At 71.5% G+C, this 55,984-nt stretch carries 53 protein-coding genes and 1 tRNA gene; 22 read left to right on the top strand and 32 right to left on the bottom strand.

The genetic code is table 11. The features are described from left to right. Window positions 1-139: 139 nt before the first annotated feature. Window positions 140-1,558 (bottom strand): amidohydrolase family protein, encoded by a 1,419-nt coding sequence (locus ACTHM3_RS12640; protein ID WP_440406460.1) that lies wholly within the window; start codon window positions 1,556-1,558, stop codon window positions 140-142. A 162-nt stretch (window positions 1,559-1,720) separates the two neighbouring features. Between ACTHM3_RS12640 and ACTHM3_RS12635 the strand changes: the two genes are divergently transcribed. Continuing rightward, complete coding sequence (locus tag ACTHM3_RS12635) at window positions 1,721-2,428, top strand: SDR family NAD(P)-dependent oxidoreductase (RefSeq protein ID WP_440406459.1); 708 nt, start codon at window positions 1,721-1,723, stop codon at window positions 2,426-2,428. Between the two features lie 12 nt (window positions 2,429-2,440). Here the strand turns inward: ACTHM3_RS12635 and ACTHM3_RS12630 are convergent, their stop codons facing one another. From ACTHM3_RS12630 to ACTHM3_RS12615, 4 genes are all read right to left on the bottom strand, one after another. After that, a complete protein-coding gene (locus tag ACTHM3_RS12630) occupies window positions 2,441-3,310 on the bottom strand; it encodes an NAD(P)-dependent oxidoreductase (protein WP_440406458.1) in 870 nt (289 codons plus the stop codon). Then, window positions 3,307-4,689, bottom strand: a complete 1,383-nt coding sequence (locus tag ACTHM3_RS12625; RefSeq protein WP_440406457.1) for a M24 family metallopeptidase — start codon at window positions 4,687-4,689, stop codon at window positions 3,307-3,309. Before ACTHM3_RS12625 ends, ACTHM3_RS12630 begins: the two co-directional genes overlap by 4 nt. A gap of 66 nt (window positions 4,690-4,755) precedes the next feature. Continuing rightward, window positions 4,756-5,805 (bottom strand): zinc-dependent alcohol dehydrogenase, encoded by a 1,050-nt coding sequence (locus tag ACTHM3_RS12620; protein ID WP_440406464.1) that lies wholly within the window; start codon window positions 5,803-5,805, stop codon window positions 4,756-4,758. A 5-nt stretch (window positions 5,806-5,810) separates the two neighbouring features. Next, a complete protein-coding gene (locus ACTHM3_RS12615) occupies window positions 5,811-6,122 on the bottom strand; it encodes a Dabb family protein (RefSeq protein ID WP_440406456.1) in 312 nt (103 codons plus the stop codon). 122 nt (window positions 6,123-6,244) lie between these two features. Between ACTHM3_RS12615 and ACTHM3_RS12610 the strand changes: the two genes are divergently transcribed. From ACTHM3_RS12610 to ACTHM3_RS12600, 3 genes are read left to right on the top strand one after another with little or no spacing between them, the layout of a single operon-like run. Next, on the top strand, window positions 6,245-7,276 hold the full coding sequence (locus ACTHM3_RS12610; RefSeq protein WP_440406455.1) for a ketopantoate reductase family protein: 1,032 nt from the start codon (window positions 6,245-6,247) through the stop codon (window positions 7,274-7,276). Between the two features lie 38 nt (window positions 7,277-7,314). Continuing rightward, window positions 7,315-8,604 (top strand): DUF4032 domain-containing protein, encoded by a 1,290-nt coding sequence (locus ACTHM3_RS12605; RefSeq protein WP_440406454.1) that lies wholly within the window; start codon window positions 7,315-7,317, stop codon window positions 8,602-8,604. A gap of 2 nt (window positions 8,605-8,606) precedes the next feature. Further along, a complete protein-coding gene (locus ACTHM3_RS12600) occupies window positions 8,607-10,841 on the top strand; it encodes an MMPL family transporter (RefSeq protein WP_440406453.1) in 2,235 nt (744 codons plus the stop codon). Between the two features lie 18 nt (window positions 10,842-10,859). On the opposite strand, the gene ACTHM3_RS12595 is transcribed toward ACTHM3_RS12600, so the two are convergent. The 7 genes from ACTHM3_RS12595 to ACTHM3_RS12565 form a co-directional block, all read right to left on the bottom strand. Then, the gene (locus tag ACTHM3_RS12595; protein ID WP_440406452.1) at window positions 10,860-11,519 is read right to left on the bottom strand and encodes a helix-turn-helix domain-containing protein; all 660 of its coding nucleotides are present in this window, start codon (window positions 11,517-11,519) and stop codon (window positions 10,860-10,862) included. A gap of 69 nt (window positions 11,520-11,588) precedes the next feature. Further along, window positions 11,589-12,590: a zinc-dependent alcohol dehydrogenase gene (locus ACTHM3_RS12590; protein WP_440406451.1), complete on the bottom strand. Its 1,002-nt coding sequence runs from the start codon at window positions 12,588-12,590 to the stop codon at window positions 11,589-11,591. Window positions 12,591-12,640: 50 nt separating this feature from the next. Next, the gene (locus tag ACTHM3_RS12585) at window positions 12,641-15,181 is read right to left on the bottom strand and encodes an ATP-binding cassette domain-containing protein (RefSeq protein WP_440406450.1); all 2,541 of its coding nucleotides are present in this window, start codon (window positions 15,179-15,181) and stop codon (window positions 12,641-12,643) included. Further along, window positions 15,181-16,350, bottom strand: a complete 1,170-nt coding sequence (locus ACTHM3_RS12580; protein ID WP_440406449.1) for a substrate-binding domain-containing protein — start codon at window positions 16,348-16,350, stop codon at window positions 15,181-15,183. Before ACTHM3_RS12580 ends, ACTHM3_RS12585 begins: the two co-directional genes overlap by 1 nt. Before the next feature lie 5 nt (window positions 16,351-16,355). Then, window positions 16,356-17,426, bottom strand: a complete 1,071-nt coding sequence (locus tag ACTHM3_RS12575; RefSeq protein ID WP_440406448.1) for an ABC transporter permease — start codon at window positions 17,424-17,426, stop codon at window positions 16,356-16,358. Beyond that, the gene (locus ACTHM3_RS12570) at window positions 17,426-18,799 is read right to left on the bottom strand and encodes an amidohydrolase family protein (RefSeq protein WP_440406447.1); all 1,374 of its coding nucleotides are present in this window, start codon (window positions 18,797-18,799) and stop codon (window positions 17,426-17,428) included. The genes ACTHM3_RS12575 and ACTHM3_RS12570 overlap by 1 nt, the downstream gene beginning before the upstream one ends. Window positions 18,800-18,936: 137 nt before the next feature. Further along, window positions 18,937-19,497 carry a helix-turn-helix domain-containing protein gene (locus ACTHM3_RS12565; protein WP_440406463.1) on the bottom strand — a complete coding sequence of 187 codons (561 nt, stop codon included), beginning with the start codon at window positions 19,495-19,497 and terminating at the stop codon, window positions 18,937-18,939. A 131-nt stretch (window positions 19,498-19,628) separates the two neighbouring features. Between ACTHM3_RS12565 and ACTHM3_RS12560 the strand changes: the two genes are divergently transcribed. Both ACTHM3_RS12560 and ACTHM3_RS12555 read left to right on the top strand, forming a co-directional pair. Further along, window positions 19,629-20,654 carry a ketopantoate reductase family protein gene (locus ACTHM3_RS12560; protein ID WP_440406446.1) on the top strand — a complete coding sequence of 342 codons (1,026 nt, stop codon included), beginning with the start codon at window positions 19,629-19,631 and terminating at the stop codon, window positions 20,652-20,654. After that, window positions 20,651-22,084, top strand: coding sequence for an amidohydrolase family protein (locus ACTHM3_RS12555; protein WP_440406445.1), 1,434 nt, complete (start codon window positions 20,651-20,653; stop codon window positions 22,082-22,084). The genes ACTHM3_RS12560 and ACTHM3_RS12555 overlap by 4 nt, the downstream gene beginning before the upstream one ends. On the opposite strand, the gene rlmB is transcribed toward ACTHM3_RS12555, so the two are convergent. From rlmB to ACTHM3_RS12535, 4 genes are read right to left on the bottom strand one after another with little or no spacing between them, the layout of a single operon-like run. Beyond that, window positions 22,081-23,085, bottom strand: coding sequence for a 23S rRNA (guanosine(2251)-2'-O)-methyltransferase RlmB (gene rlmB, locus ACTHM3_RS12550; RefSeq protein WP_440406444.1), 1,005 nt, complete (start codon window positions 23,083-23,085; stop codon window positions 22,081-22,083). The two genes, ACTHM3_RS12555 and rlmB, sit on opposite strands and share 4 nt — an antisense overlap. After that, window positions 23,086-24,558, bottom strand: a complete 1,473-nt coding sequence (gene cysS, locus ACTHM3_RS12545) for a cysteine--tRNA ligase (RefSeq protein ID WP_440406443.1) — start codon at window positions 24,556-24,558, stop codon at window positions 23,086-23,088. Next, complete coding sequence (gene ispD, locus ACTHM3_RS12540) at window positions 24,555-25,712, bottom strand: 2-C-methyl-D-erythritol 4-phosphate cytidylyltransferase (RefSeq protein WP_440406442.1); 1,158 nt, start codon at window positions 25,710-25,712, stop codon at window positions 24,555-24,557. Before ispD ends, cysS begins: the two co-directional genes overlap by 4 nt. A 36-nt stretch (window positions 25,713-25,748) precedes the next feature. Next, entirely contained in the window at window positions 25,749-26,231 is a 483-nt protein-coding gene (locus tag ACTHM3_RS12535; RefSeq protein ID WP_440406441.1) for a CarD family transcriptional regulator, read from the bottom strand. Window positions 26,232-26,348: 117 nt separating this feature from the next. Here ACTHM3_RS12535 and ACTHM3_RS12530 point away from each other — a divergent pair, with 117 nt between their 5' ends. Together ACTHM3_RS12530 and ACTHM3_RS12525 are read left to right on the top strand one after the other, a co-directional pair. Next, window positions 26,349-26,903, top strand: coding sequence for a hypothetical protein (locus ACTHM3_RS12530; RefSeq protein ID WP_440406440.1), 555 nt, complete (start codon window positions 26,349-26,351; stop codon window positions 26,901-26,903). Between the two features lie 68 nt (window positions 26,904-26,971). Further along, the gene (locus ACTHM3_RS12525) at window positions 26,972-27,124 is read left to right on the top strand and encodes a hypothetical protein (RefSeq protein ID WP_440406439.1); all 153 of its coding nucleotides are present in this window, start codon (window positions 26,972-26,974) and stop codon (window positions 27,122-27,124) included. A 19-nt stretch (window positions 27,125-27,143) separates the two neighbouring features. Here the strand turns inward: ACTHM3_RS12525 and ACTHM3_RS12520 are convergent, their stop codons facing one another. Beyond that, window positions 27,144-27,824 (bottom strand): winged helix-turn-helix domain-containing protein, encoded by a 681-nt coding sequence (locus ACTHM3_RS12520; RefSeq protein WP_440406438.1) that lies wholly within the window; start codon window positions 27,822-27,824, stop codon window positions 27,144-27,146. Next, window positions 27,821-28,975 (bottom strand): sensor histidine kinase, encoded by a 1,155-nt coding sequence (locus ACTHM3_RS12515; RefSeq protein ID WP_440406437.1) that lies wholly within the window; start codon window positions 28,973-28,975, stop codon window positions 27,821-27,823. The genes ACTHM3_RS12520 and ACTHM3_RS12515 overlap by 4 nt, the downstream gene beginning before the upstream one ends. A 165-nt stretch (window positions 28,976-29,140) precedes the next feature. Between ACTHM3_RS12515 and phoU the strand changes: the two genes are divergently transcribed. Next, entirely contained in the window at window positions 29,141-29,794 is a 654-nt protein-coding gene (gene phoU, locus ACTHM3_RS12510) for a phosphate signaling complex protein PhoU (protein ID WP_440406436.1), read from the top strand. Window positions 29,795-29,937: 143 nt separating this feature from the next. Beyond that, window positions 29,938-30,489: a hypothetical protein gene (locus ACTHM3_RS12505; RefSeq protein ID WP_440406435.1), complete on the top strand. Its 552-nt coding sequence runs from the start codon at window positions 29,938-29,940 to the stop codon at window positions 30,487-30,489. A 4-nt stretch (window positions 30,490-30,493) separates the two neighbouring features. On the opposite strand, the gene ACTHM3_RS12500 is transcribed toward ACTHM3_RS12505, so the two are convergent. Further along, window positions 30,494-31,240 carry a phosphoglyceromutase gene (locus ACTHM3_RS12500; RefSeq protein ID WP_440406434.1) on the bottom strand — a complete coding sequence of 249 codons (747 nt, stop codon included), beginning with the start codon at window positions 31,238-31,240 and terminating at the stop codon, window positions 30,494-30,496. A gap of 113 nt (window positions 31,241-31,353) precedes the next feature. Here ACTHM3_RS12500 and ACTHM3_RS12495 point away from each other — a divergent pair, with 113 nt between their 5' ends. Continuing rightward, window positions 31,354-32,142, top strand: a complete 789-nt coding sequence (locus ACTHM3_RS12495; protein ID WP_440406433.1) for a class I SAM-dependent methyltransferase — start codon at window positions 31,354-31,356, stop codon at window positions 32,140-32,142. A gap of 87 nt (window positions 32,143-32,229) precedes the next feature. Here ACTHM3_RS12495 and ACTHM3_RS12490 read toward each other — a convergent pair whose 3' ends face one another. The 4 genes from ACTHM3_RS12490 to ACTHM3_RS12475 form a co-directional block, all read right to left on the bottom strand. After that, a complete protein-coding gene (locus ACTHM3_RS12490) occupies window positions 32,230-33,330 on the bottom strand; it encodes an FUSC family protein (protein WP_440406432.1) in 1,101 nt (366 codons plus the stop codon). A 25-nt stretch (window positions 33,331-33,355) separates the two neighbouring features. After that, window positions 33,356-34,330, bottom strand: coding sequence for a CAF17-like 4Fe-4S cluster assembly/insertion protein YgfZ (gene ygfZ, locus ACTHM3_RS12485; protein ID WP_440406431.1), 975 nt, complete (start codon window positions 34,328-34,330; stop codon window positions 33,356-33,358). Further along, window positions 34,323-34,928: an FABP family protein gene (locus ACTHM3_RS12480; RefSeq protein WP_440406462.1), complete on the bottom strand. Its 606-nt coding sequence runs from the start codon at window positions 34,926-34,928 to the stop codon at window positions 34,323-34,325. Before ACTHM3_RS12480 ends, ygfZ begins: the two co-directional genes overlap by 8 nt. A gap of 142 nt (window positions 34,929-35,070) precedes the next feature. Continuing rightward, complete coding sequence (locus tag ACTHM3_RS12475; protein WP_440406430.1) at window positions 35,071-35,325, bottom strand: hypothetical protein; 255 nt, start codon at window positions 35,323-35,325, stop codon at window positions 35,071-35,073. 52 nt (window positions 35,326-35,377) lie between these two features. Between ACTHM3_RS12475 and ACTHM3_RS12470 the strand changes: the two genes are divergently transcribed. The 7 genes from ACTHM3_RS12470 to pstB all read left to right on the top strand — a co-directional run bounded on the left by ACTHM3_RS12470 (window position 35,378) and on the right by pstB (window position 43,496). Then, complete coding sequence (locus tag ACTHM3_RS12470) at window positions 35,378-36,061, top strand: response regulator transcription factor (protein WP_440406429.1); 684 nt, start codon at window positions 35,378-35,380, stop codon at window positions 36,059-36,061. 40 nt (window positions 36,062-36,101) lie between these two features. Then, window positions 36,102-38,279: an RNA degradosome polyphosphate kinase gene (locus ACTHM3_RS12465; RefSeq protein WP_440406428.1), complete on the top strand. Its 2,178-nt coding sequence runs from the start codon at window positions 36,102-36,104 to the stop codon at window positions 38,277-38,279. A 13-nt stretch (window positions 38,280-38,292) separates the two neighbouring features. Next, a complete protein-coding gene (locus ACTHM3_RS12460) occupies window positions 38,293-39,240 on the top strand; it encodes an NUDIX hydrolase (RefSeq protein ID WP_440406427.1) in 948 nt (315 codons plus the stop codon). A gap of 142 nt (window positions 39,241-39,382) precedes the next feature. Beyond that, the gene (locus ACTHM3_RS12455; RefSeq protein WP_440406426.1) at window positions 39,383-40,507 is read left to right on the top strand and encodes a PstS family phosphate ABC transporter substrate-binding protein; all 1,125 of its coding nucleotides are present in this window, start codon (window positions 39,383-39,385) and stop codon (window positions 40,505-40,507) included. A 34-nt stretch (window positions 40,508-40,541) separates the two neighbouring features. Next, the gene (gene pstC / locus ACTHM3_RS12450) at window positions 40,542-41,585 is read left to right on the top strand and encodes a phosphate ABC transporter permease subunit PstC (RefSeq protein WP_440406425.1); all 1,044 of its coding nucleotides are present in this window, start codon (window positions 40,542-40,544) and stop codon (window positions 41,583-41,585) included. Beyond that, the gene (gene pstA / locus ACTHM3_RS12445) at window positions 41,585-42,694 is read left to right on the top strand and encodes a phosphate ABC transporter permease PstA (RefSeq protein WP_440406424.1); all 1,110 of its coding nucleotides are present in this window, start codon (window positions 41,585-41,587) and stop codon (window positions 42,692-42,694) included. Before pstC ends, pstA begins: the two co-directional genes overlap by 1 nt. Window positions 42,695-42,716: 22 nt before the next feature. Further along, window positions 42,717-43,496, top strand: a complete 780-nt coding sequence (gene pstB, locus ACTHM3_RS12440) for a phosphate ABC transporter ATP-binding protein PstB (protein WP_440406423.1) — start codon at window positions 42,717-42,719, stop codon at window positions 43,494-43,496. 73 nt (window positions 43,497-43,569) lie between these two features. Here pstB and ACTHM3_RS12435 read toward each other — a convergent pair whose 3' ends face one another. The 3 genes from ACTHM3_RS12435 to ACTHM3_RS12425 all read right to left on the bottom strand — a co-directional run bounded on the left by ACTHM3_RS12435 (window position 43,570) and on the right by ACTHM3_RS12425 (window position 45,806). Next, window positions 43,570-44,331: an anti-sigma factor gene (locus ACTHM3_RS12435; RefSeq protein WP_440406422.1), complete on the bottom strand. Its 762-nt coding sequence runs from the start codon at window positions 44,329-44,331 to the stop codon at window positions 43,570-43,572. Beyond that, the gene (sigK, locus tag ACTHM3_RS12430; protein WP_440406461.1) at window positions 44,328-44,924 is read right to left on the bottom strand and encodes an ECF RNA polymerase sigma factor SigK; all 597 of its coding nucleotides are present in this window, start codon (window positions 44,922-44,924) and stop codon (window positions 44,328-44,330) included. The genes ACTHM3_RS12435 and sigK overlap by 4 nt, the downstream gene beginning before the upstream one ends. Window positions 44,925-45,176: 252 nt before the next feature. Beyond that, window positions 45,177-45,806 carry a DNA-directed RNA polymerase subunit beta gene (locus tag ACTHM3_RS12425; RefSeq protein WP_440406421.1) on the bottom strand — a complete coding sequence of 210 codons (630 nt, stop codon included), beginning with the start codon at window positions 45,804-45,806 and terminating at the stop codon, window positions 45,177-45,179. 40 nt (window positions 45,807-45,846) lie between these two features. On the opposite strand from ACTHM3_RS12425, the gene ACTHM3_RS12420 reads away from it, so the two are divergent. Continuing rightward, window positions 45,847-45,919: transfer RNA gene (locus tag ACTHM3_RS12420), tRNA-Lys, on the top strand. An 18-nt stretch (window positions 45,920-45,937) separates the two neighbouring features. On the opposite strand, the gene ACTHM3_RS12415 is transcribed toward ACTHM3_RS12420, so the two are convergent. Further along, window positions 45,938-46,147: a hypothetical protein gene (locus tag ACTHM3_RS12415; protein ID WP_440406420.1), complete on the bottom strand. Its 210-nt coding sequence runs from the start codon at window positions 46,145-46,147 to the stop codon at window positions 45,938-45,940. Window positions 46,148-46,194: 47 nt separating this feature from the next. Here ACTHM3_RS12415 and ACTHM3_RS12410 point away from each other — a divergent pair, with 47 nt between their 5' ends. Continuing rightward, complete coding sequence (locus tag ACTHM3_RS12410) at window positions 46,195-46,926, top strand: SGNH/GDSL hydrolase family protein (protein ID WP_440406419.1); 732 nt, start codon at window positions 46,195-46,197, stop codon at window positions 46,924-46,926. A gap of 15 nt (window positions 46,927-46,941) precedes the next feature. Here the strand turns inward: ACTHM3_RS12410 and ACTHM3_RS12405 are convergent, their stop codons facing one another. Continuing rightward, window positions 46,942-48,402, bottom strand: coding sequence for an alpha/beta hydrolase (locus tag ACTHM3_RS12405; RefSeq protein WP_440406418.1), 1,461 nt, complete (start codon window positions 48,400-48,402; stop codon window positions 46,942-46,944). A 124-nt stretch (window positions 48,403-48,526) separates the two neighbouring features. Beyond that, on the bottom strand, window positions 48,527-49,777 hold the full coding sequence (locus ACTHM3_RS12400; protein ID WP_440406417.1) for an anion permease: 1,251 nt from the start codon (window positions 49,775-49,777) through the stop codon (window positions 48,527-48,529). A 79-nt stretch (window positions 49,778-49,856) separates the two neighbouring features. Between ACTHM3_RS12400 and ACTHM3_RS12395 the strand changes: the two genes are divergently transcribed. After that, on the top strand, window positions 49,857-50,588 hold the full coding sequence (locus ACTHM3_RS12395; RefSeq protein WP_440406416.1) for a YqjF family protein: 732 nt from the start codon (window positions 49,857-49,859) through the stop codon (window positions 50,586-50,588). Between the two features lie 52 nt (window positions 50,589-50,640). Here the strand turns inward: ACTHM3_RS12395 and mmsB are convergent, their stop codons facing one another. From mmsB to chvE, 3 genes are all read right to left on the bottom strand, one after another. Further along, window positions 50,641-51,816, bottom strand: coding sequence for a multiple monosaccharide ABC transporter permease (mmsB, locus tag ACTHM3_RS12390; RefSeq protein WP_440406415.1), 1,176 nt, complete (start codon window positions 51,814-51,816; stop codon window positions 50,641-50,643). Continuing rightward, a complete protein-coding gene (mmsA, locus tag ACTHM3_RS12385; protein WP_440406414.1) occupies window positions 51,813-53,351 on the bottom strand; it encodes a multiple monosaccharide ABC transporter ATP-binding protein in 1,539 nt (512 codons plus the stop codon). The genes mmsB and mmsA overlap by 4 nt, the downstream gene beginning before the upstream one ends. Window positions 53,352-53,425: 74 nt before the next feature. After that, window positions 53,426-54,547, bottom strand: coding sequence for a multiple monosaccharide ABC transporter substrate-binding protein (gene chvE, locus ACTHM3_RS12380; RefSeq protein ID WP_440406413.1), 1,122 nt, complete (start codon window positions 54,545-54,547; stop codon window positions 53,426-53,428). A 308-nt stretch (window positions 54,548-54,855) separates the two neighbouring features. Between chvE and ACTHM3_RS12375 the strand changes: the two genes are divergently transcribed. Continuing rightward, window positions 54,856-55,887, top strand: a complete 1,032-nt coding sequence (locus ACTHM3_RS12375) for a LacI family DNA-binding transcriptional regulator (protein ID WP_440406412.1) — start codon at window positions 54,856-54,858, stop codon at window positions 55,885-55,887. Window positions 55,888-55,984 lie beyond the last annotated feature (97 nt).

Below are 55,984 nucleotides of genomic sequence, written 5' to 3'. Positions count from 1 at the left end.
CCCCGCGGCGGTCCCCGCCCCCCCCCCCCCCCGCGTGCCCTCCTGCTCACCCCCCCCCCGCCCCCTTGCGGGGGTGGCCGTGGGGGGGGGGGCGCCCGCCGGGGGGGGCCCCCCCCCCCCCCCCCCGCGACCGGGGGGTCTACTTCTTGTACTGGTACGGGTTGTAGAGGACCTCGGCCTCCGGGATCTCCGGGAACTGGCCCCTGATCCAGTCGTCGCCGACCTCGCGCTCGAGGTACGCGACGGTGTCGTCGAGCTTCGCGCGGACGCCCTTCAGGTCGCCGGCCACCACCTTGCCGTCGGACTTCACGACCTCGCCGCCGACCAGCACGGTGTGCACGTCGCCGCGCTGCGCCTGGTAGACGATCTGACCGTAGGGGTTGATGAGCGGCGCCCAGGTGGGCGAGTCCTCGTTCTTCAGCAGGACGACGTCGGCGAGCTTGCCGGCCTCGAGCGATCCGACCTGATCCTCCTTGCCGATCGCGTGCGCGCCACCGCGGGTCGCCATGTGCACCACGTCCTCGGCGCGGAGCTTCACGTGCGTCACGGTCTCGGCCGGGTCGAGTTGGTGGGCCAGGTAGTGCTCGAGCGCGCGGTCGGCGTTCACGGTGGCCCGCATCGCGGAGAACAGGTCGGCGCTGAACCAGACGCTCGTGTCGACGGACAGCGACGCGGGGATGCCGTACCGGCGCAGCTGGTGGATCGGCGGGTACCCCTGCCCGCAGGTGTCCTCCGACTCGGTCGCGAGCGACACGTTGCCGCCGGTCGCCGCGATCTTCTGGTACGAGTCGGCCGAGAGTGAGGCGGCGTGGACGTACGTGAAGCCCTCCTCCATCACGCCCGCGTCGTAGGCGTTGCGGATGCCCCAGTCGTTGGTGGCGCCCCACACCCCGGCGTGCGTCGTCACCCGCAGCCCGAGCTCCTTCGCCGCGCGATAGGCCGCGAGCTCGGGGAACTCGGCGTCCTGATCGGAGACGTCGAACGCGACCTGCGTGCCGAAGATGCGGGAGTCGTCGCGCGAGGTCTCGAGGATCTTGCGCACCTCCGGATCGGCGGTCCACTCCCACGGGGCCTGGTGGATGTTGCCGTAGGCGAAGACGAAGCGACCGGGTGACGTGGCGAGCGCCTCGTACGCGGCCCAGCCGTGGTCGGGGGTCCGGAGGCCGTGCGACCAGTCGACGCTCGTCGTGACGCCGGACTCCACCGCGTCGAGCGCGGAGATCAGGTTGCCCGCCGCGTAGTCCTCGGGGCGGAACAGCTTGCCGTACTGCAGGTAGTACCAGACGAAGTACTGGGTGAGGGTCCAGTCGGCGCCATAGGCGCGCATCGCGGTCTGCCACATGTGGCGGTGCGTGTCGATCATGCCGGGCATGACGATCCCGCCGGAGGCGTCGATCTCGGCGGCGCCCTCGGGCGCCGTGATGGCGGTGCCGACCTCGGCGATCCTGCCGTCGACGACCAGGACATCACCTCGCGGGAGGACGGTATGGGCGTCGTCCATCGTCACGACGATGCCGTTGCGGAACACGATCGGCTGGCCGGCCTGGGGTTGGGCCATGGGCGCTCATCCTCCTTGATTCGCGGTCCCACCCGGCGGGCGCGCATCGTCGCGCGACATGACTTCCGCGTTCGGGAGGACTTCGATAAGTTAAGCAATGCTGAACGTCGCTGTCCAGTGCATCTTCCTGCGACAGCCCACTCGATGAGGAGAGAGCGCCCCATGACCCCACGCACCATCGTCGTCGTCGGCGGAACCAGCGGGATCGGCCTGGAGATCGCCCGCGACGTGATCGCGCACGGCGAGCGGGTGGTGATCACCGGCCGCGACCAGGAACGGACGGCGGGCATCGCCGCCTCGCTCGGCCCCGACGCGACGGGCATCGCGCTCGACATCTCGGAGCCCGAGACCATCGCCGAGGCGCTCCGCCCGCTCGGCGAGGTGCACGGCCTCGTGCTCGCGGCCATCGAGCGCGACGCGAACAGCGTCCGCGACTACTCGGTGGAGCGGGCGAAGCGCCTGGTCGTCCTCAAGCTGGTCGGCTACACGGAGACCATCCACGTCCTCCTCGACCGACTCGAGCCCACGAACCGCACGGGCATCGTCCTGTTCGGCGGCCGCGCGAAGGACCTCCCCTACCCGGGGTCGACGACGGTCTCGACGATCAACGGCGGCGTGATGGGACTCACGCACACGCTCGCGCTCGAGCTCGCGCCGATGCGCGTCAACGCCATCCACCCCGGCATCATCGGCGACAGCCCGTTCTGGGCCGGCAAGCCGGCCGGCGTGCTCGAGGGCTACGAGAAGCACACTCCCGGCGGACGGCTGGCCACGATGCAGGACGTCGTGGAGACCACCCGCTTCCTCCTGGACAACCAGGGCCTCTCCGGGCAGCACCTGCACGTCGACCGGGGCAGCTCCCTGCTCTGACGGGCGCCCCCGTCAGCCGAGCAGGTCGCGGCGCGAGACCTCGGCGATGCCGCCCCAGTCGGCGTCGCGGAGGTCGGCGTCGGCCAGCGCCGCCTCGAAGACGGCGATGAGCGCCGGCATCGTCGCCGCGGTGACTCCGCCGTCGCGCTGGACGCCCTCCGCCAGCCGGAGATCCTTGAACCCGAGCTCCATGGTGAAGCCCGCCGGCTTGTAGCCGCGCTCGACGATCTCGCGCCCGTAGCCCGTGTAGGCCACGCCCCCGAACAGGGAGCTCGTGAGGAGGTCGACGAAGACGCCCGGGTCGACGCCCTGCCGCTCGACCATGGCGACCGACTCGCCGATCGCCTGCATGGCGTGGATGAGGTTGTAGTTGACGGAGATCTTGACGACGTTCGCCTGACTGGGCGTGACGCCGAGATCCCAGACCCGCTTGCCCATGAGCTCGAGGTACGGTCGAGCCGTCTCGAGCACGTCTCGCGGGCCGGCGAAGAGGATGTTGAGCTCCCCGGCGGCGGCGACCGGCGGGCGGCCCAGCACCGGTGCGGCGGCGAAGGAGGCGCCGGCTTCGGCGAACCGGTCCGCCAGATCGGTCGTCAGCTCCGGCGAGATGGAGGCCATGCTCACGTGCGTCGTGCCCGCCGCATCGGCCAGCGACTCGTCGGCGAGCACCTGGCCCGTCGCCTCGTCGTTGGCCAGCATCGAGAACGAGACGTCGGCCGCCAGCGCCTCCCGCGGGGTCGTCGCGGCCCGGGCGCCGCGCGCCACGAGCTCGGCGACCGCGCCATCGGAGCGGTTCCACACGATCACGTCGTGGCCGCCCTGCACCAGGCGGGACGCCATCCCGGACCCCATGGATCCGAGGCCGAGGAACCCGACGGTCACGCCTCGCCCCGCCCCCAGACGGTGTTGCGGCTCGACTGCGAGTCGCGGTTGAGGTTCAGCGGGCCGTCGATCGTGTAGTACTGGCGCCCCGCGACGATGAGCTCCTCGGCCGGGAACTTGGTGATGACCTCGCAGCCGTCGGCGGTCACGACGACCTCCTCCTCGATGCGGGCGGCGCCCCATCCGTCGGAAGCCGGCCAGTACGTCTCGAGGGCGAACACCATCCCCTCCTGCAGCGTCTCCGGGTGGTCGAACGAGGTGAGGCGGCTGAAGATCGGCTTCTCCCAGATGGAGAGCCCGACGCCGTGGCCGTACTGCAGGGCGAACGCCGCCATCTCGTCGGCGAAGCCGAAGTCCTCGGCCTTCGGCCAGACCGCGACGATGTCCGCGGTCGTCGCGCCCGGCTTGACGAGGGCGATGGCACGGTCCATGTACTCCCGGGCGCGGGTGTACGCGTCGCGCTGCGCCTGGCTCGCCGAGCCCACCGCGAACGTGCGGTAGTAGCAGGTGCGGTAGCCGTTCCAGCTGTGCAGGATGTCGAAGAACGCCGGGTCGCCCGGGCGGATGATCCGGTCGCTGAACACGTGCGGGTGCGGCGAGCAGCGCTCGCCCGAGATGGCGTTGACGCCCTCGACGTACTCCGAGCCGTAGTCGTAGAGGGTCTTGGCCACGAGGCCGACCGCCTCGTTCTCGCGGACGCCGGGGCGGAGGAACCGGTAGAGCTCCTCATAGGCGCCGTCGACCATGGACGCGGCCTGGGTCAGCAGTCGGATCTCGTCCGGCGTCTTGATCCGCCGCGCCTCCATGAAGACCTGCTGGCCGTCGACGACCTCGATGCCCTCGCGCTGGAGGGCGAGGAGGACCGGCAGCTCGACCACGTCGACGCCGAGCGGCTCGTTCGCGAGACCGAACTTCTCCAGCTCGCGCTTGATCTTGCGGGCGAGGTCGCCGGCGAGGTCGGCATCCGGCGGGAACGCGCCGCGGAGCGTCGAGATCCCGGCGCGGGCCCCGGACTCGAGCCGGGTGCGCTTGGCGCCGTCGTGCGGCTTGGAGGGGTCGGCGTCGGCCTCCTGCGTCGTCACGTCGAGCCACGGGTTGTAGAGGGCGTGGTGCTTGGCGGCGGAGCCGAAGTCCCACACGATCGGGTCCGTCTTGCGCGTGACGAGGCAGAAGCGGATCAGTTTGTCCATCGCCCAGGTGCCGATGTGGGTCGCCGACGCGTACCGGATGTTCGAGAAGTCGAAGGCGAGGACCGCGCCGAGCGAGGACGCCTCCAACTCCGCGTGCAATCGGGCCAGCCGGGCGTCCCGGAGCCGGTCCATGTCGACCCGCTCCTCCCAGTCGACGGCGTTGGTTCCGGTCGTCCCGGTGCTCTTCATCGAGTGCTCCTCTGGATGCTTCGGCAGATCCCGCGTCGAGTGTACAGCAGCAGTGAACGCCTGCCGCTATCGGACATGAACAGCAGCGCGCGACGTCGTCGCCCACGGGTCGATGAGCGCCTTCACGGGGCGGGACCCGCCGTCGAGCAGGGGCTGGAGCACGTCGGGGATCAGACGGTCCAGCGGCCACACCGTCGGGGCGATGTCCGACCAGTCGGGCCGCGCGGCGAGAAGCCGCACGGCCTCCGGGAGATCGGACGCGACGACGTGCGCCACCGTGCCCACCACGGCGATCTCGTCGAGCGTCCAGCGCCCGAGCGGCACGGCGGGATCGGCCCGCTGCACCCCCACCGGGACGACGGTGGCGCCGCGACCCGCCAGGGCGAGCACCGTGCGGAGACCCGTCACCGATCCCGTCACCTCGAACAGGACATCGGGGTCGAATCCGAGCTCGTGCAGCGCCTCGGGGAGCAGGTCGCCGTCGGCGAGCGCCGCGGTCGCGCCGAGCGCCTCGGCGATGCGCCGGCGCTCCTCGTGCCGGTCGACGACGAGCACCCGGGCACCGACCGCCGCGGCGGCCACGACGATGAAGGAGCCGATCCCGCCCGCCCCCACGATCACGGCGTCGTCGCCGGCGCGGAGCCCCGACCGGCGCACCGTGTGCACCGCGATCGCCATGGGCTGCGCCAGCCCGAGAGTGTCCATCGGCAGCCGCGCCGCGGTGACGTCGACGGTGGTGGCGGCGGGAGCCACCACGTAGCGGGCGAGACCGCCGTCGAGCGCGAATCCGAGGGTCCGGTAGGTGGTGCAGAGGTTGGTCCGACCCCTCCGGCACGGGCGACAGGCGCCGCACGACACCCCGGCCCCGCAGACGACCGTCGCTCCGGGCGCGGGGCCGTCCACGCCCGGCCCGACGGCCTCCACCACCCCCGCGAACTCGTGCCCGAGGACGACCGGCGGCCGCGCGAGGACCAGTCCCCGACCGAACTCGGTGGCGTCCGAGCCGCACACGCCGCAGACGCCGACCCGGATGCGGACCTCTCCGGGGCCCGGTGTCGGAACCTCGACCTCCTCGATCCTGAGGTCGCCCGGGGCGTGGAGAACCGCCGCCGGCATGGTCGTCACGACAGCGCGCCCGCCTCGATCTCCACCTGGGCGGCGGCGCGCTCCGCGATCATCCGTCCCAGGTGCTCCTCGTAGACCGCCGCGTGGAGCGGGTGGTCCAGGTAGGCGGCGAGGCCCTCCGCGTCATCGACGACGGCCGCGACGGCGTAGTCGGTGGGGCTCGGGCGGAGCCGGAGATTCGCCCCGGCGACGTACGAGCGGATCGACGGGATCTGCGCTGCCATCCCGGTGAGGGCGGCGGTCAGCGCCGCGACATCGTCCTCGGCGACCTCGGGCTTCCAGGTGAACTGGGCGATGTGGAGGATCATGCGGCGCTTCCTTCGTCGACGGTGACCGGCCGATGTTCAGCCATGGTGTACACATTTGCACGGGAAGGCCGGAGAATGCCACTGGCGCAGAGCGCCGGGCGATGAGGCCGGAAGGAGTCGGGATGACGACGCAGAGGATCGCCGTGCTCGGCGCGGGCGCCAACGGCGCGTCGGTGGGAGCCGACCTCATCCGCGCCGACCTGGACGTCACCCTCATCGAGCAGTGGCCGGCGCACGTGGAGCGGATGCGCGCCGACGGCCTGACCGTCGAGACCCCGGAGGAGACGATCCACGTCCGGCCGCGGGTCCTGCACCTCTGCGAGGTGGCCGAGCTGCGCGGCCGCTTCGACGTCGTGCTGATGCTGATGAAGGCCTACGACGCCGGCTGGGCGGCGCGCCTCATCGCCCCGTACCTCGCCGACGACGGTCTCATGGCGGGCGTGCAGAACGGCATGACCACGGGCGACGTCGCCACCGCGGTCGGCGCGGAGCGCACGATCGGGACGGTCATCGAGTGCTCGTCGACCATGGACGAGCCGGCTCTCGTGCACCGTCACACGCCCGTGTCGGCCTCCTGGTTCGCGACCGGGACGCCGCCCGGCGGCCCGTCGCGCGCACGGGAGGACGAGCTCGCCGCGCTGCTGCGGCACTCGGGGGCCGTCGCGCACTTCGACGACATCGAGAGCGCGAAGTGGATGAAGCTCGTGAGCAACGCGACGCTGCTCGTGACCTCGGCCGCGCTTGGCCTGCCCATGCTCGACGCGATCCGCACGCCGGGGTACCGCGACGTCATGGTGGCGGCCGGCAACGAGGCGCTCGCGGTCGGCGCGGCGCTCGGGCACCAGGTGCTGCCGATCTTCGGGCTGACCGAGGACGAGATCCGCGACCGCACGAAGGTCGTCGACGTCATGACGGACAAGCTCTTCGCGGGCTTCGTCGTCCCGGGTGCCACGACCACGGTCCTGCAGGACTGGCGCCGGGGCCGGCACAGCGAGGTCGACGACCTCAACGGCCACGTGACGGCGGAGGGCCGGCGGGTCGGCATCCCGACCCCCGTTAACGACGCGGTGGTCGAGCTGGCGCACCGGATCGAGCGCGGCGAACAGGAGCCGCGACCCGAGAACCTCACCGCCATGCGCGCCGCCGTGCGGTGACCGGCTGCGGGGTGAGCCGCGCGGCCTAGGCTCGTGGCGTGGCTCCGGAGCTCTCCCTCACGTCGGCGATCGACGACCCCTCGGCGCTGCTCGACCTGCCCTGGGACCTCCCGCTCGACCTCTGGCCCGACGATCTCATCGCCGCCCTGCCGAAGGGCATCTCGCGGCACCTCGTGCGCTTCGTGCGTCTCGGCGAGTGGGTCATCGCGGTCAAGGAGACCAGCGAGGAGCTCGCCCGCCGGGAGTACGACATGCTCCGCGTGCTGCAGCGCCTCGAGCTGCCCTGCGTCGAGCCGGTCGCGGTGATCACGAACCGGACCGACGCCGACGGCGAGCCCCTGGAGCCCGTCCTCGTCACGCGGCACCTCAAGTTCTCGCTCCCCTACCGCGCCCTCTTCTCGCAGACCCTCCGGCCGGAGACGGCGGTCCGCTTCGTCGACGCCCTCGCGGTGCTGCTCGCGAAGCTCCACATCGCGGGCTTCTTCTGGGGTGACGTGTCGCTGTCGAACACGCTGTTCCGGCGCGACGCCGGCTCGTTCGCCGCCTACCTCGTCGACGCCGAGACCGGCGTCCTGCACGAGGGCGGCCTCAGCGAGGGGCAGCGCGAGCACGACCTCGAGATCGCGCGGGTCAACATCGCGGGCGAGCTGTTCGACCTGCAGTCCGGCAACCGTCTCGACGAGGAGATCGACCCGATCCGCGTGTCCGACGGCATCCTCACCGCCTACCGCACCCTCTGGACCGAGCTGACGGCCGCTGAGTCGTTCCCGGAGTCCGAGCGCTGGCGGATCGCCCGACGCGTCGAGCGGCTGAACGACCTCGGGTTCGACATCGAGGAGCTGTCGATCCGGAAAGACGCCGGCGGCAATCGGGTGCGGATCCAGCCGAAGGTCGTCGACGCCGGGCACCACTCGCGGCGGCTGCTGCGCCTCACCGGGCTGGACGCTGGAGAGAACCAGGCCCGGCGGCTCCTCAACGACCTGGACGCGTACCGCAGCACCGGCGACCGCGTCGGACGGGACGAGGAGGCGGTCGCCCACGAGTGGTTGACGCGCGTGTTCGAGCCGATCGTCCGCGCGATCCCGAAGGACCTGCGCGGCAAGCTCGAGCCGGCCGAGGTCTTCCATCAGCTGCTCGAGCACCGCTGGTACCGGTCCCAGGAGGAGCAGCGGAACGTGCCGCTCGCCGAGGCGCTGACCTCCTACGTCGACACGGTGCTGCGCCACCGGCGCGACGAGGCCACCGTGTACGGCCCGCCGACGAGCGCGATCACCATGCCGAACGCGGTGGTCGACCTCGAGGGCGAGGACTGGCGCGACCGGGTCTGATCATGTCGACCGCATCCCCGGACTCCCGGCCCCGCCGTCGCCCGCTCGCCGCGCTCGGGCGCGCCTCGGCGCGGCACCCGTTCGTCGTCCTCGCGATCTGGCTGGTGGTCCTCGGGGCCGCTGGCGCCTTCGCGCTCGGCGGCGTCGGCGGCCAGACCCTGTTCCAGCGCTTGGCGGAGGGGATCCCCAAGGTCGACGGGGAGTCCCAGCACGGCCAGGATCTGCTGAGCGGACGGCAGGGCACGACCACGCTGACGCTCCTCGTGCACGGCGTCGACGTCGACTCCCCGCGGCTCGGTTCGATCGCGACCGGCCTCGGGCACGACCTCGCCGCCGTGCCGCACACGAGGTACACCGACCCGCTCGCCGTGCCGCGCCTGCCGGACGGCTCCCGGGCTCCGCAGCTCGCGCCGCTCCTCTCGGCGGACGGTCGCGGCGTGCTGCTGACCGCCACGTTGTCCGACCATCCGTCGGACGCGCGCCAGGCGCGGGTCCAGCGGATCCTCGAGCACGCGCGCGACGACGTCCGCGCGGCCTTCCCCCGCGCGACCGCCGAGGTCGGCGGCGGCGGCCTCCTCGCGACCTCGCTGCAGGGGATCTCCGAGAACGACCTGCGCCGCGGCGAGACCGTCGCGCTGCCGATCGCCCTGCTCGTGATGCTCTTCGTCTTCGGCGGCTTCCTCGCGGCGGGGCTCCCCCTGGTCGGCGCCGGCGCGTCGATCGTGGGCGCGCTGGGGGCGCTGTTCGCGTTCACCTACACGATGGACATCGCCAACACCGTGATCAACGTCGTCACGGCGGTCGGGCTCGGGCTCTCGATCGACTACGGGCTGCTCATGGTGTCGCGGTTCCGCGAGACCTACCGCGGCGCGACCGGCGCCCGCGGGAGCGACCGCCGGGCGGCCCGCATCGAGGCGATCGCCGAGACGGTCGATCGCGCGGGCCGCACCGTCGCGTTCTCCGGGACGACGTTCGCGATCGCGTCGCTCGGCCTCCTCGTGTTCGAGCCGGTGATGGTGCGCGCGATCGGCGTCGCGGCGGTGGCGGTCACCGTGATCGCGATCGCCTCGGCGCTGACGCTCATGCCGGCGATGCTCTCGCTGAGCGGTGAGCGGCTCATCCGCCCCGGCGCCCTCAGCCGGGTCCCCGGGATCCGTGGCGTCGTCTCGCGCTTCGGGGACGTCGCCCCGGAGGACGGCTTCTTCTCGAAGCTCACGCGGCGCGTCCAGCGGCGACCCGAGCTCGTGACGCTCGCGACCATCGTGGTGCTGCTCGCGGTCGGGAGTCCGCTGCTGACCCTGCACCTCGCCAACACGAGCGTCGATGCGATCCCGCGCGCCTCGACCCAGTACGCGTTCCAGACGACGCTCGACGACGAGTTCCCGGACGCCGGCCTCACCCGGGTCGAGCTCGTGACGAGGACGCGGGCCGACGCGGTCTCGTGGGCCGCCGACGTCGAACGGCTCGCCCACGTGCGCTCGGTGGCCGAGCCGGCGGAGTCCGGCGACGGCTGGGGCGCCCTCGTGCGCCTCGACCGCAGCCGCGACGGGATCGCGGTCGTGCAGGAGATCCGCGCCCATCCCCCGGCCTTCGCGCACTGGGTGACGGGCGTCGACGCGTCGACGCAGGACCTCACAGATTCGCTCCTCCGCGGGGCGCCCTGGGCTGCGCTCGTCATCGCGATCGGCACGATCGTGCTGCTCTTCCTCATGACCGGGTCGCTCGTCGTGCCGCTCAAGGCGCTCGTCGCGAGCGCGCTCTCGCTCGGCGCCTCCGTCGGGGTGCTGGTCTGGGGGTTCGAGCTCGGCAACTTCGCGCCGGTGCTCGGCTTCGACGCCTCCCACGTCTACGGGGTCGACGTGCTCGTGCTCCTGCTGACCTTCGTGTTCGGCTTCGGCCTCGCGATGGACTACGAGATGTTCATCCTGTCGCGCATCAAGGAGCGGGTGGATGCCGGAGTCGACGGCGCCGAGGCGATCGCCCTCGGCCTGCAGCGCTCCGGCCGTATCATCACCTCGGCGGCGCTCATCATCATCGTGGTCTTCCTCGGCTTCGCGACCGGCGACCTCATGGTGATCAAGCAGCTCGGGGTGGGCCTCGCGGTGGCGGTGCTCATCGACGCCACGCTCGTGCGCTGCCTGCTCGTGCCGGCGTTCATGACCTGGCAGCGGCGGATCATGTGGTGGGCACCCGCGCCGCTCACGCGCCTGCACGCGCGTTTCGGGCTGGCCGACTGACGCGCCGGCGGGGCGGCCTCAGTGCCGTCGGCCGTGCACGAACCAGACGCCCTCGAAGTCCACGTCGCCGATGTTGCGCAGCACGTGGGGGATGTTCGAGTCGAATCCGAGCGACTCCCCCTCGTGCAGGAGGAACTCCTCGGTGCCCACGGTGACCTGCACCGACCCGCGGAGCACGTAGCCGTACTCGTAGCTGTCGTGGCTGAGGAGCTCTCCGCCGGGCGTCGAGGTGGCGCCCGGCGCGTAGACGATCTTCATGAAGTTGACGCCCTGCTCGGGCGTGGCCGCCAGGCGCTCCCAGACGACGCCCTCCGCCATGTCGAGGTGGGAGCGGTGCGAGGGGTGGACCAGCGAGATCCGATTGGCGAACTCGCTGGGGTGCCAGGCGTTGACCGGGTTCTTGTCGCCGTCGGGTCCCCAGCCGTCGACCAGCTGGACGGGCTGCTGCGCCCAGCCCTCGTCGAACAGGTCGTCGACGGCGATGCCGAGGAGGCGGGAGAAGGTGTACAGGGTCGCGACGGAGGGCTGCGACTTGCCGTTCTCGATCTGCGACACGAAGCTCGGCGAGACGTTCGCCTGTCGCGCCAGCTCGCGCAGCGTCATCCCGGCCTTGAGGCGCTCGTCGCGCAGCCGCGAGCCCAGATTGTCCATGTGCACCCCTGCGATGACGTCGCTCACGGCCGCGGCTCCGGGGTCCGGGTCATCGCGTGCGCGGTGCGCTCCAATGTACAGGCCCTCATCGCGTGCTCAGGGCCGCGTGGGATCGAAGAGCACCTTGCCCTCGAGCCGCCCCGAGGCGAGGCGGTCGAGCTGCTCGGCGATGTCTGCGAGCGGATGCACCGAGTCGAGCAGCTCGGCACCGAGATCGGAGGTCGCCAGGAGGTCGAGGGCTGCCGGGACGTCCGTCGGGAACAGGTGCGCGTTGGTGGTGCGGATGGTGACCTCGCGGAGGACGATGGCCGCGAGGTCGATCTCGGCGGGACGGGACGGGAGCCCCACCTGCAGGATGCGGCCGCCGGACCGCACCATGCGCGTCGCGGCCGCGAGCTGGCCGGGCGCGCCGCTCGCCTCGATGACGACGTCCGCGCCGCGCGGGTCGACGGCCTCCAGCACCTCGGCGACCGTGGTGTCGCCGGCGGCCACCACCCGGTCCGCGCCGACGCGCAGAGCGCGATCGAGGCGGGATCCCGCGAAGTCGACCACGGTGACGTCGGCCCGGACGAGCGCGCGAAGCGCCGCGAGGACGAAGGTGCCGATGGCGCCCGCGCCGATGAGCACGACCCGGTCGTCGTCTCCGGCGCCCGAGCGGCGCGCGGCATGGAAGCCGACGGCGAGCGGCTGGGCGAGCCCCGCATGATCGAGCGGGATCCCGGGGGGCAGCAGCGCGAGCATGCGCTCGTCGGCCGCCACGAACTCCGCCATGCCGCCGTCGACGTTGAGCCCCAGGGTCGTGTAGCGCTGACAGAGGTTGTAGCGGCCCTCGCGGCAGCGCGGACAGTCGCCGCACCACACGCCCGCGCCCGCGGCGACGAGATCGCCGAGGGCGAAGCGGCTCCCGGCGGCCGGCTGCACGATCTCTGCGACGAACTCGTGCCCGAGGATCATCGGACCGCGATGCCCCGTCACGGGATGCGGTGCGTCGCCGACCGGGAAGAGGTGCGGGCCCGAGCGCCATTCGGTGGCGTCGGTGCCGCAGATGCCGCTCCGCAGCACGCGCAGGAGCGCCTCTCCGGGCGCCGGTGCCGGCACCGGCCGCTCCTCGATCCGGACGTCCCCGGCCCCGTGATAGACGGCGGCTCTCACGACGGCACCCCGGCCACGGCCTCGGCCGGCGTCCGCGGGCGGGTGCGGGCGCTCACCGATCGCGATCGCACGAGCCGGGCGACGAGCGGGATGACGGCGGCGACGAGCACGAACGCGCCCTGGACCCAGTACTGCCACGAGAGGCTGAGCGAGAGGAAGGTGAGCGCGCTCGTGATGGTCTCGAGCAGCAGCCCCGCCACCGCCACCGCGATGGCCGACCCGGAGCCGCCGAAGATGCTCGCGCCCGCGATGACGATCGCCGTCACCGACGTCAGCGTCAGGGTCTGCCCGGTGTTCGCATCGCCGATCCCGGTGGTCGTGTACAGCGCGAACCCCGCGAGCGCCGACAGCGCGCCGGCGGCCACCATCGCGAAGATCCGCATCCGCGGCACCCGCACACCCATGCGGTTGGCCTTCACCGGGTCCGACCCGGCGGCGCGCAGCCCCCTGCCCAAGCCGGTACGGCCGACGACGAACCACAGCGCGACCGCGACGACGAGGGCGACGACGAGGATCACGGGGATCCCGGCGACCGTCGTGCCGATCGCGGTCATGATGGTGTCGGTCGCCGTCGAGCTGGGCTGCGGACGCAGCACCTGCGCCACGCCGAGGACCGCGATCGACGAGACGAGCGTCGCGATGACCGGGGGGATGGAGAGCCGGGTCACGAGGAGTCCGTTGACGAAGCCGACGAGCACGCCGACGACGATCGCCACCAGGATGCCCACGGCGAAGAGACCCATGTCGCCGTTCGCGAAGAACGACACGATGACGCCGGAGAGCGCGACCACCGATCCGACGGAGAGGTCGATGCCGCCGGTCATGACGACCAGGAGCTGGGCGAGGCCGACGAGGACGAGGGTCGACGCCGCGGCCAGGGTCTGACTGACGTTGAGCGGGTTCAGGAAGGCCGGCGACACGGCGGTCGTCGCGACGCCGAGGGCGATGACGAGGGCCAGCAGCACCGCCGCCTGCCCCTCGCCGCGCCACCACGCGCCCCGACGCCGCCCGGACGGGACCGCGCTGACGGTCGGCGTGGACGAGGTCTGCGCGCGCACGGCGGCGCCGGTGATCGCGTGCTCGGTGACGGCGTCGCCGGTGAGGGTCGCCGCGACCTGGCCGCGCGAGAAGACGAGGACGGTGTCGCACAGCCCCTCGAGCTCCACGGCATCCGTCGAGAGCACGACGATCGCGACCCCGGAGGCGGCGAGCCTCCGCAGGAACGCGTAGATCTCGACCCGCGCGCCGGCGTCGACGCCCTGCGTCGGGTCCTCGACGAGGAGGACCTTCGGGTCACCCAGGCGCGAGCGCGCGAGCAGCACCTTCTGCTGGCTGCCGCCCGAGAGCGAGCTCACCGGCGTCTCGAGGGTCGGCGTCTTCACCGCGAGTCCGGCGATGCCCTCGCGGGTGAGGGCGTACTCCCGCCGACGGTTGAGGAAGCCGCCCGGCATCGCGAGCTGCAGCGACGGCGCGACCACGTTCTCGCGGATCGACATCTTGCCGAACATCGCCTCGCCGAGCCGGTCGCCGGGGAGGTAGGCGATCCCGAGGCCGGCGCCGGCCTTCGGCGTGCGCCGTGTCAGCTCGGCGCCGCCGACGTGCATCGAGCCGGTCATCGGCCCCTTGCCGGAGAGCGCCCGCAGCAGATCGCGCTGCCCGTTGCCCTCGACGCCGGCGAGGCCCACGATCTGCCCCGGCTCGACGGAGAACGAGACGTCGTGGAACCCCTGACCGGTCGCGTGCTCGATCCGCAGCAGCGCGCTGCCCGCGCCGGCCACGGCCTTGTCCGGGAACGTCGTCTCGAGCGAGCGGCCGACGATGAGCTCGACGATCTGGTCCTCGGAGTAGTCGGCCACCGTGCCGCGGCCCACGACGCGCCCGTCGCGCAGGACCGTGAGGTCGGTCGCGATCTCGACGACCTCGGGGATGCGGTGGGTGATGTAGACGATCGCGACGTCGCGCTCGAGGAGGGTCGCGATCCGGTCGAACAGCCAGCGCGTCTCGTCGTCGCCGAGCGCCTCGGTCGGCTCGTCGAGGACGAGGACCGTGGGGTCGGACGCCAACGCGGCCGCGATCTCGATGAGGTGCGCCTCGCGCAGCGAGAGCGACCCGACGAGCGCGTGCGGGTCGATGGTGAGACCGAGCCGGTCGAAGTGCTCGGCAAGCCAGCCCGCGGCGCCGCGGCGGGCCGGGCGCTTCGACTCGGGGAGCAGGAGCAGCACCGAGTCGACGACGCTCAGCGACGGCGCGAGGGCCGGGGTCTGGTACACGATGGCGAGCCCGTTCTCGCGCGCCTGCCGGGGCAGGATGCGGGAGTACTGCTCGCCGGCGAGGCCGATCGTGCCGGAATCCGGCACGACCGACCCCGCGGCGATTCCGACCAGCGTCGACTTGCCCGCGCCGTTCTCCCCGAGGATCGCGTGCACCTTGCCGCGCTCGAACGTCACGCTGACGCCGTCCAGAGCGCGCACGCCCGGATAGGTCTTCGTGATGTCGGTGAGCACCAGCCCGGGTGTCGAGCCGATCGGTCCGCTCATCAGCCGAAGATCTTCTTGAACTCGGCGGACGTGAGCAGCGACGACGGCGACGCGTCGGTCGGAGCGTCCTTCAGGCACGCCTCGCCCGGCTTCTTGGTGCCGGCGGTCTTGCCCGTGGAGTCCTCGACCAGGCCGAGGTTGTACAGCGACGGCTCGGAGTCCGACTTGCCGTAGAACGCGGCGAGCGCCTTGCGGAGCGCGACCCGCCCGATCCAGGTGCGCGACGAGTTGGTCGCGAGCTCGTAGCCCGGGTTGGTCGCCTTGAGCTGGTCGTACCCGCAGCTGAGCGAGTTGTCGTCGGTCGACGTGAGCAGCGGCAGCGAGACGCCCGCGGCCTGGTAGGCGCGGATCACGCCGTTCGCGACGGCGCCGTAGTCGGCCACGACCGCGTCGATCTTCGGGTACTGGCTGAGGAGACCGGCCATGGCCTGCTGCGCCTGCGCCGGGTCCCAGTTGGTGGTGACCGGCTCCTTGGTCAGGAGCGTGATCTGCGGGTTCTGCGCGAACACCTTCTGGACGCCGACGAACTCCTGCGCCGACACGGCCGCGCCGGCCGGGCCGCCGAGGAACACGACGTTGCCGCCCTTGGAGCCCAGGGTGCTGACGACCCACTTGGCCCAGGCCTCGCCCGAGTACTCGGGGATCTGGTCGGTGTAGTCGAGGTACTGCGTGCCGGGCTTGCCGGTCGGGTCGGAGGCGAACGGCACGACGATCGTGCCCGCCTTGCTCGCCTTCTGGATCGACGGCAGCTGCGCCTGGCCGGGGCCGGCGTCCGGGATCACCAGGAGGATGTTGGAGCCCTTGGCCGCCGCCCCGGTGATGGCCGAGTTCGTCGCCTGCAGGTCGCCGCGACCGGCCGTGTAGGACACGCTCTTGATCTGCTTGCACTTGGCGGCCTCGGAGTCGATCTCGGCCTTGACGGTCTTGGACCACGAGTTGGTGCCGTAGCCGTCCACGACCGAGACCGTGACCGGCTTGTCGCCGCACACGGAATCGATCTTGCTGAACTGGGCGGCGGTGCCGACCTTGCCGGCCGAGATGTCGCCCTTCAGGGTGTTGGTGCCGCTGCTGCTGCCGCCGTTGGTCGACGAACAGCCCGCGAGGGCCAGGCTGACGGCCGCGACGGCCGCCGCCGCGGCGGCGATGCCGCGGATGGTGATGCGATTCACGTTGTTCACGCTCCTCTTCGAGGTGTCTCTGTGGTGGGGGTGGTGGCAGACCTGCGGAGGCGGGCGAGGCCCTTGAGCCGCGCCGCCGAGCCGCCCAGCTGGAGCTGGGCGACGATCCCGACGCCGATGATGAGCGCCTGGACGATGTTCTGGACCGCCGTCGACTGCGTGAAGGTCTGCACGAGCTGGCTCAGCTGGGCCAGGAACAGCGATCCGAGTGCGGTGCCGATGATGCTGCCGCGGCCTCCGGTGAGCGCCGTCCCGCCGAGCACGACGGCGGCGATCGACGGCAGGAGGTAGGCGTCGCCGGAGCTGAGGGTCGGGATCCGGAGAAGGCCCGCGAGCATGACGCCGGTGGCGCCGGCGAGCAGGGCCGAGAGCCAGTAGGCGGTCACGGTGTAGAGCCGGGGGCGCACGCCGATGTACTCGGCCGCCCGGCGGTTCTCGCCGACCAGCTCGAAGCGGCGCCCGACGCGGGTGACCTTGAGCGCGAACTGGCTGATCAGCGCGATCACGAGCGCGATGATCGCGAGCACCGGCAGTCCGCCGAGCCGGCTCAGGGCGAAGGTCGTGATCTCCGGGGGCGCCTGGGAGCTGAAGCCCCCGGAGATCGCCTGGACGGCCCCGATCATCAGCGCGTTCGCCGCGATCGTGACCACGAGGGGCGGCAGCCCGAACACGGCGACGACGACGCCGCTCAGGATCCCGAACAGGGAGGTGACGAGGATGGCGAGCACGACCGTCGCCGCGATCCCGATGTGCCCGTCGGTCCCGACCTTCGCGGCGAAGACCGCGCCCAGGGTGACCGCGCCGCTGACCGAGAGGTCGAGGCCCCCCTGCTGGATGACCAGGGTCTGCCCGATGGCGACGACCGCGATCAGCGCCGCGAACGGCAGCATCGACACGATGGCGGTCCGGCTCAGGGTGCCGACCGAGAACAGCGGGCTGACGGCGAACAGCACGAGCACCGCGATGAGCGCCCGCGTGCCGGGCCAGGACAGCACGACGGCGGGGAGCCGTCGCCGATCGACGGGTTCGGTGCGCTCCGAGGTCCGGGGCGCGGTCCCGGTGCTCATCAGCCGAGGTCCGGGTGCCACTCGCCGCCGAGCGACGCGCCGGGCATCTCGCCCATGACGTGGTCGCGCGCCGTGACGGCGAGCTGCTTGATGCGGTCGTAGTCGACGCCGACCAGGGCGCCGTCGCGCTTCACGCGGTTGCCGGCGACCCACACGTCGCGCACGAGCCCGGGGTGCGCCGCGTACACCACGGCACCGAAGGGGTTGTTCATCGGCGTGATCGCGAGGGACCGGTCGTCCAGGGCGACGATGTCGGCGTCCTTGCCCACCTCGATCGAGCCCGTCACCTCACCGAGTCCGGCGGCGTTCGCCCCGTCGATGGTCGCGAAGCGCACGACCTCGGCGCACGTGAGCCCGATCCGCTCGATGACCTCGCCGGTCTCGACGGCGGGCGCGTTGTCGGCCCAGCGCTGCATGCCGATCGCGGTGCGCATCGTGCCGAACATGTCGCCGCCGTTGCTGCTGCAGACGTCGATGGAGAAGGTCGGCCGGATGCCGTGCTGCAGCAGGCGCCCGGTCGCGGGGGTCCCGTGCCCCATCTGCATCTCGACGTCGGGCGCCACCGACGCCGACCCGCCGGAGGCCGCGATGATGTCGAGCTCCTCGTCCGCGAGCGTGTCGCAGTGCACGTAGGTGATGCGGTCGGAGAGGAGGCCGTCGTCGCGGAGCTTGTAGATCGGGCCGCTCTTGCCCCAGTAGCCGTCGCCGACGTGCACCGTGATCCGCAGATCCAGGTCGTTGGCGAGCGCGAAGTCGTGGCGGTTGACCTCCGGCAGCGTGAACTGCGGACCGCGGAGCGCCATGGCCATCGTGACGAGGCCGGTGTTGTCGGAGAAATACTGCTCGCGGATGCGCCGCGCGTCCTCGGGGTGGTTGTTCGGCGAGGGGAGGGGCGCTCCCCACTGCTTGTTCCCGCCGCCGTGCGCGAAGACCGCGCGCATGCCGGAGTCCTTGAGGGCCGCGATCGCGGCATCGGCGTGCTCGGGGGTCGCGAGGTTGTGCGACCAGTCGACGAGGGTCGTGATGCCCGAGTCGAGGGCCTCGAGGGCGCCGAGGTAGTTGCCGGCGTAGGTGTCCTCGGGGCGGTAGTACTTCGAGATGCCGGTGTGCAGCCCGGCCAGGTACTCGGTGAGGGACCAGTCGCTCGCGATGTCGCGCACGACCGACTGCCACGTGTGGCGGTGCGTGTCGACGAACCCCGGCAGGACGATCCGCCCGGTGAGGTCGACGATCTCCGCGTCGGCGGCGGCGAGGTCGCGACCGATCGCGGCGATCTTGCCGTCCTCGATGAGGATGTCGGTCTCCGGGAGCACCTCCCCCTCGGCGGCGGCGGTGATGACGGTGCCCTTGCGCAGCAGAATTCGGTCGGTCATGGATCCTCTTCGACTCATCCGGCGACGGGTCGGGGGATCGCACCGTCGCGCACGGCGATGCTATGAAGTGCGCGCAGACGGTGTCAAGTCACACTTACCACCCGTTCGGCGCTGCGAAACGTGACGGGTGCTCGGCGTCAGCCGGTGTGCGCCTCCCCGGCGGAGAGCCAGACCCCGCGGGCTCGCCGGGCGCCCTCGTTGCGGTAGGCGTGCGGGATGCCGGCGTCGAAGTCCAGCGAGTCGCCGGCCCGCACGAGGTGGCAGGCGCCGTCGAGGAGCAGGACGAGCTCCCCCTCGATCAGATAGGCGCCCTCGCGGCCCGTGTGCCCCACGAGCCGGTCGTCGTCCGCGCCGACTCCCCCGGGCTCGTACGTCACCAGGACGAGATCGTGACCGGCGGCGGCTCCGGGGACCAGCATCTCCCAGCTCACCCCGGAGGAAATCCGGAGCACGGGGCGTTCGTCGTCGGCGCGGAGGACGGGCCGGTCCTCGACCGGAGCCTGTCGGCCCTCGAGCCCCATCAGCCAGTCCAGCGAGATCTCGAGCCGCTCCACGAGCAGGTAGAGCGTGGCGACCGAGGGCTGAGTGCGCCCGGTCTCGATCTGGGAGATCAGCCCGGCGGTGACCCCGATCTGGCGGGCAAGCTCCCGCACGCCGAGGCCCCGACGGGTGCGCGCCTCCCGCAGACGCGATCCGATCTCGACGATGCCGCACCTCCGCTCCCGGCCATCGTCGCACGGCCGCGGGGGCCTCTCGACATCCGCGCGCCGATGTGTAAAGTGCCGCTATACGCTCGCCGGAGACGGCGGACCGAGTCGAGGAGGACCGGATGAGGATCGCCGTTCTGGGCACCGGAGCGCAGGGGGCCGGCATCGGCGCGGACCTGCTGCGAGCGGGGCTCGACGTCACGTTCATCGAGCAGTGGCCGGCTCACGTCGAGGCCATGCGCCGTGACGGGATCGAGGTGCGGATGCCGCAGGAGACGCAGGTCACCCCTGTCCCGCGGGCTCTGCACCTCTGCGACGTCGCGACGCTCCGCGAGCCGTTCGATCTCGTCATCACCCTGGTGAAGGCGTACGACACGCGATGGGCGGTCCAGCTGATCGAGCCGTACCTGGCCCCGGACGGTCTCGTCGCCGGCCTGCAGAACGGCATGAGCCTGGACGTCATCGCCGATGTCGTCGGCCCCGACCGCGCTCTCGGCGCCGTCATCGAGATGGCGTCGAACATGTACGAGCCCGGCATCGTGAACCGGCAGAACCCCCCGTCGCAGGCGTGGTTCGCGCTCGGCGGCATGAGCGCGGTCTCGCAGGCCGGCGCCGAGCGCGCCGCCGAGGTGCTGCGCCACGCGGGCACGGTCGAGGTCACCGACGATATCCGATCGGCGAAGTGGATGAAGCTCGTCGTCAACGCGGGCGAGCTCGTGCCCTCGGCGATCCTCGACCTGGCCCTGCCCGACGCCGTCCGGGTCCCCGGCATGCACGAGTTCATGCTCGAGGCCTGCCGCGAGGCCGTGCACACGGCGGTCGCGACCGGCAACCGGATGGTCCCGATCTTCGGCCTGGAGGACATGGACCTGAGCGATCCCGACCGCTTCGTCGAGCAGCTGCTCGACGCGGTGCTCAACGTCTTCTCGCTCTCGGACACCCGGACGACCGTCCTCCAGGACTGGGACAAGGGCCGCCACAGCGAGGTCGACGAGATCAACGGGCTGGTGGTCGCCGAACAGCGCCGGATCGGCGGTTGCGCCCCCGTGAACGAGCTCACGGTCGAGCTGGCGCATCGCATCGAGGCGGGCGAGCTGGAGGCCCGACCGGAGAACGTCGACCTGATGGTCGGGGCGGTCGTGCGATGAGCCGTCTGCTCATCGAGGACGCGGCCGTCGTCAGCGTCGACCCCGCGATCGGCGACCTTGAGCGGGCGAGCATCCTCGTGGAGGACGGGGCGATCGTCGCGATCGCGCCGGACCTGAGCGCCGACGCCGAACGGATCGACGCGCGGGGCATGATCGCGATGCCCGGCATGGTCGACACCCACCTGCACACCTGGCAGTCGCCCGTGCGGGGGATCCTCGCGGACGGCAACATCCCCGACTACCTGCGGGGCATCCGCCTGCACCTCGCCGAGCTCATGCGGCCCGAGGACATGTACGTCGGCAACTACCTCGGCGCCCTCGACGCGATCGACAACGGCGTCACGACGATCGTCGACTACTGCCACAACATCCTGACGCCGGATCACGCGCACGAGGCGGTGCGCGGGCTGCTCGATGCGGGCATCCGCGGCCTCTACGGCCACGGCATGACCCCCATCACCACGAACACCTGGGGCGAGAGCAAGGGCGGCTCGACGACGACCGGCGATCCCGGCTCGTCAGCGACCCGCGAGCGGCTCGCGCGCGAGATCCGGGAGACCTACTTCCGCAGTGACGACCAGCTCCTCCGCTTCGGCATGGCGCCGCAGGAGTTCGCGATCGCGCCGGCCGAGGACGTCGTGCGCGAGTTCGCCCTGGCCCGCGAGCTCGGCGCCCGGATCACGCAGCACGCGAACCAGGTGATCGTCCGGCAGCTGTTCGAGGACGTCGAGGTGCTGCACCGGCACGGGCTCCTCGGCGACGACCTGCTGCTCGTCCACTGCACCTTCAACACCGATCACGAGTGGGAGCTGCTGCGCGACACCGGGACGATGGTCTCGGTCTGCGCCGAGACCGAGATGCAGATGGGCATGGGCTTCCCCGCGATCCGCGAGGCGACCGAGTTCACCCCCGGCCCGAGCCTCGGCATCGACTGCGTGAGCGGCACCGGGCACGACATGCTCTCGCACGGGCGCCTCGTGCTCCAGGCCACCCGCTGGCGCGACGACGAGCCCGGCTACCGGCGCATGGTCGCCCCCCAGGAGATGCGCTGGCGCACGGGCGACGCCCTGCGCTGGCTCACGCGCAACGGCGCCGCGGCGGCCGGCGTCGGCGACCTGGTCGGCTCGCTCACCCCGGGCAAGCGCGCCGACATCGTGCTGCTCGACATGGAGACGGTGCGCACGGCGGGCTGGAACCGACGGGAGCCGGGCGGCGCGGTCATCGCGCAGGCGAACGCGAGCAACGTGGACACGGTGCTCATCGACGGCAGGGTGGTGAAGCGCCACGGCCGGCTGGTGCACGTCGACGTCGACGACGCGCTCCGTCGGATGCGCGCCTCCCACGACCACCTCTGGGAGGCGATGGACGCCGGCGGCGGCTTCATCCCCCAGCCGCCGGTCGACATCCCGCTCTACCGGGAGCGCGCCTAGGCCCGCGCGGCCCGCAGCCGCGCCACCTCGTAGAGGGCGACGCTCACCGCGATCCCGGCGTTCAGCGACTCCGTCGAGGACTCGATCGGGATCGACACGACCGCGTCGCACGTCTCGGTCACGAGCCGCGAGAGCCCGTTGCCCTCGCTGCCCACGACGAGCACGATCGGCTGCGGCGCGAGGTCGAGACCGGGCAGCGACACATCGCCGCCGCCGTCGAGGCCGAGCACGAAGACCCCGCGGGTCTTCAGCTCCTTGAGCGTCTGGGTGAGGTTCGGCGCCATCGCGACCGGGACGCGGGTCGCGGCCCCCGCGGAGGTCTTCCAGGCGGCGGCGGTCATGCCCACCGAGCGGCGCGACGGCACGATGACGCCCTGCCCGCCGAACGCCGCGACGGAGCGGATGATCGCCCCGAGGTTGCGCGGATCGGTCACGCCGTCGAGCGCGACGAGCAGCGGGGTCTGGCCGCGGTCCTCGATGCGGTCGAGCAGCTCGAGCGGGTGCGCGTACTCGTACGCGGGCACCTTGAGCGCGAGCCCCTGGTGCACCGCGTCGGGGCCGCTCATGCGATCGAGCTCCGGCCGCATGACCTCCAGGATCGGAATGTCGCGCTTCGTCGCGAGGGCGAGCGCCTCCTTGACCCGGTCGTCCATCTCGACGCGCGCCGCGATGTACAGCGCGGTCGCCGGGATCCGGGTGCGCAGCGCCTCGAGCACCGAGTTGCGCCCCGTCACCAGCTCGCCCTCGTCGCTCGGCCGTCGCCGCGGCGCCGGGCGGCGCTGACCGTCCGCGCCGCCGGATCCGCCGCGCCCGTGGCGCTGCCGCGCCGCCTCGAGGCGGTCGTTCGCGGCCTTCCGCTTGCCGGCGACGTGCCAGCTGCGGTCCTCCGCCTTGGGCGTCGGCCCCTTGCCCTCGAGGGCTCGCCGACCGTTGCCGCCCGTCCCCGCGGTCGCGCCCTTCTTGCCGCCCTTGCGGGCCCCCGGCCGTCCCGGCTTCGCCATCTAGCCCACACTCCACTGCGTTCCGGTCGCGCCGTCCTCGAGGACGATGCCGGCGGCCGTGAGCTCGTCACGGATCCGATCGGCCTGCGCGAAGTCCTTCGCCGCGCGCGCCCGCGCGCGGTCGTCGATGAGGCGCTCGACGAGCACCCCGAGCGCGGCGCCGGCGGCGCCCGCGTCGTCGTCATGAGCCCACTGCGGTGACGACGGGTCGATCCCGAGGACGTCGAGCATGGCGACGACGGCGGCCCGAGCCTCGGCGGCGCCGCCGAGGTCGCCCGCGTCGAGCGCCTGGTTGCCGGCCCGCACGGTGTCGTGCAGCACGCCGAAGGCCTGCGGCGTGCCGAGATCGTCGTCCATCGCGGCGGCGAACGCCTCCGGCACCGACCCGGCACCTGCGTCGCCTCCGACGCCGGAATCGGTCTCGTGATCGCCCCTCGCGGCTCCGACGCCGATCCTGGCGCTCTGCGCCCCGGCGAGCGCCGTCGCCGAGCGCTCCAGGAACCCCTCGATCCGACCGAACGCCACCTCGGCCTCGGCCAGCGCCCCGGCCTGGAAGTCGAAGTTCGACCGGTAGTGCGCGCTCGCGAGGTAGTAGCGGACGACGATCGGTCGCGCCGACCCGAGCACGTCGGCCGCGAAGACCGAGTTGCCGAGCGACTTCGACATCTTCTGGCCCTCGACGTTCAGCAGGCCGTTGTGCACCCAGTACCGGGCGAAGTCGAAGCCCGCCGCGTGCGACTGGGCGAGCTCGTTCTCGTGGTGCGGGAAGCGCAGGTCGAGCCCGCCGCCGTGGATGTCGAACGCGTCGCCGAGGTAGCGGCGCGACATCGCGGAGCACTCGATGTGCCACCCAGGGCGCCCGCTCCCCCAGGGCGCGTCCCAGGAGGCCGACGCCGGCTCGGTGGGCTTGGCGCCCTTCCAGAGCGCGAAGTCGCGCGGGTCGCGCTTGCCGCGGGTCGGCACGTCGGCCGACTCCGCCATGTCGTCGAGCCGCTGGTGTGTGAGCGCGCCGTAGTCGGGCCAGGTCGTCGTGTCGAAGTAGACGTCGCCGGAGCCGTCGTCCGCGACATACGCGTGCCCCCGGTCGACGAGCCGGGCGATGATCTCCTGCATCTGCGCGACGTTCGCCGTCGCGCGCGGCTCGTAGGTGGGCTCGCGGATGCCGAGGGCGCGGTAGCCGGCCGAGAACTCCTGTTCGACCCGGTACGCCAGCGCCCACCACGGCTCGGCGTCGGTCTCGTTGGCGAGGATCTTGTCGTCGATGTCGGTGACGTTGCGGATGAAGTCGACCCGGAACCCGCGGTACTCGAACCACCGCCTCCACAGGTCGTAGACCAGCGCGCTTCGCAGGTGCCCGACGTGCGGGGCCGACTGCACGGTCGGCCCGCAGACGTAGATCCCGACCCGGCCGGCCACCAGCGGCGCGAAGTCGCGCAGCTGCTGCTCCTGCGTGTCGTAGAGCCGGATCGTCACCCGTCGAGCCTACTGAGCAGGGCGGTGGCCATGACGGCGACCCCTTCGCCCCGACCGGTGAAGCCCAGGTGGTCGGACGTCGTGCCCGCGATGCTGACCGGGGCGCCGACGAGCGTCTCGAGGTGCGCCTCGATCTCGCTGCGGCGCCGCGCGATCCGCGGCCGGTTCGCCACGACCTGCACCGCGACGTTCACGACGCCGAAGCCCGCGCCCGCGACCGCCTCGAGCGCGTCGCGCAGGAAGAGCTCGCTGCGCGCGTCGACGAAGCGCGAATCGTCGGACCCGAACCGCCCCCCGATGTCGCCGAGCCCGGCGGCGGACAGCACCGCGTCGCACATCGCATGGATGATGGCGTCGCCGTCGCTGTGCCCCGCGAGCCCCGGCTCGTCGGGCCAGTAGAGGCCTCCGAGCCAGAGCGGCGACTCCTCGTCGTAGGCGTGGACGTCGATCCCGATCCCCGTGCGCATGCCGCCCCCCTCGAGCGTCGTGACGTGGCGCAGCGACTGGGCCGCGCGGTGCAGGTCGGCCTCCGTGGTGATCTTGGCCGCGGCGGCCGACCCCGGAACGACCACGACCGGATGCCCGGCCAGCGCGAAGAGCGCCGCGTCGTCGGTGTGCTCGCGGTCGGCGCGCGCGTACGCGGCGAGCAGCGGCCCGCGCGGGAACCCCTGCGGCGTCTGCATGGCGACCAGCTCACTGCGGTCGAGCGTCTCGCGGATGCGGTGCTCCTCGTCGACCCGCTTGATCGTGTCGGAGACCGGCAGCCCGGGCACCGCTCCGCCGTCGTCGGTCACGGCCGCCACGACCGCATCGAACTGGGCGGCCGGGGTCAACGGCCGAGCCGCGTCGTGGACGAGGACGACGTCGACGTCCGCCTCGACGAGCGCGAGACCGGCGGCCACCGACGCCTGACGGTGCGCGCCGCCCGCGACGACCGCGATGCCCGCGTCGACCCGTCGGGCGATCGCCTCCGCATCGCGCAGCCGCTCGGCGGGCGCGACCACGACGACCGATGCGTCGGTCGACCAGGAGCGGACGCCCCGCAGAGCGCGCTCGAGGATGCTGACGCCGGCGAGCTCGACGAACGCCTTCGGCTCGCCGAGGCCCAGGCGCGATCCCGATCCCGCGGCCACCACCACGACGGCGACGCGCATGGCGTGCTCCGGAGCCCCGACCCTGACGGCCGAGGGCTAGGAGGCGAGGACCTCGTCGAGGACGGTCGAGGCCTTCTCCTCGTCGGTCTTCTCCGCGAGCGCGAGCTCGGAGATCAGGATCTGCCGGGCCTTGGCCAGCATCCGCTTCTCGCCCGCCGACAGGCCCCGGTCCTGGTCGCGGCGCCACAGGTCGCGGACGACCTCGGAGACCTTGATGACGTCGCCCGAGGCGAGCTTCTCGAGGTTCGCCTTGTAGCGGCGGCTCCAGTTGGTGGGCTCCTCGGTGAACGGAGCGCGCAGCACCTCGAAGACGCGGTCGAGGCCCTCACGGCCGATCACATCGCGAACGCCCACCAGGTCGACATTGTCCGCCGGCACCTCGATGGTGAGGTCGCCCTGGGTGACGTTGAGCTTGAGGTAGACCTTCTCCTCGCCGCGGATGGTGCGCTTCTTCACCTCCGTGATGGTGGCGGCACCGTGGTGGGGATAGACGACCGTCTCGCCGACCTCGAAGAGCATGGAGTTGTTCCTTCCGCAGACCTTCCATTTTAGCACAGCGGATCCCCAGCATCCGGGGGGCGGTCAGGGGGTCGGTGCGGCCCCGATATGCTGGACGCGACCGTCAGGAGGGGTTCTGTGAAGGCTCGGGCAATCGCCTCGATCATGGCCGTTGCGCTCGTCGGCACCGGCATCGCCGGCTGCACCTTCGTCACCCCGATCGAGACGCAGCACATCGAGAACGTGGTCGACGGGCAGAACATCGTCGTCGGCGACGTGCGGCTGCTGAACACCCTGGTCATCACGAAGAACGGCCGCAACGGCAACCTCGTGGCGCGGGCCTACAACGACTCGAGCGACGAGATCGACCTCACGCTGCAGTACGACGTGAGCGGCAAGCACACCATCACGGTGCCGCTCGCCCCGAACAGCGAGACCGACCTCGGCTTCGGTAAGAAGGGCCAGGTCCTCCTCCCCCGGATGGATACCAAGGCCGGCGACCTGCTCCCCCTCTACGTGCAGTACGGCGACCAGCCGGGCAAGCAGGTGACGGTCCCGGTGCTCGACAACCAGCTCTCGGAGTACCGCGATCTGCTGCCCACGCCGACGCCGACCCCCACCCCGACCTTCTCGGCCACCCCGATCCCGGGGCAGACCGGCACCCCGGTTCCGCAGAGCACCCCGGCCCGCTGACGCGTGGACGCGGGCGAGCTCCTCGACGCCAAGGCCGCGCACCTTCTCGGCGGGCACCCGCCGACGTCGTGTTCGTCGAGGACGGACGGCGCTGCCTCGCCGACGACCTCGCCGTGCTCGGCTGGGCGTTCGGCTCGGCCGACGCGCCGGTCGCACGCGGCGTCAACCTCCTGACGATCCGCGACGGGCGGATCGCGGAGCTCCGCACGATCCTCGCCTGAGGGCCGGACCGCCCGGCGGTCACGCCTCGAAGCGGTACCCGAGCCCCCGGACCGTGACGAGCATCGTCGGCTGCGACGGGTCGTCCTCGATCTTCGAGCGGATGCGCTTGATGTGCACGTCGAGGGTCTTGGTGTCGCCGAAGTAGTCGGCGCCCCACACGCGGTCGATGAGCTGACCGCGGGTCAGGACCCGTCCCGCGTTGCGCATGAGCAGCTCCAACAGCTCGAACTCCTTGAGCGGCATCGGCACCTCGGAGCCGCTGACCGAGACCGAGTGGCGCTCCACGTCCATGCGGACCGGACCGGTCTCGAGGATGGCGTCCGCGTCCACGACGTCGTCGACCCGGCGGCGCAGCACCGCCCGGATGCGCGCGAGCAGCTCGCGCGACGAATACGGCTTGGTGACGTAGTCGTCGGCGCCGAGCTCGAGCCCCACGACGATGTCGACCTCGCTGTCCTTGGCGGTCAGCATGATGATCGGCACCGACGAACGGGAGCGGATCTCGCGGCAGACCTCGGTGCCCGACAGGCCCGGGAGCATGAGGTCGAGCAGCACGAGGTCGGCGCCGGCGCGGTCGAACGCGGCGAGCGCCTCGCGGCCGTCCGCCGCGATCTCGGTCTCGTACCCCTCCCGCCGGAGCAGGAAGGACAGCGGCTCGCTGAGCGAGAGCTCGTCTTCGACGATGAGGATGCGGGTCATGCCTTGTTCACTCCGAGGATGGCCGCCGTCGCGTGCGAGGCTTCGGGCAGGCGGATGGTGAAGGTCGAACCGGAACCCGGCTGCGACCAGACGCGCACGTCGCCGCCATGGTTCTGGACGACGTGCTTGACGATGCTGAGGCCGAGGCCGGTGCCGCCGGTGTGGCGGCTGCGGGCCTCGTCGACGCGGAAGAAGCGCTCGAAGACCCGGTCGCGGTCGGCCTCCGGGATCCCGACGCCCTGATCGGTGACGGCGATCTCGACGATGCCCTCGTGCGTCGTCACGCCGAGGCCGACCCGCGATCCATCGGGCGAGTACTGGATCGCGTTGGCCACCAGGTTGTGCACGGCGGTCACGAGCATCTGCTCGTCGCCGAAGACCTCCGCCTTCTTCGTGCCGCCGATCACGAGCGAGACGCCGTGCGAGTCGGCCGCGACCTTGTTGCGGTCGACGGCCTGGGCGATGACCGCGGACACCTCCACGCGCTCGGCGTGCCCGAGTGCGTCGGCCGCCTGCAGCCGGCTGAGCTCGATGATCTCGTGCGTGAGACGGCTCAGCCGATCGGCCTCGATCACGAGGCGCTTCGAGAAGCGCTTGATCTCCTCGGGCTCGTCGGCGGCCGACTCCATCGCCTCCGCCAGCAGGCCGATGGCGCCGATCGGCGTCTTCAGCTCGTGGCTGATGTTGCCGACGAAGTCGCGGCGGACCTCCTCGAGCCGGTGCGACTCCGTGCGGTCGTCGGCCAGCAGGAGGACGAAGCGCGATCCGAGCCGGGCGACCCGCACGAACAGGTGGATCTGCGCCTCGCCGAACGGACCGCGACTCAAGTGCATCTCGCGGCTCACGGGCTGGCCCGAGCGGCGGACCTGATCGACCAGATCGAGGAGCTCCTGGTGCACGAGCGCCTGGTTCCAGACCAGGCCGAACGCCAGCGCTCCGGTGGACGCCTTGAGCACGTTGTTCGAGGGGTCGAGGACGACGCCCGCCGACTCGAGCGCGTCGAGGACCTCGTCGACGCCGTCGGGCAGACCGGGGCTCGCGACCGCCACCGCGCGGGTGCCCCGCCGGTGCGCGACGACGATCAGGATCGTCGCTCCGGCGCCGACGACAAGGCCGAAGGCCAGGGCCAGCGGCACGAGCCAGGGGGTCACGCGACTAGATTAGGGCGCGGCATCGCAGCCCCGCCCGGCGGGGTCGACGACGGGGAACCGGTTCCCGCGAAGTTCAGGTCGACGTCACCGCGCGTTCACCTGCGGCCACGACCGTTGACGCGCGGGGTCGGCCCCGTGCTGCCCGAGATCGAGAGGAAAGCACCCATGCGCGAGGTGTTCCAGCAGGAGCTGCGAGAGGTGCAGGACCGTCTCGTCGAGATCTCCGCCCTCGTGAGCGACTCGATCGAGAACGCGGTCACCGCGTTCAACGACTCGAACGTGTCGCTCGCCGAGACCGTGATCCAGGACGACCCGAAGATCGACGCCCTCGCGGCCGAGCTCGACGAGCTCGCGATCCAGATCCTCGCCCGTCAGTCGCCGGTGGCCCGCGACCTCCGGATCGTGGTGAGCGCACTGCGCGTCAGCGCCTCGCTCGAGCGCATGGGCGACATCGCGGAGCACATCGCCCAGCTCGCGCGCTACCGGTTCCCCGAGAAGGTCGTGCCGAAGTCGCTGCGCCCGACGTTCAAGGAGATGGGGGCGCTCGACGTCAACGTCGCCCGGAAGCTCACCGAGCTGCTGCGCACCGAGGACACCTCCCTCGCCGAGGAGATCCGCGACACCGACGACCGCATCGACGCGCTGCACCTCAGCGTGTTCGACAAGGTGCTCGGCGAGACGTGGAAGGGCGGAGCGGCCGAGACGGTCGACGCGACCCTCGCCTCCCGCTACCACGAGCGCTTCGGCGACCACGCGGTCTCGATCGCCAAGAAGGTCCGCTACCTCGCGACCGGCGACTGGGCCCCGCAGGAGGTCTGAGACCCGGCCGGCGCCGGGGCGGCCGATAGGGTGCCGCCACGACGACGCAGACCGGCCAGCCCGTTCCTCCGCCCGCCCCCGCGACGTCCGCGCCCCACGCACCGCGCACCAGCCCCGTCGCGAGCGCGGGCGTCCGTTACGGCATGTCGCTGATCGCGGTGCTGCTCGGCGCCTACCTGCTCATCAACGGGAGCTGGTCGAACTTCGCCAGCGCACTCCTCACCCATGACGGGCTGCTCGGCTTCCTGTTCGTGACGCAGCTGCTGTTCGGGCTCGTCGTCCTGCTCTTCGGCGTGCTCGTGGCGCCGGTCGACGGGACGCGGCGCGCCATCGCGGCGATCGTCGTCGTGGTGCTCGTGGCGATCTGGGCTGTGCTGCAGCCCGCCTATGTGCTCGGCGCCGCGCGGATCCCGATCCGATCCGCCTTCAACATCGGCTTCCTGTTCGGCGCGCCCTTCCCGGTGACGCTCGCGGCCGCGGCCTCCTGGCTCATCATCCGACGCCGTCCCGGGGTCTCGTACCTGCTGCTCATCGCGACGGTGATCATCCCGATCGCGCTCAACGCCGTCCTGCTGGCCGCGGCGCCGTCGGTCGTGTCGGTGATCGTGACGACCGTCCTGACCACGATCGTCGGCGTCGGGATCGCCTGGGGCGGCCCGGCCATCGCCGGGCGCCGCGCCGAACCGATCGGCTGATGCCCTACTTCTTGCCCTGCGCCGCGACCGCGGCGGCGCCGGCGGCCGCGGCCGCCGGATCGAGGTAGCGCGACGGCGCCACGGGCATCATGTCGTCGCCCAGCTCGTAGACGAGCGGGATCCCGGTCGGGATGTTGAGCTCGGCGATGTCGGCGTCCGAGACGCCGTCGAGATGCTTCACGAGGGCCCGGAGCGAGTTGCCGTGGGCCGTCACGAGCACGGTGCGGCCGGCCTCGAGGTCGGGCACGATGTCCGACCGCCAGTAGGGCAGCATCCGGTCGATGACGAGCGCCAGGCTCTCGGTGCGCGGCAGCTCCGCGTCGGGCACGTCGGCGTAGCGCTCGTCGTGCGCCTGCGAGAACTCGCTGTCGTCGGCGAGCGGCGGCGGCGGCACGTCGAAGCTGCGGCGCCACTGCATGAACTGCTCCTCGCCGAACTTGGCGAGGGTCTCGGCCTTGTCGAGACCCTGGAGGGCGCCGTAGTGGCGCTCGTTGAGGCGCCAGCTGCGCTTGACCGGGATCCAGAGGCGGTCGGCTTCCTCGAGCGCGAGGTTCGCGGTCTGGATCGCGCGGGTCAGCACGCTCGTGTAGAGGACGTCGGGCCTCAGTCCGGACTCCGCCAGCAGCCGCCCCGCGCGCTTCGCCTCCCCGACGCCCTGCTCGCTCAGCCGGACGTCCACCCAGCCGGTGAAGAGGTTCTTCTGGTTCCACTCGGAGTTGCCGTGCCGCAGCAGGATCAGGGTGTGGGTCACGCACTTCAGCCTACGGCTCCCGCCCACCCCCTCGAGTCGTGCGGAACGGCGGGTGGCGGCGCGCGCGAGCGGCGGTTCCGCACGACTCGAGGCCGCGTGAGGAGGATGGGGGCATGGTGCGCGCGACGGGACCGCAGGGGCGGATCACGCGCGGCACCACGGGCGTCAACCGGCTCCGGCGCGTCGACCGGTGGATCGCGGCGCAGCCGGCGCTCCGGCGCACGGACGAGCCGCTCGTCGTCGACCTCGGTTACGGCCGGTCGGCCACGACGACGCTCGAGCTGCGCGATCGGCTCGCGAAGCTGCGCCCCGACGTCGAGGTCGTCGGGATCGAGATCGACCCGGAGCGGGTGCGGATCGCGGCGGCGGCCGCGCGCGACGGCGTGACGTTCCGGCTCGGCGGGTTCGAGATCCCGCTCGACGGCAGGCGCCCGGCGATCGTGCGGGCGCTCAACGTGCTGCGCCAGTACGACGAGCACGAGGTGGCGGGGGCCTGGGCGACGATGCGGGCACAGCTGCAGCCCGACGGACTGCTCGTCGAGGGCACGTGCGACGAGCTCGGCCGCGTGGCGAGCTGGGTCGGGCTCGGTGCCGAGGGCCCGCGCACCTTCACGATCTCGCTGCGGCTCGCCGAACTCGAGGCGCCGTCGATCGTGGCCGAACGGCTGCCGAAGGCGCTCATCCACCGCAACGTCCCGGGCGAGCGGATCCACGCCCTCCTCACCGACCTCGACCGGGCGTGGGCGACCCACGCTCCCCTCGCCGTCTACGGGCCGGTGCAGCGCTGGATCGCGAGCGTCGAGACCCTGCGCGCGTCCGGCCTCGCGGTCCACGGCTCCCGAGCCCGCTGGCGCCTCGGCGAGCTGACCGTCGACTGGGCCGCCGTCGCCCCCTCTCCCTGACCCCCCCACCCCCGTCGAAGAGTCGCTCGGCGGGGTCCTCCGCCTCCCGAGGACCCACCTGGCGACTCCTCGGACGGAGAGGACGGGTCAGTCGAGAGGCGGGAGGAGGGCGCGGGCGTCGTCCGCGCGCATGCCGAGACCGACGAGCAGATCGACGACGAGCGGGCGGACCAGGAGGATCGCGGCCGCGTCGACGACGGGCGCGCCGGGCTCGACGAGGTCCGGGTCGAGACGTCGGGCGAGGTCCGCGAGGAGCGAGCGCGCTCCGCCGACCGCCTGCGGGTCCTCCTGTTCGGTCTCGATGACCCGGAGAGCGCCCGCGACGTCGCGGAGGAGCCCCGCGATCGCGGGCCGCGGGACGCCGTCGCGCACGAGGAACTCGACCCGTCGCGCGATCGTGCGGAGGTGCCGCGACGCGAGGTCCGCGGCCTCGCGAAGGGCCGACTCCCGGCGCAGCGCCGGCAGGTGCCGCCGGAGGAACGGCGAGATCCGCGCGACGGCCAGCGCGGTCTCGACCGAAGCCGCCCAGTCCTGCAGCGGCGCCTCGGTCCGGCGGAGTCGGGTCAGCCCGAGCTCCCCCGCCGCGGGGTCGGCGTCGTCGAGCGCCGCCACGACCGCCGACAGCCCCTCGTCGAACAACGAGAACACGGCGCGCCGGTCGCGCCGCGCCGTGCGCCCCGGGTCGCGCGGGATGAGCGCGGTCGCGAGCAGCGCGACGACGCCGGCGACGACTGCGTCGATGCTGCGACCGAACGGATCGGGGGTCGGCGGCAGGACCGTCACGAGCGCGGACGGCACGGCGGCCGCGACGGCGAAGGCGGGATTCGGCCAGATCCCGCGGCCGATCACGAAGACCACGAGCAGCACGACGACCAGCTGCCACAGCCCGTGCCCGAAGAAGAGCGCGAGCCCCTCCGCGACCGCGACGCCGAGCACGATGCCGAGGATCGACTGCGCGATGCGTCCGGGGCGCGCGTCGCGGGTCAGCCCGAGCGAGGTGATCGTCACCGTGACGGCGAGGATCGGCGTCGGATGCCCGATCACCCAGTGCGCGATCGAGAACGACACGGCAACGGCCGCGACGATCTGCAGGATCGCGGGCAGCGACTCCGCGATCCGCGCGCCCGCCCGACGCAGCTCGATGCGGCGGCGGATACGGCGCTCGAGCGCCCGGAGCTGGTCGCTCACGGCCGGCCGCCCACGGAACGGCGGCTCAGCGGATCCGCGCGAGCCGCGGCACGTCGGCGGTCGCCCCGGCGTCGACCGGCACGATCACCTCCTGCGCGGCGGCCATGTCGCCGTCACCCGTGCGGACCGTGAGGGCGGCGCCCGGGTCGGTCGTGCGCTTCACCACGGCGAGCGCGATCGGCCCGAGCTCGTAGTGGCGCGCGGCGGCGGTGATGCGCCCCGCGCTCTTGTCGCCGAGGAGCACCTCGTCGCCGTGCGCCGGCAGCCCGCCCTCGGAGCCGTCGAGGTGCAGCAGCACGAGGCGTCGCGGCGGATGCCCGAGGTTGTGCACCTTGGCCACCGTCTCCTGCCCGCGGTAGCAGCCCTTCGCGAGATGGACGGCCGAGCGGAGCCAGTCGAGCTCGTGCGGGATCGTCGCGGCATCGAGCTCGGTCGCCGCGCGGGGTCGCCGGGCCGCGATCCGCAGCGCCTCCGCCGCGTCCTCGGGCACGAGCCCGTCGGGGAGCATGCTGCGCGGGACGACCGACTCGGTCCAGTCCCAGCGGGCGACCGCCTCGGGCTCGTCGGGCGCGTACTGCCAGCCGCCCGCCACGACCGCCGACCACGGGTCGCGCCAGGTGACCACCGCGTCGCCCGGCGCCGTGCCGAATCCGCCGACCGTCGCGAACTCCGCCGAGCGGTCGGCGACCTCGACGCGGAGCAGGAAGCGCATGCGCTGCAGGAACGCGGCGAGCGGCTCCCCGCGTCCTGCGTCGACGAGCAGCCAGGCCGTCTCACCGTCGTCGACGACGCGGATGGCGTGCTCGATGCGACCGCTCGGATCGAGCAGCAGCGTCTCGGCCGGCGCGTGCGGCTCGAGCGTCGTCAGCCGCTGCGAGGTGAGGGAGTCGAGCCAGCTCAGCCGGTCGGGCCCGGTGACGGTGAGGACGTCGCGGTCGGAGAGGTCGGCGAGCGCCTCGCCCGCGAGCAGCGCGCTCTGATCGGTGAAGGGGTTACTCACGCCGCGCCAGCCGTCCGCTCGCGTGGGTGCGCAGGTCCTGGCCGAGCGCCGCGATGTCCCACGCCCACAGCAGGTGGTCGTCGACGAGCCCGTACAGGCGGGTGGCGGCGGCGTACTCCTTCGCGCTCGCGGTGCGCACGACCGCGTCGGTCGCGAGGTCGATCCGGGGGCCCTTCACCTGGCCGAGGTACAGCTCGCTCACGCCGCCCGGGTGCACGATCGCGACCTCGAGGTCGAAACCGCCCTGGGCGTTCCGGAGGGTCTCGACGGCCTCCGCGGTCTGGAACACGGGCTCGCCGATCCCGGGCAGCATCGCCGGCCCCGGGTCGGCCTCGCCGAGCGGGCGGGCGAGCCGCCAGTAGCCGATCTCGGAGAAGAGAGGACGGACCTCGCCGTCCTCGCCGTCGGTCAGCCAGGTCGACGACTGGTACTGCACGTGCGGCGTGCCGTCCTGCGTGAAGGCGACCCGCTGGCCGAACTCGTGCTCGCGGGTCTCGACGCCGACCTTGTAGGAGAGGACGCCGCTGCCCTCCCAGACGCCGAGCAGCCAGGAGAGCGGGACGACCTCGGCCGGCAGGCTCGCGTCGAGATCGAACATGCGCGCCATGACGGGAGACCGCCTAGCGCTGGCCGCGGAAGAGGTTGTAGATCACCACGACCGACACGAACGCGATGGCGAGCGCAGCGAGACCCAGCAGACCGATGTAGAAGAGTTCGACGGCCAGCAGCATGGCTCGATCCTACCCGGCGGCCGCCAGCGCCGCCGTCGCGACGCCCGTGATCACGAGGGCCCCGGCGAAGCTCGCGATGAGGCGGGTCACGAACCCCTCCTTGCGCTGCACGCCGAGCTGGATCGCGATCGTCACGAGGACGCACGCGGCCATCACGATGGGCAGCCAGATGATCGCCCGGCCCGGCGAGACGACGGCGACGACCACCGCTCCGGCGAGGGCGACGACCCACACCGGGACCACGCTCGCCACCTGCCACGCCATGAGGGCCACAGTACCGTCGATAGACTCGTCACCTTCCCCACAGGAGGACCCGGTGGCACAGCTCCTCATCCTGACCGGCGCGGTCGAGGACGACGTGCTGCCCGCGCTCGGCCTGCTGAGCCATCGCGTGCGCGCGATCCCGGCCCAGCCCGCGGCGCTCGTGGACGCCCCGCAGGCGGACCTCATCCTCGTCGACGCGCGAACCGATCTCGCGAGCGCGAAGTCGCTGTGCAAGATCCTGACCACCACGGGCGTCACGGTGCCGCTCGTGCTCGTCCTGACCGAGGGAGGGCTCGCCGCGGTCTCGCCCGACTGGGGCGTCGACGACGTGATCCTCGCGACCGCCGGCCCCGCCGAGGTCGACGCGCGCATCCGCCTCGCCGCGGGCCGCATCGCACAGCGGCAGCACGGCTCCAAGATCCAGGCGTCCGGGGTCGTCATCGACGAGGCCAGTTACTCGGCGAAGGTGCACGGCCGCCCCCTCGACCTCACCTTCAAGGAGTTCGAGCTGCTGCGCTTCCTGGCGACGCACCCCTCCCGGGTGTTCACCCGCGAGCAGCTGCTCAGCGAGGTGTGGGGCTACGACTACTTCGGCGGCACGCGCACGGTCGACGTCCACGTGCGGCGGCTGCGCGCGAAGCTCGGCGAGCTCGACTCGCTCATCGGCACGGTGCGCAACGTGGGGTACCGCTTCAACATCGCGGAGGACGACGAGGCGCTCACGCCCGTGTCCTGAGGTTCACCCGCCGTTTCCGCGCAATGACAGGATGGGGCGCATGGAGAGCGAGAGCCCGCTGGGCGACGCCACGATCGCCGCCGACCTCCTCGACGACTACGAGCCCGAGCCGGTCTGGATCGACGACGGCAGCCTGCCCTCCGACCGCTTCCTCGATCGCGAGCTGAGCTGGCTCGCCTTCAACCAGCGCGTGCTCGAGCTGGCGGAGGACGCGACGGTGCCGCTCCTGGAGCGCGCCAACTTCCTGGCGATCTTCTCCACCAACCTCGACGAGTTCTTCATGGTCCGGGTCGCCGGCCTCAAGCGGCGCATCGAGACCGGCATCGCCGTCCCCACCAACATCGGCACGGCGCCGAGCGAGGTGCTCTCCCAGATCAGCGAGCGGGCGCACGAGCTGCAGCTGCGGCACGCCCGCGTCTTCCACGAGCAGGTGAAGCCGGCGCTCGACGAGGCCGGCATCCACATCGAGAGCTGGTCGGACCTCGACGAGAACGACCGTGCGCGGATCGACGAGGTCTTCTCCACCCAGATCTTCCCGGTGCTCATGCCGCTCGCGGTCGACCCGGCGCACCCCTTCCCCTACATCTCGGGACTCTCGCTCAACCTCTCGGTGCGGGTGCGCAACCCGAAGGCGGCGCGCGTCGAATTCGCGCGCATCAAGGTGCCGCAGAACCTGCCGCGCTTCGTCGAGCTGCCGGACGACGCCCGCGGCTTCGTGCGCTACATCCCGCTCGAGGACCTCATCGCCAACCACCTCGGCGAGCTGTTCCCGGGCATGGAGATCCTCGCGACGCATGAGTTCCGGGTGACCCGCAACGAGGACGTGGAGATCGAGGAGGACGAGACCGAGAATCTCCTCCAGGCACTGGAGAAGGAGCTGCGCCGTCGCCGCTTCGGGCCGCCGATCCGCCTCGAGATCAGCGACGACATGGACGACGTGACGCTCCAGCTGCTCATGTCGGAGCTCGAGATCACCGAGCAGGAGGTCTACCGCCTCCCGGGGCCGCTCGACCTGAGCGGCCTGTTCGAGATCACGAGCATCGATCGGCCCGAGCTCAAGTACCCGAAGCAGGTGCCGACGACGGCCGCCCAGTTCCGGCCGTCGGAGCCCACCGAGAAGGCCGACATCTTCGCGGCGATCGACAAGGGCGACGTGCTCGTGCACCACCCGTACGAGTCGTTCGCGACGAGCGTGCAGGCCTTCATCGAGCAGGCGGCGGTCGACCCGAACGTGCTCGCGATCAAGCAGACCCTCTACCGCACGAGCGGCGACAGCCCGATCGTGGCGGCGCTCATCCAGGCGGCGCAGAACGGCAAGGCCGTGCTCGCGCTCGTCGAGATCAAGGCGCGCTTCGACGAGGAGGCCAACATCGGCTGGGCCCGCCAGCTCGAGCGGGCCGGCGTGCACGTCGTCTACGGGCTGGTCGGGCTGAAGACGCACTGCAAGCTCCTCAACGTGGTCCGCCAGGAGAAGGACGGCACCCTCCGGCACTACAGCCACATCGGCACCGGCAACTACAACCCGAAGACGAGCCGCATCTACGAGGACTTCGGGCTGTTCACGACGAGCAACACGGTCGGCAAGGACCTGACCCGGCTGTTCAACGAGCTCTCGGGCTACGCGATCGAGAAGAAGTTCAAGCGCCTCCTCGTCGCGCCCCTGCACCTGCGCAACGGGCTCATCAAGCACATCGAGACGGAGGCGGCGAACGCCCGCGCGGGCCGACCCGCCCGCATCCGCATCAAGGTCAACTCGATGGTCGACGAGCGGGTCATCGACGCGCTCTACCGCGCGAGCCAGGCCGGGGTCGACGTCGACGTGCTCGTGCGCGGCATCTGCTCGCTGCGGCCGGGCATCGAGGGGCTCTCGGAGCGGATCCGGGTGCGCAGCATCCTCGGCCGCTACCTCGAGCACTCCCGCGTCTTCTGGTTCGCGAACGACGGCGACCCGCAGGTCTACATCGGCAGCGCCGACATGATGCACCGCAACCTCGACCGCCGCGTCGAGGCCCTCGTCCGGATGCGGCGCGAGGAGCACGTGGTCGAGCTCGGCGAGCTGTTCGAGCTGGCGATGGACGACGGCACCGCCTCGTGGTGGCTCGGCGCGGACGGCGAGTGGACCCGCCACTCCTCGGGCGAGGACCTCGAGCCGCTGCTCGACCTGCAGACCGAGCTCGCGCGCCGGGTCGCCGGCCGGCGCCGCGGATCGGCCCGATGACGGGCGGAACACGATGAGCCGGCCGACCCCGCCGGTGCTCGCCGCGGGCGCGGTGTGCTGGCGCGAGGGCGCCGACGGAGCGGTCGAGATCCTCCTCGTGCACCGCACGCAGCACCGCGACACGTCGCTGCCGAAGGGCAAGGTCGACCCCGGCGAGACCCTGCCGGAGACAGCGGTCCGTGAGATCGCGGAGGAGACGGGGCTGCTGGTCGGGCTCGGCGCCCCGCTCGGCGTGGTCGCCTACACGCTTCCGAGCGGGCGGCCGAAGGAGGTCTCCTACTGGGCGGCGGAGGTCGAGGAGCTCGCGATTGCGAACTCCACCTTCACCTCCAACGACGAGATCGAGCGGCTCAGCTGGGTGACGCTCCGCGCCGCCCGGAAGGCCCTCACCTACCCGCACGACGTCGACATCGTCGAGCGCTTCGCGCAGCTCTACGAGCGCCACCACGCGCGCACCTTCGCGATCATCGCGCTGCGGCACGGCAAGGCGGTGCCGGCCGAGCACTGGGACGGGCCCGACGCGACGCGACCCCTGCTCCAGCGCGGGATCGATCAGGCGCTGAGCGTCGCCCCCGGCATCGCCGCGTTCCGCCCGGAGCGGCTCTACTCCTCCCCCGCCGAGCGCTGCGTCTCGACGGTCGCGCCGACCAGCCGGATCACCGGCCTCGAGGTGCGGCTGAAGCCCGGGATCTCGCAGGACGCCTACGACGCGAGCGGCGCCGCGGTGTCGCGGATCGTCGGGAAGCGACTGCGCCGCCGCCGGAGCGCCGTCCTCTGCAGCCACGGTCCGGTGCTCCCCCAGATCGTCGCCGCGGCCGCGGTCGGAACGGACGACCGGCACCGCGCCGAGCTCGGCCGGGCCGCGCAGCTCGGCACCGGCGAGTACGCCGTGGTGCACATCGCAGTCGAGCACCCGGAGGCCGGACCGGTCGCCGTCGAGGTCCACAGCCCCACCGCCTGAGGGCGCCGGACGGTGCGGTTGTTTCTGCCGCGTTCACCTGCCGTTCACCGACCCCGCTGAGGCTGGTCACGCGCTGTTCTTAGCGTCCAGGAGGACCCCGGGAGGGGTCTGTCCCGACAACCACATTCCCGAAGGGAACACCGTGAACATCAAGCGCCTCAGCGCTATCGCCGTCGTCGTGGGGGCTGGCGCCCTCATCCTCGCCGGCTGCTCGACCTCCGGCGGCAACACCGGCGGCACGTCCGCATCGCCGTCCGCCACCTCGAAGTCCGGTTTCGACGCGATCGACAAGTCGCTCTCCGGCACGATCACGGCCGCCGGCTCCTCGGCCCAGGTCGCCGCGCAGACCGGCTACAGCGCCGCCTTCGCGTCGGTCGCGACCGGCGTGACCCTGAACTACAACCCGGAGGGCTCGGGCGGCGGCCGCAAGGACTTCATCGCCGGCTCGCTCGACTTCGCCGGCTCGGACGCGCCGCTGAGCGCCGACGAGGCCAAGCAGGCCGAGGCGACCTTCCCCGGGGGCGCCCTCGACATCCCGGTCTACCTCGACGGCGTCGCCATCGCCTACAACAACTCGGCGGCCTCGTCGCTGAACCTCACCGCCTCGACGCTCGCCAAGATCTTCTCCGGCAAGATCACCGACTGGTCCGACCCGGCGATCGCCAAGGACAACGGTGGCAAGGCGCTCCCGTCGAAGAAGATCACCGTGGTGACCCGGTCCGACTCGTCCGGCACCATGCAGAACCTCACCAACTACCTCTCCGGCGCTGCGGCGTCCGACTGGGCGGCCGGCCCGAACCTGGGCACGCTGCCGCAGATCCCGGGCATGGACCTGCAGAAGGGCGGCGCGGCGGTGGCCACCGAGATCACCGCGGTGGACGGTGCCATCGGCGGCGTCGACCACTCGGCCCTGGGCAGCCTGAAGGCCGCCTCGGTCGACGGTGTCAAGCTGTCCAACGACGGCATCGCCGAGGCGATGTCGACCGGCTTCTCGATCACCCCGAACAGCACGCCGGGCGACCTCTCGGGATCGTTCGACTACGCGAAGATCAAGGCGGACACCAAGGCCTACCCGATCCCGCTCGTGTCGTACGCGATCATCCCGGCGAAGTTCAAGGATGCGACGAAGGAGAAGCTGGTCGTGTCCTACCTGCAGTTCATCGCCTCGTCGGACGGTCAGAAGGCCGGCTCGACCAAGGCCGGCTCGGCCCCGCTTCCGGACTCGATCCTGAAGCAGGTCGTCAAGACCCTCGATACCGTCAAGTAACACCGACCACTCCACACGAAACGGCACTATCACCGTGACGGCCAATACGGCTCCCGCGGCGAACGGTGGGGGCTCCCGCACGGGGGCCCCCACCGGGCTCGCCGCGAACAACGCCTCCAAGGCAGGCGACCGCATCTTCCTCGGACTGAGCACCGGGGCGGCGTGGCTCATCATGCTGATCCTCGCGGGCGTGGCCGTCTTCCTGATCATCCAGGCCGCACCGGCGATCACGGCCAACTGGCGCCAGAACGACGCCCTGCAGGACCGGACGTCGGGCTTCACGCTCGGCTACGCGAACTTCTGGGATTACGTCGCCCCGCTGCTGTTCGGCACGGTCTGGGCCTCGTTCCTCGCGCTGCTGTTCTCGGCTCCGGTCGCGATCGGCATCGCGCTCTTCATCTCCCACTACGCCCCGCGGCGCGTCTCCGGGATCCTGGGCTACCTCGTCGACCTGCTGGCAGCGGTGCCCTCGGTCGTCTTCGGCCTCTGGGGGATCGTCGTCATCCGCCCCTTCCTCGGCCCCCTCAACGACTTCCTCAACACCTATTTCGGTTGGATCCCGCTGTTCAGCGGCACGGTGGCCGGGGGCGGTTCGACCCTCCTCGCGGGCGCCGTCGTGCTGGCCGTCATGATGCTGCCGATCATCACCTCGATCAGCCGTGAGATCTTCCTCCAGACCCCGTCGCTGCATGAGGAGGCGGCCCTCGCGCTCGGGTCGACCCGCTGGGAGATGATCAAGCTCGCCGTCTTCCCCTACGCCCGCAGCGGGGTGATCAGCGCGATCCTGCTCGGCCTCGGCCGGGCGCTCGGCGAGACCATGGCGATCGCGATGATCGTGTCGCCCAAGCTGATCTTCTCGTTCCAGCTCCTGACGAACGACAACCCCGCGACGATCGCCGCCAACATCGCCAACAAGTTCGGCGGCGCGAACGCCACCCAGGCCGAGGCCCTGATCGCGACCGGTCTCGTTCTGTTCATCGTCTCGTTCGCGGTCAACTTCATCGCCCGCGCGATCGTCGGCCGCGCCTCCGGCGCCCGCTCCAACCGTCGCGGCTTCATCGTCCGGAGGGCCGCCTGATGACGTCGCAGGTCGAGACGAATCTGTCGTCCACCCCTCCTCGCAGCCTCACCTCGGGGCGTCTGCCCCGCTTCATCGACATCTGGGTCGCACTCGCGGCCATCGCGATCGGGGCGATCGTGTTCGCCGGGTTCGGGCACGTCGACTACGTGGCCGGCTGGCTCGTGCTCGGGGCCGCCCTGTACCTGATCGCGATCGGGATCCTCGCGTCGATCATCGAGGGCCGGCGACGGGCCACCGACCGCTTCGTGCGGGGCATCGTCGTCGTCGCGTTCCTGCTCGCGATCATCCCCCTGGTGTCCACGCTGTGGACGGTGGTGCAGCACGGGATCACCACGCTGACGCCGCAGTTCATCTTCAACGGCGAGCAGACGTCGTTCGACCGGACCACGTTCAAGACCACCCTGGTCGCGGGAGTGTGGCCCGCCATCGTCGGCACGCTCATCATCACCGGCATCGCCGCTCTGATCTCGATCCCGATCGGTCTGCTGACCGCGGTGTGGCTGACCGAATACGCACTGCCGAACAACCCGGTTCGCCGCATCGTCACGTTCCTCGTCGACGTGATGACGGGGATCCCGTCGATCGTCGCCGGTCTGTTCGCCTTCGCGCTGTTCGCGTTGATCGTCGGGCCCGGGACGTTCAACGGCCTGTCGGCCGCCATCGCCCTGTGCGTGCTGATGATCCCGACGATGGTGCGCGCGAGCGAGGAGATGATCAAGCTCGTGCCGATGGAGCTCCGGGAGGCGTCCTACGCGCTCGGCGTCTCCAAGTGGCTCACCATCGTGAAAGTGGTGCTGCGCACCTCGGTGGCCGGGCTCGTCACAGGCGCGATGCTCGCGATCGCCCGCGTGATCGGCGAGACGGCACCGATCTACATCGCCGCCGGATACACCCGGACCGCCTTCAACGCCGATCCGCTGCACGGCGCCATGTCGACCCTGGCGGTCGTGTCGTTCCGCAACTACGTCGACCCCGACCCGACGCAGCCCGCCGTCACTCAGGCGGAGGCGTGGGGGTCGGCCCTGCTGCTGATCCTCATCGTCGTCGTCCTCAATCTGATCGCCCGCCTCATCGCCGCGAGATTCGCGCCGAAGGCCCGGCGCTGACCCCCAACCCGAGCGGAGTCCCATGTCGAAGCGCATCCAGTCGATCGACCTCAACGTCTATTACGGCGACTTCCTTGCCGTCGAGGGCGTGTCCCTGACGATGGAGCCGCGGACGGTGACCGCGCTGATCGGGCCGTCCGGCTGCGGCAAGTCGACCTTCCTGCGCACCCTCAACCGGATGCACGAGGTGATCCCCGGCGCCCACGTCAGCGGCGAGGTGATCATCGACGGGAACAACCTCTACGCCCCCGGCGTCGACCCCGTGCTCGTCCGTCGGCAGATCGGCATGGTGTTCCAGCGCCCCAACCCGTTCCCGACGATGTCGATCCGCGACAACGTGCTCGCCGGCATCAAGCTCAACAACCGGCGCATGTCGAAGAGCGACGGCGACGACCTCGTCGAGAAGTCGCTGAAGGGCGCGAACCTGTGGAACGAGGTCAAGGACCGCCTCGACCGGCCCGGTGCCAGCCTCTCCGGCGGCCAGCAGCAGCGCCTCTGCATCGCGCGCGCGATCGCCGTCTCGCCGGACGTGCTGCTGATGGACGAGCCCTGCTCGGCGCTCGACCCGATCTCGACCCTCGCGATCGAGGACCTCATCGAGGAGCTCAAGCAGGAGTACACGATCGTGATCGTGACCCACAACATGCAGCAGGCGACCCGCGTGAGCGACAAGACCGCGTTCTTCAACATCGCCGGCACGGGCAAGCCGGGCAAGCTCATCGAGTACGACACGACGTCGACGATCTTCACCAACCCGAGCGTTCAGGCCACCGAGGACTACGTCTCGGGCAAGTTCGGATAGCCGCCCGCCGCACGACGAGAGGGGGCCCCGGTGCGCACGGCACCGGGGCCCTTTCCCGTTCGTCTCCGCGGTTCTACGCGGTGGGCATCGCGAGGAGGGGCGCTGAGGTCGGAACGGCCGAGCCGCCGGCGGGCTCCACCGTGATCCCGATGGTGTCGCCGGGGTGCATCCGACCGCTGAGGACGACGTCCCGCGAATCGGCGATGGTGCCGGCGGACCGGGCGGTTCCTCCGTGCATGTACCAGAGCTGGTAGGTGCGATCGAGACCGGGGGCCGGAGCGCCGTCCAGCTGGACGGCCGCGCGGCCGAGCTCGTCCGACCAGACGACCCGGGCGGTCCCGCCGCCCGCGAGGCGCGCCGTGGCGTGATCCGCGTCCGGCGCGGAGGCGATGGCGGAGACCTGCGACGCGGCGACGGCGGACTGGATGGCTCCGCCCCCCGCCGCGGCGCCGACCGCCAGCAGCACGGCCGCGGCCGCGGTGGTCAGCGCGCCGACCGGCCGGCGGAACCAGGAGATCGGCGTGACGGGGGCGAGGTCGCCGCCCCCGGACTCCTCGTCGGAGCGCGCCGCGTCGTCGTCCGCATCGACCGCCGTGAGCTGCGGCGTCGAGGCGACGGCCGCGAGGATGCGCGAACGGAGTGCGGCGGACGGCTGCTCGGTGGGGACGGCGAGCCCGAGCTCCACCGCGGTGTCGGCGAGCTCCGTCACCTCGGCACGGATACCGGGGCTGCGCTCGAGGAGAGCCGCGAAGTCCTCGGCCTCCTGCCCGTCGAGGGCGTGCAGAGCGTAGGCGCCGCTGCCGGCGGCCAGTTCGCGGTCATCGGTCGCACTCATGCGGTCACCCCCAATTCGTCTCGAAGTCGGATCATCCCGTCACGCAGACGGGTCTTCACGGTCCCGATCGGGATCCGCAGGAGCGCGGCCACCTCGCTGTGCGAGTAGCCGCCGAAGTAGGCGAGCGTCACCGCCTCGCGCTGCAGCTCGGTGAGCCGATTCATAGCCGCCTTCACCCGCTCGCTCTCGAGGACGATCTCGGTGCGCTCGGCGACCGAGTCGAACTCGGGGGCGTAGTCGCGGATCCCGACCCGCGCGTCACGGTCGCGGCTCGCCTGCGACGCGCGCACCCGGTCGACGGCGCGACGGTGGGCCATCGTGAGCATCCACGAGATGCCGCCGCCCTTAGAGGACTCGTACCGCGAGGCGGTCTGCCAGATCTCCAGGTACACCTCCTGCGTCACCTCCTCCGATTGCGCGTGGTCGCGAAGCAGACGCTTCACGAGACCGAAGAGGCGAGGAGCGGTCCGATCGTAGAGCTGGGCGAATGCACCCTGATCTCCCTCGGCGACCTGACGCAGCAGGTCCTCGAGGGTCGGCTCTGAGGTCCTGCCGCTCGTATCGTCGACAGGTCGGAGCACGGTCGTCAGCATCTCATACCGCCCCTCTGCCTCCATGGACATCAGGAGATTCGGAGGCGACGGCGAAGCGGTTTGCCGTTCGACGCGACCGAGAGGTGCCGGACCGCGGAACGCCTCTCGGCGCAAGGCCGCTCGAAGCGGCGGAAATTGGAGCCCGGGGTTACCGCGGCCCGGCTCCTCAAGAGTAGGACATCGCGCGGGGTCCGGACGGTCCTCCGCGCTCCGCGAACGAGGGAGCGGGCGTGTCGGACGCCGGCCGTGGGCTCAGTCCAGCGAGCCGTCGCGGGCGAGGCGGGCGCACGCGGTCAGCTCCTCCGCGATGGTCGTGAGGCGGAGGGCGCGCGTCGTGAGCTCGCGCGCGCGGGCCGGGTCGAGGGCCTCCCGGTCGTCGGCGATGCTGGAGGCGCCGGCGGCGGCCACCCGGCAGAAGGCGGCCGCGCGCTCGAGCGCGATCGCGAAGTCGCCCTCGAACAGCCCGCGGAGGATGCGGTCGGCGAGCGCCTCGATCTCGTCCGGCCCGGCGGGGGTCGGCGCGCCCGCGACGACCGGATCGATCGTCCGGAGGACCTCCGTGCCGCGCTGGAACAGGATCGCCGCGGTCGCCGCGTCCTGGTGGATCATCGCGCGCACGAGGTAGATCCGCCACAGCGCCCCGGGCAGGCTCTGCGGCACGGAGCGCGCCCAGAGCTCCGCGAGCGCGTCGATGCCGTGCTCGTCGGTGTAGCTGACGAGTCGATCGAGCACCGCGGGGTCCTCGCTGCGCTGCGCGCGGGCGAGGAGCGTGCGGGCGCTCTCGTGCGCCGCGCGCATCACGGCAGCCGGATCCTCACCGCCCGCGAAGGCCTCGAACTCGCCGCCGCCGAACTGCGCGGGCTTGTGGAACTCGGACGCCATGCGCCCACGCTACGCGCCGCCGGTACGCTGGGGTCCCGACGGGCCTGTAGCTCAGTTGGCAGAGCATCGGACTTTTAATCCGCGGGTCGTGGGTTCGAGCCCCACCGGGCCCACCCGCGAGCAGACGTGCGTCAGGCGTGGAACGCCGGGATCAGCAGCCAGACGCCGAAGAGCACCGCGGCACCGGCGACCGTGAAGCAGGCGGACGCGCCGGCGAGCGCGAGACCGCGCGGCGAGGTCACGGCGAGCAGTCGCAGTCCGGTCGCGAACAGCGACACGATGAGGGCCGTCGCGCCGATCGACACGGCGGCCACCAGCAGGAATGCTCCCCAGTCGACCATCGGTCGTCGATCGTATCGCTGAGAGCCGGTGACCTACGATGCCCCGCATGACGCGGCTCCCTCTTCCGGCCGTCGTCGCCCTCGCGCTCGTCGCCGTCGCGGCGGTCGCGGCGGCGGTCGCCGTGGTCGTCGTCCCGCACCTGCGGGCCGAGGCCGTCGCATCGCCGCGGGCGACGCGCTCGTCGACCGCCACGCCGACCCCGACGCCGACGCCGGTCGGGCCCGCGCGCGTCGTGACGATCGGCGACTCGATCATGGCGGGATACGGCCTCCGCGCCGGCCAGGCCTGGCCCGCCCTGCTCGCGGTGGAGGACAGGGAGTCGGTGGCGAACCTCTCCTGCAGCGGCGCCGGGTTCATCGCGGTCGGGGAGTGCGGCACGGCATTCGACGGGCTCATCGACCAGGCCGTGGCCGCGAACCCGCAGCTCGTGATCATCCAGTCGTCCGACAACGACGTGGACGAGGACTCGGCAGAACTCGCCCAGGCGACCACCGCGACGGTGGCGACGATCCGGCAGCGCCTGCCGCACGCCCGGATCGTCGGTTTCGGCACGCTCTGGGACCAGCCGGGAGTCGTGCCGGGCGAGATCGCGGAGAGCTCCGACGACCTGAAGGCGGCGGTCACCGCCGCCGGCGGCGTGTACCTCGACCTCGGTCAGCCGCTCGCCGGGGAGCCGACCCTCCTCCAGTCGGACTCCGAGCACCCGACCGCCGCGGGCCAGCAGGTGCTGGCGGGCGTGATCCGGCGGACCCTGCTGGGCGCCGGCATCAGGATCTGACGCGGACGGGCCGGCTCAGGGGGTCGTCCCCGGCTGCGACAGCCCGAGCCGCGGGTAGAGCGCCGTGAATCCGTCGTCGAGCCCCCCGCGGACGGCGCCGGCCAGATGCCCCTGGTGCGGGATCTCGATGTACTCCGACTGCCATCCGGCGGCCTTGGTCGCGGTGACCATCTGCGCCGCCTGACCGCGGTAGAAGGGGTCCTCGGCGCCGGCGGTGAAGACGCCGAACTCGTCGGGGTAGTGCCCGGCCGCCAGGATCGTCGCGGGCCAGGTCGCGCGGTAGGCGGCGGCGTCGCCGCCGAACTCCGTGCGCAGCGTCGCCGCCGCGCGGTCGGCGCCCGGGTAGGCCTCCCCCGAGATGTCGAGCACGTTCGACCACAGCTGGGGGAAGCGGGCGCCGAACGACACCGCGCACTCGCCGCCGTTCGAGTACCCGGCGACGACCGTGTGCGCGGCGTCCTGCAGCACGTGCAGGTGGCTCCGGGCCCACGGCAGCACGTCCTGGGTGATGTAGGTCATGACCTTGCCGTGCCGGGCGGTGTCGAGGCACAGGTTGTCGACCGACTTGTCGCCTCCCAGCTGGTCGGCGACGACGACGATCGGGGCGAGGCCGTCGTGGCGCGCGGCGAACGGGTTCAGGGAGTTCGCCGCCCAGGCCGGGTCGGGGTCGCCCGGCTGCCCCATCATCATGATGACCAGCGGCAGCGCCGGCGGGTTCTTCACGAGCGCGGCCGGCGGCAGGTAGAGGCCGGCGGGGCGGGCGTGGAAGCCGGAGACCGGAGCCGGGATGTCGACGGTGCCGGTCGTACCGCTGGACGGCAGATCGGCGGGCGCGTGCCAGTTGGCCCAGAGCGCACCACCGGCGAGCGGTGTCGCACTCGCGCTCGGAGACGCGCTCGTGCCCGCCAGCGGGAGCTTCACCGGCTTCTCGAGCGAGACGCCCGCGAAGGCGGCGAGCGTGGGCTGGATGCCGAAGTGCGCGTTGACCCCCACGGTGCCGGCGGCCACCGCGGCCAGCACCGCGACCGGCACGAGCACCCGGCGCCAGGCCCGCGCCCACGGCAGCGCGCCGAGCGCGGCTCCCACCGCGGCGAAGACCGCGATGACCCACGCCTGCGTGACGCCGTCGAGTCCGACGCCGAACCAGTCCTGCGCCTGCGCGAGGTGGAGGACGACCACCGCGATGCCGGCACCGAGCACCGCCGCGACCACGACGAGGACGACGCCGGGCACCGTCCACCGCCGGATCAGGACCGCGGCGAGCGCGGCGAGCGCCACGAGGTCGAGGACGAGCGGCAGGGGTCCGCTGATGATGGGCGTCGCGAGGACGGCCCGCTGCCACGCGCTCGGGTGCGCGGGATCGGCGAGCAGCACAATCGCCAGCAGGACTCCCAGAGCGAGGACCGCGGCCAGTGCGACGAGCGCGAGCACGAGCGCGACGCGGGAGCGGGCGCGCCGAGGAGGCGAGAGGGTCATGGGCGCATCGGCTCCGGGAGTCGGGGGCGGGGTCGGTGGTGCTGCGTGGCCGCCGGTGCGCGAGCCGAGGTCGAACCTAGCTCTCGAGGTTGTGGGGATGCCGAGACATCGTCGCGGCGCGCCGCTACCCGCGCGAGGCCTCCTGGCCGAACTCGAACAGCGACGATTCGTCGCTCAGCCGCCGCCGCGCCTCGAGCACCTCGTCGTCGCGGCGGCGGGCGGCGGCGCGGCGCTCCTTGCGGGTCATGACCGAGTTGAGGGCGACGTCGACCTCGAGCGATCGCGGCGTCGACGCGCTGCGGCGCCGGGAGGCGACGAAGATCGCGACGATCACGGCGAGCCCGACCACCGCGTCGATGACGATCCCGGCGACGCCGACCCGGCCCACGAGTTCCGCGAGCGCCCCGACGGCGGCCGACGCGGGCAGGGTGATGAACCAGGCGACGACGATGCGGCCCGCGGTGCCCCACTGGATGCGTCCGCCGCGGCGCCCGAGTCCGGCCCCCATGATCGATCCGGACGCGACCTGCGTCGTCGAGAGCGCGAACCCCAGGTGGCTCGACGCGAGCACGGTCGCCGCGGTCGACGCCTCGGCGGCGAAGCCCTGGGTCCGCTTGATGTCGGTGAGCCCGGTGCCGAGGGTCTGGATGATGCGCCACCCGCCGCTGTAGGTGCCGGCCGCGATCGCCACCGCGCACACGATGACGACCCAGAGCGGCGGCGTCGAACCGGTCGGGAGGGCGCCGCCCGCGATGAGGGTCAGGGTGATGACCCCCATCGTCTTCTGCGCATCGTTGGTGCCGTGAGCGAGCGCCACCATCGAGGAGGTGAAGATCTGGCCGACTCGGAATCCCGCACGGTGACTCTTGTCGACCGGCAGCCGCGTGATCCGGTAGGCGAGGCGGGTCGCGACGAATCCGGCCACCCCGGCGACGAGCGGCGCCAGGACCGCGGGGATGACGACCTTGCCGAGCAGGACCCCGAAGTCCACCGCGCCGAAGCCGGCGCCTACGATCGCCGCGCCGACGAGCCCGCCGAAGAGCGCGTGCGACGACGACGACGGGAAGCCGCGCAGCCAGGTGACGAGGTTCCAGATCACCGCGCCGATGAGGCCCGCGAAGATCATGGACGGCGTGACCGCGACGCCGCCGTCGCCCTCGCGGATGAGCCCGCCCGAGATCGTGGTCGCCACCGCGGTGGAGAGGAACGCCCCGACGAGGTTCAGCACGGCCGCGATCGCGACCGCCGTCCGCGGGCGGAGCGCGCCGGTCGCGATCGGCGTCGCCATGGCGTTCGCGGTGTCGTGGAAGCCGTTGGTGAAGTCGAAGAAGATCGCCAGGACGATCACCAGGACGACGATCGTCGTGACGGCCACCGGTCGACTCTTCCACGGGGGCCAGGGCGGGGCAAGCCGGGTGCGCCCCGCCGCCCGCGGGAGGCGAGAGGATGGGCGGGTGGCCCCGCTCGAGCCGATCACCCGCGCCGCGCCGCGCCTCGCCGGCCGCGTGGTCGCCGCGCAGACCTGGCGTCGCGCCGCGTTCGTGCACTGGCGCGTCGGCCCCGAACTGGTCGCTGCCCTCCTCCCGCCCGGAACGCGCCCGGACCTGCACGACGGTGCCACCTGGGCGGGCCTCATCGCCTTCGACCTCGGCCGTGCGCGGGTCGCACCGTTCGGCCCGGTGCCGTTCGCGGGCGACTTCGTCGAGGTGAACGTGCGGCTCTACGCGGTCGACGACGCGGGCCGGAGGGGCGTTGTGTTCCGTTCGCTCGAGGCGTCGCGGGTGCTCGCCGTCGCCGCTGCGCGGGCGCTGTACGGGCTCCCCTACCGCTGGGCGCGCACCGCGCACGAGGTCGAGGGCGATCTGCACCGCTACACCTCGCGTCGCCACCTCGCTCCCGGAGCCCACCGGATGGCGGTCCGCGTCGACCCGTCACGGACGGTCGACGACGACGCCGCCGCGTTCCTCACGGCCCGCTGGGCCCTCTTCCAGGGCCGGGGCGCCCGCACGCTCTGGATGCCGAACCGGCACGAGCCGTGGCTCCTTCATCCGGCGGAACTCGTGGAGCTCGACGACGAGCTGCTCGCGCTCGCCGGGCTGCCGGGGCTCACGGGCCGAGCCCCGGACTCCGTGCTGTTCAGCCGCGGGGTCGACGCGGAGTTCGGGCGGCCGGTCGCGCTCGGATGAGACGGCGTCGGACGCGGACCGTGACGGTCCGCGCCCGACGCCGCTCCGATCGCTACTGGCCGACCGCGCGCCGCTTGTTGTAGACGTCGAACGCGACGGCGCCGAGCAGGACGAGGCCCTTGATGAGGAGCTGGTAGTCGCTGTCGACGCCCAGGATCGACATGCCGTTGTTGAGCACGCCGATGATGAGACCGCCGATGATCGCGCCCGGCACCGTGCCGATGCCGCCCGTGACCGCCGCGCCGCCGATGAAGACGGCCGAGATCGCATCGAGCTCGAACCCGGTGCCGGCGCTCGGGCTCGCGAGGTTGAGGCCCGCCGTGAAGACGAGGCCCGCGATCGCCGAGATCACGCCCATGTTGACGAACAGCAGGAAGGTCACCCGACGGGTCTTGATGCCGGACAGCGACGCCGCCAGCAGGTTGCCGCCGATCGCGTAGATGTGCCGTCCGAACACCGAGCGCTGCATGACCGCCGTGTACCCCACGACGAGGGCGCCGAGGATGATCAGCACGATCGGGGTGCCGTTGTAGCTCGCGAGCAGGAACGCGATGACGAGGACCAGCCCGACGAGGAACACGAGCTTCAGCACGAACCACCACAGCGGCTCGCTCTCGAGGTCGTACTTGCGGCGCACGATCCGCTGCCGGATCGCGCTCGCGGCGATCGCGACCGCCGTGAGGAGGCCGAGGATCACGGTGAGCGGCTCGTAGCCCGTCGTGCCGAACGCGGGGAGGAAGCCCGACCCGATCGCGCGGAACTCCTTCGGGAAGAAGGAGATCTGCTGGTTGCCGAGCGCGATCTGGGCCGCGCCGCGGAACACGAGCATGCCCGCCAGCGTCACGATGAACGCGGGGATGCCGAAGTAGGCGATCCAGAACCCCTGCCACGCGCCGACGATCGCGCCGAGCACGAGACAGAGCACGACCGCGAGCGGCCACGGCAGATGCCACTGCGAGATCATGACGCCCGCCATGGCGCCGATGAAGGCGACGACCGACCCGACCGAGAGGTCGATGTGCCCGGCGATGATCACCATGACCATGCCGACCGCGAGGATCAGGATGTAGCTGTTCTGGACGACCAGGTTCGACACGTTGATCGGCGCGAGCGTGATGCCGTTGGTCGTGATCTGGAAGAACACGACGATCACGATCAGCGCGATGAACAGGCCGATCTGGCGGAGCTGGCCGGCCAGGTAGTGGACGGCGTTGGAGAGGGGCTTCATGCTCGGGTCTTCTCGCGTTCCTGGGTCATGAACTGCATGAGGTATTCAGCCGTGGCCTTCTCCCGCGGCACGTCCGCGGTGATCCGGCCCTCGGTGAGGGTGTAGATGCGGTCGCAGATGCCGAGCAGCTCGGGCAGCTCGGAGGAGATGACGACGACGCCCTTCCCCTCATCCGCGAGGCGGTCGATGATCGTGTAGATCTCGTACTTGGCGCCCACGTCGATGCCGCGGGTCGGCTCGTCGAGGATCAGCACGTCCGGATCGGAGTACATCCACTTCGAGAGGACGACCTTCTGCTGGTTGCCGCCGGAGAGCTTCCCGGTGATGGCCGTGACGTTCGGCGTCTTGATGTTCATCGAGGTGCGGTAGCCGTTCGCCACGATCGACTCGCGGTGGTCGTTGACGAACCGCAGCCAGTTGACGAGCTTGTCGAGCGCCGCGATCGAGATGTTGCGCTGGATGTTGTCGATCAGGTTGAGCCCGTAGCGCTTGCGATCCTCGGTGGAGTACGCGATGCCGTTGGCGATGGCCTTCGAAACCGTGGACACCGAGATCGGCTTGCCGCGCTTGTAGACCTGCCCCGAGATGTTCACCCCGTAGCTGCGCCCGAAGATGCTCATGGCGAGCTCCGTGCGCCCCGCGCCCATGAGGCCCGCGATCCCGACGATCTCGCCGGCGCGCACCGAGAAGCTGACGTCGTCGACGACCTTGCGGCTGCGGTCGAGCGGGTGGTGCACCGTCCAGTGCTCGACGCGGAGCAGCTCCTCGCCGATGTGCGGCACGTGGTCGGGGAAGCGGCTGGCGACGTCGCGGCCGACCATCCCCTTGATGATGCGGTCCTCGCTCGCGCCCGCCATCTCGATCGTCTCGATCGTCTTGCCGTCGCGGAGGATCGTCACTCGGTCGGCGATCGCCTTGATCTCGTTGAGCTTGTGGCTGATGATGATCGACGTGATGCCCTGCTCCTTGAGCTGACGGATCAGGTCGAGCAGGTGCGCGGAGTCGTCGTCGTTCAGCGCGGCGGTCGGCTCGTCGAGGATGAGGATCTTCACCTCCTTCGACAGCGCCTTCGCGATCTCGACGAGCTGCTGCTTGCCCACGCCGATGTCGACGATCTTGGTGATCGGGTTGTCGCGGAGCCCCACCTTCTTCAGCAGGTCCGCCGCCTCGAGGTTGGTGCGGTTCCAGTCGATGAAGCCGCCGCGCTGCTTCTCGTTGCCGAGGTAGATGTTCTCGGCGATCGAGAGGTAGGGCGAGAGCGCGAGCTCCTGGTGGATGATGACGATCCCCGCCGCCTCGGAGTCGTTGATGGAGCGGAACTCCACCGGCTCGCCCCGGAGCAGGATCTCGCCGTCGAAGGTGCCGTGCGGGTAGACGCCCGAGAGCACCTTCATGAGGGTCGACTTGCCCGCGCCGTTCTCGCCGCAGATGGCGTGGACGGAGCCCTCCTCGACGGAGATCGAGACGTCCTGCAGGGCCTTGACGCCCGGGAAGGTCTTCGAGATGCCGCGCATCTCGAGAATCGTGTCGGCCATGGGCCTCCTCAACTTGGGGACGAGCAGGGTGGTGCGACCGATGATCGCACCACCCCGCGTCGCGACCGACGGGTTTACTGCAGGTCGGAGGCCTTGTAGTAGCCGCTGTCGACGAGGATCTCCTTGTAGTTGTCCTTCGTGACGACGACCGGCTGGAACAGGTAGCTCGGGACGGTCTTGACCTTGTTGTCGTAGCTCTTGGTGTCGTTGACCTCCGGCTTCTTGCCGGTCAGCAGGTCGTTCGCCATCTTGGCGGCCTCGTTGGCGAGCTTGCGGGTGTCCTTGTAGATCGTCGAGTACTGCGTGCCCGCGATGATCTGCTTGACGCTGGCGACCTCGGCGTCCTGACCGGTGATGATCGGGATCTGCTTGCCGCCGGAGCCGTAGCCCGCGCCCTCGAGCGCGCTCAGGATGCCGTCGGAGAGGCCGTCGTACGGCGAGAGGACGCCCTGCACGGCGGCGCCGGTGGAGTACGACTTGGCGATCAGGTCCTGCATGCGGGCCTTGGCCGTCGCCGGGTCCCAGCGCAGGATGGCGACCTGGTTGAAGTTCGTCTGGCCGCTCTTGACCACCAGCGTGCCGTCCGAGATGTACGGCTTCAGGGTGTCCATCGCGCCGTTGTAGAAGAACGTGGCGTTGTTGTCGTCGGGGCTGCCGGCGAACACCTCGATGTTGAACGGGCCCTTCTGGCCGGTCTTCTTGCCGTCCTTGTCGAGCACGCCGAGGCCGGTGAGGAGCGAGTTCGCCTGGTAGACGCCGACCTTGTAGTTGTCGAACGAGACGTAGTAGTCGACGTTCTTGTCGCCGGTGAGGAGGCGGTCGTACGAGATGACCTTGATGCCGGCCTTGGCGGCGGCGTCGAGCTGGTCGGTCAGCGACCCGCCGTCGATGGACGCGACGATGAGCACCTTCGCGCCCTTCGTGATCATCGTGTTGACCTGCTGCACCTGGGTCGGGATGTCGTTGTTGGCGTACTCGAGGTCGACCTTATAGCCGTTCTTCTCGAGGTCCGACTTGACCGCATTCCCGTCCGCGATCCAGCGCTCGGACACCTTGGTCGGCATGGCGACGCCGACGAGGGCGCCCTTGTTGTCGGTGGTGGAGGAGTTGTCCCCTCCGCGGCCGCCGGAGCATGCGGCGAGTGCGACCGCGACGCCGAGTGCCGCGGCGGCGAGTGCGACTTTCCTGAACTTCACTGTGATTCCCTTCGAGCGGTGAGGCGACCGGTGCGCCCGATGCGCAGGGGTTCGCCGGGCTCGGAACTGTCACGCGCCCGTCGGCCAGCGTGCGACGGGGTGACGCAGGTGCGACCGCGGCTGTGCGATCGGGGTGCTGACATCGGCGACTCCCTCGTCGTATGCTGGGCCGTACGCGATATATGTGACCGGTCCCAGAACGGGTTAGACGTTATGACCCAAACCCCGGATCAGTCAAGTGCTTCGGCCAAATATGATGAGCGAAATCGCGCGGCACTGTCGCCGAACCCCACGACGGAACAGGACGTATGGAAGAACCGGGACCCGGCGAGAAGCGCGCGCTCTCCATCCGGGACATCGCCCGGCTGGCCGGCGTCTCGCGTCAGACGGTGTCCCGGGTGCTCAACGGCGAGCGGTACATCAAGCCGTCCACCGAGGCCCAGGTGCGCAAGGTCATCGAGGAGCACTCCTGGCGTCCGAACAGCGCGGCGCGAGCGCTCGCGACCGCCCGGTCGCGGACCATCGGGCTGCTCGTGTCGGCCCGGTCCCACTACGGCCCGTTCAGTGCCGCCACGGCGATCGACGAGGCGGCGAGGAACCGCGGGTACGCCATCCTGACCGCCACCCTCGCCCGGGAGGACGACGAGAGCATCAGCGCGGCGCTCGACGCCTTCGTGGCGCAGGGCGTGGAGGGCGTCGTGGTGATCGCGCCGCAACAGCGCGCCCACGAGGCGCTGCACCGCGTGACGTTCAAGGTGCCGCTGGTGAGCCTGCACTGGAAGAGCGCGGGCGACGACCGCGTGGCCGCCTTCGACCAGCTCGCCGGAGCCCGGCTCGCGACCCGGCACCTCATCGAGCTCGGCCACACCCGCATCCGGCATCTGGCGGGTCCGCAGGACTGGAGCGAGGCGGAGGACAGGATGAACGGCTTCCTCGCCGAGCTCAACGACCACGACCTGCCCGTGACGGCGCCGATCCTGGGCGACTGGACGGCCGACCTGGGCTACGAGGTCGGCCTCAAGATCCTGCACCACCCGGACTTCACGGCGGTCTTCGCCTCGAACGACCAGATGGCGCTCGGCCTCGTGCACGCCGCGGCGGACCTGGGAATCGCGGTGCCGGAGCAGCTCAGCATCGTCGGCTTCGACGACATCCCGGAGGCGAAGCACTACTCGCCGCCGCTCACCACGGTCCGTCAGGACTTCGGCTGGCTCGGCGCCCGCGCGATCGCGGTGCTGCTCGCGCAGATCGAGGGCGAGGACACCGGGCCGCCGGCGGAGTTCCCGGTGCCGGAGCTCATCGTGCGCGCGAGCACGGCGCCGCCGCCTCCCGACCGCTGAGCCTGCCCTCTCCCTCCCGTCCCGCCGCAGCCAACAGTTCCTGAGTTCTTCGACTTCCTTACGGCGTGTTGTTCGAAGAACTCAGGAGCTGTTGGCT

The organism is Pseudolysinimonas sp., assembly GCF_051954455.1.
Lineage (GTDB): Bacteria > Actinomycetota > Actinomycetes > Actinomycetales > Microbacteriaceae > Pseudolysinimonas.
This window is presented reverse-complemented; position numbering and strand designations above follow the sequence as displayed.

Bases quoted from the DNA above. Each gene is read 5' to 3' on its own strand.
- ACTHM3_RS12575 (WP_440406448.1), bottom strand. From the start codon at position 17,426: ATGAGCACCGGGACCGCGCCCCGGACCTCGGAGCGCACCGAACCCGTC.
- ACTHM3_RS12640 (WP_440406460.1), bottom strand. From the start codon at position 1,558: ATGGCCCAACCCCAGGCCGGCCAGCCGATCGTGTTCCGCAACGGCATC.
- ACTHM3_RS12625 (WP_440406457.1), bottom strand. From the start codon at position 4,689: ATGAAGAGCACCGGGACGACCGGAACCAACGCCGTCGACTGGGAGGAG.
- ACTHM3_RS12600 (WP_440406453.1), top strand. From the start codon at position 8,607: ATGTCGACCGCATCCCCGGACTCCCGGCCCCGCCGTCGCCCGCTCGCC.
- ACTHM3_RS12620 (WP_440406464.1), bottom strand. From the start codon at position 5,805: ATGCCGGCGGCGGTTCTCCACGCCCCGGGCGACCTCAGGATCGAGGAG.
- ACTHM3_RS12480 (WP_440406462.1), bottom strand. From the start codon at position 34,928: ATGTTCGATCTCGACGCGAGCCTGCCGGCCGAGGTCGTCCCGCTCTCC.
- ispD (WP_440406442.1), bottom strand. From the start codon at position 25,712: ATGCGCGTCGCCGTCGTGGTGGTGGCCGCGGGATCGGGATCGCGCCTG.
- ACTHM3_RS12560 (WP_440406446.1), top strand. From the start codon at position 19,629: ATGAGGATCGCCGTTCTGGGCACCGGAGCGCAGGGGGCCGGCATCGGC.
- ACTHM3_RS12505 (WP_440406435.1), top strand. From the start codon at position 29,938: ATGTCGCTGATCGCGGTGCTGCTCGGCGCCTACCTGCTCATCAACGGG.
- ACTHM3_RS12520 (WP_440406438.1), bottom strand. From the start codon at position 27,824: ATGACCCGCATCCTCATCGTCGAAGACGAGCTCTCGCTCAGCGAGCCG.
- ACTHM3_RS12585 (WP_440406450.1), bottom strand. From the start codon at position 15,181: ATGAGCGGACCGATCGGCTCGACACCCGGGCTGGTGCTCACCGACATC.
- ACTHM3_RS12495 (WP_440406433.1), top strand. From the start codon at position 31,354: ATGGTGCGCGCGACGGGACCGCAGGGGCGGATCACGCGCGGCACCACG.
- phoU (WP_440406436.1), top strand. From the start codon at position 29,141: ATGCGCGAGGTGTTCCAGCAGGAGCTGCGAGAGGTGCAGGACCGTCTC.
- ACTHM3_RS12535 (WP_440406441.1), bottom strand. From the start codon at position 26,231: ATGCTCTTCGAGGTCGGCGAGACGGTCGTCTATCCCCACCACGGTGCC.
- mmsB (WP_440406415.1), bottom strand. From the start codon at position 51,816: ATGAAGCCCCTCTCCAACGCCGTCCACTACCTGGCCGGCCAGCTCCGC.
- pstA (WP_440406424.1), top strand. From the start codon at position 41,585: ATGACGTCGCAGGTCGAGACGAATCTGTCGTCCACCCCTCCTCGCAGC.
- ACTHM3_RS12635 (WP_440406459.1), top strand. From the start codon at position 1,721: ATGACCCCACGCACCATCGTCGTCGTCGGCGGAACCAGCGGGATCGGC.
- ACTHM3_RS12465 (WP_440406428.1), top strand. From the start codon at position 36,102: ATGGAGAGCGAGAGCCCGCTGGGCGACGCCACGATCGCCGCCGACCTC.
- ACTHM3_RS12415 (WP_440406420.1), bottom strand. From the start codon at position 46,147: ATGGTCGACTGGGGAGCATTCCTGCTGGTGGCCGCCGTGTCGATCGGC.
- ACTHM3_RS12615 (WP_440406456.1), bottom strand. From the start codon at position 6,122: ATGATCCTCCACATCGCCCAGTTCACCTGGAAGCCCGAGGTCGCCGAG.
- ACTHM3_RS12425 (WP_440406421.1), bottom strand. From the start codon at position 45,806: ATGGCGTCCGAGTTCCACAAGCCCGCGCAGTTCGGCGGCGGCGAGTTC.
- ACTHM3_RS12475 (WP_440406430.1), bottom strand. From the start codon at position 35,325: ATGGCGTGGCAGGTGGCGAGCGTGGTCCCGGTGTGGGTCGTCGCCCTC.
- sigK (WP_440406461.1), bottom strand. From the start codon at position 44,924: ATGCTGACGACCGTGCTCCGACCTGTCGACGATACGAGCGGCAGGACC.
- ACTHM3_RS12435 (WP_440406422.1), bottom strand. From the start codon at position 44,331: ATGAGTGCGACCGATGACCGCGAACTGGCCGCCGGCAGCGGCGCCTAC.
- ACTHM3_RS12555 (WP_440406445.1), top strand. From the start codon at position 20,651: ATGAGCCGTCTGCTCATCGAGGACGCGGCCGTCGTCAGCGTCGACCCC.
- mmsA (WP_440406414.1), bottom strand. From the start codon at position 53,351: ATGGCCGACACGATTCTCGAGATGCGCGGCATCTCGAAGACCTTCCCG.
- ACTHM3_RS12610 (WP_440406455.1), top strand. From the start codon at position 6,245: ATGACGACGCAGAGGATCGCCGTGCTCGGCGCGGGCGCCAACGGCGCG.
- pstB (WP_440406423.1), top strand. From the start codon at position 42,717: ATGTCGAAGCGCATCCAGTCGATCGACCTCAACGTCTATTACGGCGAC.
- ACTHM3_RS12460 (WP_440406427.1), top strand. From the start codon at position 38,293: ATGAGCCGGCCGACCCCGCCGGTGCTCGCCGCGGGCGCGGTGTGCTGG.
- rlmB (WP_440406444.1), bottom strand. From the start codon at position 23,085: ATGGCGAAGCCGGGACGGCCGGGGGCCCGCAAGGGCGGCAAGAAGGGC.
- ACTHM3_RS12570 (WP_440406447.1), bottom strand. From the start codon at position 18,799: ATGACCGACCGAATTCTGCTGCGCAAGGGCACCGTCATCACCGCCGCC.
- ACTHM3_RS12375 (WP_440406412.1), top strand. From the start codon at position 54,856: ATGGAAGAACCGGGACCCGGCGAGAAGCGCGCGCTCTCCATCCGGGAC.
- ACTHM3_RS12410 (WP_440406419.1), top strand. From the start codon at position 46,195: ATGACGCGGCTCCCTCTTCCGGCCGTCGTCGCCCTCGCGCTCGTCGCC.
- ACTHM3_RS12405 (WP_440406418.1), bottom strand. From the start codon at position 48,402: ATGACCCTCTCGCCTCCTCGGCGCGCCCGCTCCCGCGTCGCGCTCGTG.